General features: G+C 33.9%; 50 protein-coding genes and 2 riboswitches (2 of these 52 running past the window's edge). Of the genes, 34 read left to right on the top strand and 16 right to left on the bottom strand.

What is annotated here, in order from left to right:
• Nucleotides 1–815, top strand: the 3' portion of a protein-coding gene (locus tag AAYQ19_RS09940) for an ABC transporter permease (protein ID WP_343536062.1). It extends 433 nt beyond the left edge of the window; the window shows 815 of its 1,248 coding nt (coding positions 434–1,248); its start codon lies beyond the left edge, outside the window; its stop codon occupies nt 813–815.
• Between the two features lie 89 nt (nt 816–904).
• Nucleotides 905–1,804: a cupin-like domain-containing protein gene (locus AAYQ19_RS09935; protein ID WP_343536061.1), complete on the top strand. Its 900-nt coding sequence runs from the start codon at nt 905–907 to the stop codon at nt 1,802–1,804.
• Between the two features lie 148 nt (nt 1,805–1,952).
• Here the strand turns inward: AAYQ19_RS09935 and AAYQ19_RS09930 are convergent, their stop codons facing one another.
• From AAYQ19_RS09930 to tamL, 4 genes are all read right to left on the bottom strand, one after another.
• Complete coding sequence (locus tag AAYQ19_RS09930) at nt 1,953–2,582, bottom strand: hypothetical protein (protein WP_343536060.1); 630 nt, start codon at nt 2,580–2,582, stop codon at nt 1,953–1,955.
• 167 nt (nt 2,583–2,749) lie between these two features.
• Entirely contained in the window at nt 2,750–3,604 is an 855-nt protein-coding gene (gene accD / locus AAYQ19_RS09925; protein ID WP_026728501.1) for an acetyl-CoA carboxylase, carboxyltransferase subunit beta, read from the bottom strand.
• A gap of 67 nt (nt 3,605–3,671) precedes the next feature.
• Nucleotides 3,672–4,739 (bottom strand): class II fructose-bisphosphate aldolase, encoded by a 1,068-nt coding sequence (gene fbaA / locus AAYQ19_RS09920; RefSeq protein WP_012023542.1) that lies wholly within the window; start codon nt 4,737–4,739, stop codon nt 3,672–3,674.
• Nucleotides 4,740–4,799: 60 nt separating this feature from the next.
• Complete coding sequence (gene tamL, locus AAYQ19_RS09915; protein ID WP_343536059.1) at nt 4,800–7,373, bottom strand: translocation and assembly module lipoprotein TamL; 2,574 nt, start codon at nt 7,371–7,373, stop codon at nt 4,800–4,802.
• A 37-nt stretch (nt 7,374–7,410) separates the two neighbouring features.
• Between tamL and AAYQ19_RS09910 the strand changes: the two genes are divergently transcribed.
• Complete coding sequence (locus AAYQ19_RS09910) at nt 7,411–8,139, top strand: TrmH family RNA methyltransferase (RefSeq protein ID WP_343536058.1); 729 nt, start codon at nt 7,411–7,413, stop codon at nt 8,137–8,139.
• A 9-nt stretch (nt 8,140–8,148) separates the two neighbouring features.
• Here AAYQ19_RS09910 and porT read toward each other — a convergent pair whose 3' ends face one another.
• The 4 genes from porT to AAYQ19_RS09890 all read right to left on the bottom strand — a co-directional run bounded on the left by porT (nt 8,149) and on the right by AAYQ19_RS09890 (nt 11,015).
• Nucleotides 8,149–8,856, bottom strand: coding sequence for a type IX secretion/gliding motility protein PorT/SprT (gene porT, locus AAYQ19_RS09905; protein WP_343536057.1), 708 nt, complete (start codon nt 8,854–8,856; stop codon nt 8,149–8,151).
• 1 nt (nt 8,857) lies between these two features.
• On the bottom strand, nt 8,858–9,589 hold the full coding sequence (ubiE, locus tag AAYQ19_RS09900) for a bifunctional demethylmenaquinone methyltransferase/2-methoxy-6-polyprenyl-1,4-benzoquinol methylase UbiE (RefSeq protein WP_343536056.1): 732 nt from the start codon (nt 9,587–9,589) through the stop codon (nt 8,858–8,860).
• A gap of 586 nt (nt 9,590–10,175) precedes the next feature.
• Nucleotides 10,176–10,658, bottom strand: coding sequence for a dihydrofolate reductase (locus AAYQ19_RS09895; protein WP_343536055.1), 483 nt, complete (start codon nt 10,656–10,658; stop codon nt 10,176–10,178).
• Between the two features lie 18 nt (nt 10,659–10,676).
• On the bottom strand, nt 10,677–11,015 hold the full coding sequence (locus AAYQ19_RS09890) for a 2TM domain-containing protein (protein WP_132990703.1): 339 nt from the start codon (nt 11,013–11,015) through the stop codon (nt 10,677–10,679).
• Nucleotides 11,016–11,259: 244 nt separating this feature from the next.
• Here AAYQ19_RS09890 and AAYQ19_RS09885 point away from each other — a divergent pair, with 244 nt between their 5' ends.
• Nucleotides 11,260–11,556 (top strand): isoamylase early set domain-containing protein, encoded by a 297-nt coding sequence (locus AAYQ19_RS09885; RefSeq protein WP_026728508.1) that lies wholly within the window; start codon nt 11,260–11,262, stop codon nt 11,554–11,556.
• Between the two features lie 39 nt (nt 11,557–11,595).
• Here AAYQ19_RS09885 and AAYQ19_RS09880 read toward each other — a convergent pair whose 3' ends face one another.
• The 4 genes from AAYQ19_RS09880 to AAYQ19_RS09865 form a co-directional block, all read right to left on the bottom strand.
• Nucleotides 11,596–12,447: a thymidylate synthase gene (locus AAYQ19_RS09880; RefSeq protein WP_343536054.1), complete on the bottom strand. Its 852-nt coding sequence runs from the start codon at nt 12,445–12,447 to the stop codon at nt 11,596–11,598.
• Between the two features lie 121 nt (nt 12,448–12,568).
• Nucleotides 12,569–13,192 (bottom strand): bifunctional nuclease family protein, encoded by a 624-nt coding sequence (locus AAYQ19_RS09875; protein ID WP_026728510.1) that lies wholly within the window; start codon nt 13,190–13,192, stop codon nt 12,569–12,571.
• A 163-nt stretch (nt 13,193–13,355) separates the two neighbouring features.
• A complete protein-coding gene (locus AAYQ19_RS09870; RefSeq protein WP_026728511.1) occupies nt 13,356–14,324 on the bottom strand; it encodes an electron transfer flavoprotein subunit alpha/FixB family protein in 969 nt (322 codons plus the stop codon).
• Between the two features lie 75 nt (nt 14,325–14,399).
• Nucleotides 14,400–15,146, bottom strand: a complete 747-nt coding sequence (locus AAYQ19_RS09865) for an electron transfer flavoprotein subunit beta/FixA family protein (protein WP_320569745.1) — start codon at nt 15,144–15,146, stop codon at nt 14,400–14,402.
• Nucleotides 15,147–15,640: 494 nt separating this feature from the next.
• Between AAYQ19_RS09865 and AAYQ19_RS09860 the strand changes: the two genes are divergently transcribed.
• From AAYQ19_RS09860 to AAYQ19_RS09835, 6 genes are all read left to right on the top strand, one after another.
• Nucleotides 15,641–16,618 carry a pyruvate dehydrogenase complex E1 component subunit beta gene (locus AAYQ19_RS09860; RefSeq protein WP_343536053.1) on the top strand — a complete coding sequence of 326 codons (978 nt, stop codon included), beginning with the start codon at nt 15,641–15,643 and terminating at the stop codon, nt 16,616–16,618.
• Nucleotides 16,619–16,683: 65 nt separating this feature from the next.
• On the top strand, nt 16,684–19,188 hold the full coding sequence (locus AAYQ19_RS09855; protein WP_445709691.1) for a DUF5686 and carboxypeptidase-like regulatory domain-containing protein: 2,505 nt from the start codon (nt 16,684–16,686) through the stop codon (nt 19,186–19,188).
• Between the two features lie 42 nt (nt 19,189–19,230).
• Nucleotides 19,231–20,286 carry an acyltransferase gene (locus tag AAYQ19_RS09850; protein ID WP_343536052.1) on the top strand — a complete coding sequence of 352 codons (1,056 nt, stop codon included), beginning with the start codon at nt 19,231–19,233 and terminating at the stop codon, nt 20,284–20,286.
• Between the two features lie 51 nt (nt 20,287–20,337).
• Nucleotides 20,338–20,937, top strand: a complete 600-nt coding sequence (locus tag AAYQ19_RS09845; RefSeq protein WP_343536051.1) for a DNA-3-methyladenine glycosylase family protein — start codon at nt 20,338–20,340, stop codon at nt 20,935–20,937.
• 112 nt (nt 20,938–21,049) lie between these two features.
• Complete coding sequence (locus AAYQ19_RS09840) at nt 21,050–21,580, top strand: inorganic diphosphatase (protein WP_073412934.1); 531 nt, start codon at nt 21,050–21,052, stop codon at nt 21,578–21,580.
• A 112-nt stretch (nt 21,581–21,692) separates the two neighbouring features.
• Entirely contained in the window at nt 21,693–24,245 is a 2,553-nt protein-coding gene (locus AAYQ19_RS09835; RefSeq protein WP_343536050.1) for a sodium-translocating pyrophosphatase, read from the top strand.
• A 108-nt stretch (nt 24,246–24,353) separates the two neighbouring features.
• Here the strand turns inward: AAYQ19_RS09835 and AAYQ19_RS09830 are convergent, their stop codons facing one another.
• The gene (locus tag AAYQ19_RS09830; protein WP_343536049.1) at nt 24,354–24,968 is read right to left on the bottom strand and encodes a deoxynucleoside kinase; all 615 of its coding nucleotides are present in this window, start codon (nt 24,966–24,968) and stop codon (nt 24,354–24,356) included.
• Entirely contained in the window at nt 24,968–25,783 is an 816-nt protein-coding gene (locus AAYQ19_RS09825) for a hypothetical protein (RefSeq protein WP_343536048.1), read from the bottom strand. The genes AAYQ19_RS09830 and AAYQ19_RS09825 overlap by 1 nt, the downstream gene beginning before the upstream one ends.
• Before the next feature lie 233 nt (nt 25,784–26,016).
• Here AAYQ19_RS09825 and AAYQ19_RS09820 point away from each other — a divergent pair, with 233 nt between their 5' ends.
• The 4 genes from AAYQ19_RS09820 to AAYQ19_RS09805 all read left to right on the top strand — a co-directional run bounded on the left by AAYQ19_RS09820 (nt 26,017) and on the right by AAYQ19_RS09805 (nt 33,601).
• Complete coding sequence (locus AAYQ19_RS09820; protein WP_343536047.1) at nt 26,017–26,934, top strand: GLPGLI family protein; 918 nt, start codon at nt 26,017–26,019, stop codon at nt 26,932–26,934.
• A gap of 30 nt (nt 26,935–26,964) precedes the next feature.
• Nucleotides 26,965–29,652: a carboxypeptidase-like regulatory domain-containing protein gene (locus tag AAYQ19_RS09815; protein ID WP_343536046.1), complete on the top strand. Its 2,688-nt coding sequence runs from the start codon at nt 26,965–26,967 to the stop codon at nt 29,650–29,652.
• A gap of 92 nt (nt 29,653–29,744) precedes the next feature.
• On the top strand, nt 29,745–31,988 hold the full coding sequence (locus AAYQ19_RS09810) for a hypothetical protein (RefSeq protein ID WP_343536045.1): 2,244 nt from the start codon (nt 29,745–29,747) through the stop codon (nt 31,986–31,988).
• 146 nt (nt 31,989–32,134) lie between these two features.
• Nucleotides 32,135–33,601: a M28 family peptidase gene (locus tag AAYQ19_RS09805; RefSeq protein ID WP_343536044.1), complete on the top strand. Its 1,467-nt coding sequence runs from the start codon at nt 32,135–32,137 to the stop codon at nt 33,599–33,601.
• 70 nt (nt 33,602–33,671) lie between these two features.
• Here the strand turns inward: AAYQ19_RS09805 and metK are convergent, their stop codons facing one another.
• Complete coding sequence (gene metK, locus AAYQ19_RS09800; protein WP_343536043.1) at nt 33,672–34,922, bottom strand: methionine adenosyltransferase; 1,251 nt, start codon at nt 34,920–34,922, stop codon at nt 33,672–33,674.
• A 775-nt stretch (nt 34,923–35,697) separates the two neighbouring features.
• Here metK and AAYQ19_RS09795 point away from each other — a divergent pair.
• The 11 genes from AAYQ19_RS09795 to AAYQ19_RS09745 all read left to right on the top strand — a co-directional run bounded on the left by AAYQ19_RS09795 (nt 35,698) and on the right by AAYQ19_RS09745 (nt 46,618).
• Nucleotides 35,698–35,877, top strand: a complete 180-nt coding sequence (locus AAYQ19_RS09795) for a hypothetical protein (RefSeq protein ID WP_343536042.1) — start codon at nt 35,698–35,700, stop codon at nt 35,875–35,877.
• A gap of 80 nt (nt 35,878–35,957) precedes the next feature.
• Nucleotides 35,958–37,262: an O-acetylhomoserine aminocarboxypropyltransferase/cysteine synthase family protein gene (locus AAYQ19_RS09790; protein ID WP_343536041.1), complete on the top strand. Its 1,305-nt coding sequence runs from the start codon at nt 35,958–35,960 to the stop codon at nt 37,260–37,262.
• Between the two features lie 238 nt (nt 37,263–37,500).
• On the top strand, nt 37,501–38,589 hold the full coding sequence (locus tag AAYQ19_RS09785; protein WP_343536040.1) for a homoserine dehydrogenase family protein: 1,089 nt from the start codon (nt 37,501–37,503) through the stop codon (nt 38,587–38,589).
• Nucleotides 38,590–39,150: 561 nt separating this feature from the next.
• Nucleotides 39,151–39,351 carry a hypothetical protein gene (locus tag AAYQ19_RS09780; protein ID WP_343536039.1) on the top strand — a complete coding sequence of 67 codons (201 nt, stop codon included), beginning with the start codon at nt 39,151–39,153 and terminating at the stop codon, nt 39,349–39,351.
• A 189-nt stretch (nt 39,352–39,540) separates the two neighbouring features.
• A riboswitch (SAM riboswitch) is annotated at nt 39,541–39,649 on the top strand.
• A 79-nt stretch (nt 39,650–39,728) separates the two neighbouring features.
• Nucleotides 39,729–40,712, top strand: coding sequence for an alpha/beta fold hydrolase (locus tag AAYQ19_RS09775; protein WP_343536038.1), 984 nt, complete (start codon nt 39,729–39,731; stop codon nt 40,710–40,712).
• Nucleotides 40,713–40,714: 2 nt separating this feature from the next.
• Nucleotides 40,715–43,129 (top strand): bifunctional aspartate kinase/homoserine dehydrogenase I, encoded by a 2,415-nt coding sequence (thrA, locus tag AAYQ19_RS09770; RefSeq protein WP_343536037.1) that lies wholly within the window; start codon nt 40,715–40,717, stop codon nt 43,127–43,129.
• Nucleotides 43,130–43,191: 62 nt separating this feature from the next.
• A complete protein-coding gene (locus AAYQ19_RS09765; RefSeq protein WP_343536036.1) occupies nt 43,192–43,617 on the top strand; it encodes an OsmC family protein in 426 nt (141 codons plus the stop codon).
• Nucleotides 43,618–43,722: 105 nt separating this feature from the next.
• The gene (locus tag AAYQ19_RS09760; RefSeq protein WP_343536035.1) at nt 43,723–44,895 is read left to right on the top strand and encodes a trans-sulfuration enzyme family protein; all 1,173 of its coding nucleotides are present in this window, start codon (nt 43,723–43,725) and stop codon (nt 44,893–44,895) included.
• A gap of 89 nt (nt 44,896–44,984) precedes the next feature.
• Complete coding sequence (locus tag AAYQ19_RS09755; RefSeq protein WP_343536034.1) at nt 44,985–45,497, top strand: alpha/beta hydrolase; 513 nt, start codon at nt 44,985–44,987, stop codon at nt 45,495–45,497.
• Between the two features lie 75 nt (nt 45,498–45,572).
• The gene (locus AAYQ19_RS09750; protein ID WP_343536033.1) at nt 45,573–46,073 is read left to right on the top strand and encodes an RDD family protein; all 501 of its coding nucleotides are present in this window, start codon (nt 45,573–45,575) and stop codon (nt 46,071–46,073) included.
• 134 nt (nt 46,074–46,207) lie between these two features.
• Entirely contained in the window at nt 46,208–46,618 is a 411-nt protein-coding gene (locus tag AAYQ19_RS09745; protein ID WP_026728538.1) for an RrF2 family transcriptional regulator, read from the top strand.
• A gap of 97 nt (nt 46,619–46,715) precedes the next feature.
• Here AAYQ19_RS09745 and AAYQ19_RS09740 read toward each other — a convergent pair whose 3' ends face one another.
• Nucleotides 46,716–47,498 (bottom strand): sulfite exporter TauE/SafE family protein, encoded by a 783-nt coding sequence (locus tag AAYQ19_RS09740; RefSeq protein WP_343536032.1) that lies wholly within the window; start codon nt 47,496–47,498, stop codon nt 46,716–46,718.
• Between the two features lie 374 nt (nt 47,499–47,872).
• On the opposite strand from AAYQ19_RS09740, the gene AAYQ19_RS09735 reads away from it, so the two are divergent.
• From AAYQ19_RS09735 to AAYQ19_RS09695, 9 genes are all read left to right on the top strand, one after another.
• Complete coding sequence (locus AAYQ19_RS09735) at nt 47,873–48,583, top strand: phosphoadenylyl-sulfate reductase (protein ID WP_343536031.1); 711 nt, start codon at nt 47,873–47,875, stop codon at nt 48,581–48,583.
• Between the two features lie 255 nt (nt 48,584–48,838).
• A complete protein-coding gene (gene cysD / locus AAYQ19_RS09730) occupies nt 48,839–49,738 on the top strand; it encodes a sulfate adenylyltransferase subunit CysD (protein ID WP_057117574.1) in 900 nt (299 codons plus the stop codon).
• A 147-nt stretch (nt 49,739–49,885) separates the two neighbouring features.
• A complete protein-coding gene (locus tag AAYQ19_RS09725; RefSeq protein ID WP_343536030.1) occupies nt 49,886–51,130 on the top strand; it encodes a sulfate adenylyltransferase subunit 1 in 1,245 nt (414 codons plus the stop codon).
• 83 nt (nt 51,131–51,213) lie between these two features.
• Entirely contained in the window at nt 51,214–53,304 is a 2,091-nt protein-coding gene (locus tag AAYQ19_RS09720) for a ferredoxin-like domain-containing protein (RefSeq protein WP_343536029.1), read from the top strand.
• Nucleotides 53,297–54,106, top strand: a complete 810-nt coding sequence (gene cobA / locus AAYQ19_RS09715; protein ID WP_343536028.1) for a uroporphyrinogen-III C-methyltransferase — start codon at nt 53,297–53,299, stop codon at nt 54,104–54,106. The genes AAYQ19_RS09720 and cobA overlap by 8 nt, the downstream gene beginning before the upstream one ends.
• 148 nt (nt 54,107–54,254) lie before the next feature.
• Nucleotides 54,255–54,836 (top strand): precorrin-2 dehydrogenase/sirohydrochlorin ferrochelatase family protein, encoded by a 582-nt coding sequence (locus AAYQ19_RS09710; RefSeq protein WP_343536027.1) that lies wholly within the window; start codon nt 54,255–54,257, stop codon nt 54,834–54,836.
• Between the two features lie 95 nt (nt 54,837–54,931).
• Complete coding sequence (locus AAYQ19_RS09705) at nt 54,932–55,984, top strand: NAD(P)/FAD-dependent oxidoreductase (protein ID WP_343536026.1); 1,053 nt, start codon at nt 54,932–54,934, stop codon at nt 55,982–55,984.
• A 223-nt stretch (nt 55,985–56,207) separates the two neighbouring features.
• A riboswitch (SAM riboswitch) is annotated at nt 56,208–56,324 on the top strand.
• Nucleotides 56,325–56,596: 272 nt separating this feature from the next.
• The gene (locus tag AAYQ19_RS09700) at nt 56,597–57,601 is read left to right on the top strand and encodes a homocysteine S-methyltransferase family protein (protein ID WP_343536025.1); all 1,005 of its coding nucleotides are present in this window, start codon (nt 56,597–56,599) and stop codon (nt 57,599–57,601) included.
• A gap of 23 nt (nt 57,602–57,624) precedes the next feature.
• On the top strand, nt 57,625–57,671 hold the beginning of the coding sequence (locus AAYQ19_RS09695) for a hypothetical protein (protein ID WP_343536024.1). Its footprint extends 721 nt past the window's final position; only the first 47 of its 768 coding nucleotides appear in the window; it begins with the start codon at nt 57,625–57,627; the stop codon falls past the right edge of the window.

Genomic DNA, 57,671 nt, shown 5'->3' with positions numbered 1-57,671 from the left:
TTGATAAAGGAAGATTTTATAATGAATCTGAATCAAATTCAGGAACAGCAGTTATTGTTTTGGGATACGATATTGCCGAAGGGCTTTTTGGAACCAGCGATCCGTTAGGAAAAAATATTCGTTTGTACGGACAGCGTTTTACTGTTATTGGCGTGATTGCAAAACAAGGGGCTGGATTTTTTGGAGACAGTAATGATACTTCAGTTTATTTACCTGCTAATTTCCTTCGACGAATGTATGGCGATAGCGATTCAATGACGCCTGTAATTGTTTTGAAACCTGTAAAAGGAGTTGATATGGAAGCTTACAAAGCCGAAGTTGCTCAAAAACTTCGTGCCATTCGTGGTATGAAAGCGGGTGAAATGGATAATTTCTTTGTAAATGTGCTTTCGGGTTTTACTGATTTTATTGACGGAATATTGGGGTCTTTAAGAACTGCTGGAATTTTCATCAGTATCTTTTCTTTCTTGGTTGGCGGTTTTGGAGTTGCCAACATTATGTTTGTATCGGTAAAAGAGCGCACCAATTTGATTGGTATCCAAAAATCTTTGGGAGCAAAAAATAAATTTATCTTATTTCAGTTTTTATTTGAAGCTGTGATGCTTTGCTTGATTGGGGGAGTAATTGGCTTGCTGATTGTTTGGTTGCTTTCGCTTCTTCTGACCAATTTATTGGAATTTGAATTTGTTTTAAGTTTCTGGAATATTTTCATTGGTGCAGGACTTTCTATTTGTGTTGGAATAATTTCGGGAATTTTACCGGCAGTTTCAGCAGCAAATCTCGATCCGGTTGAAGCAATTAGAACAGGAATGTAATATTGTTTTTGTGTTATTTTACTGTAAATTTTGATGACTCGAAATAATTAGATATTTTTGATAGACCAAGAACATAAACCACTAAATAAATGAGCTTTAACCTTAAATCTGTTGACACTGTCGAGTCTATTTCTAGAGAAGATTTTAAAAAGAACTATTTAGATAAAAGAAGGCCTTTAATTATAAAAGGGCTAACGAAAGATTGGCCTGCTAGAGAAAAGTGGTCAACCGAATATTTTAAGCAGATTGCAGGTGATATTGAGGTTAAATTGGTTGATAATTCAAAAGCAGATCCTTCAAAAGTAATTAATGCTTCGATTGCTAGCATGAAATTTGGCGAATACTTGGATTTGATCAAAAGAGAGCCAACTCAATTGCGCATTTTTTTCTTCAACCTTTTCAAACACAGACCCGAATTAATTGATGATGTAAAAATCCCAAAAGAATTAATGGGCGGTTTTATCGAAAGCATGCCGGCAATGTTTTTTGGTGGTTCAAAAGCAATAACTTTTTTGCATTACGATATTGATTTGCCACATCTTTTCCATACTCATTTTGGAGGCCGAAAACACATTATATTATTCGATAATAAATGGAAAAAAAGACTTTATTGTCTTCCGAACACTACGTATGCATTAGAAGATTATGATGTCGCCAATCCCGATTTTGAAAAATTTCCAGCCTTAAAAGGAGTAGAAGGGTATGAAGTTTTTCTGGAGCACGGAGATACCTTATTCATGCCAACAGGAATGTGGCACTGGATGCGTTATATAGATGGTTCTTTTTCGCTTACACTTCGCGCTTGGGATCAATCGGTGTCTAGAAAAGTAGCAAGCGTTTGGAGCTTGTTTATGCATGGCGCAGTTGATAGTGCTATAAAAGTGGTTTTCAGAGAGCGTTATGCCGCTTGGCGCGAGAAACTGGCTTTTAAAATTGCTGAAAAAGAGTTGAGAAAGGATTTGAAGAATGATTTGAAAAAAGCGAGCTAAGAATTAAACAATAAAGAAAAATTCCGTAGGAATGGAATATCGGTAGCAATAGAATTTATTCCGATGAAATTGATTGTTCGTCAAAATGGAGTTCCGTAGGAGCGATATATAAAAAATCCCAAGAAACTATTTCTTGGGATTTTTTGTTTCATCTCTTTTTTGTAACAAATTTTAGTTGTTTAGGAAATTTGATTTGTTCAGGAAATTTAACTCTTGTGCTATCCCATTTAATGTTTTTAGAGTTGTAGTATGAGTTGCTTTTTTTGTATTTTAAAACAGTATCTTCCTCTTGTGTTGTTCTTCTGATGATAACAAAATCTCGATCTCTTTTAAATTTGTTTAAAGACTTGTTTAAATCAAAGAATATTTTCGACTTCAATGTATCAGATTGAGAAGCAATAAAAGTTTGATTTCTGAAATCATCTTTATAGTTTAATTTTATAAAATCATAGATGTTTTTATTTGAGATTTCAATTATTTCTATAGGTTGTAAGTTTGTAAAATAAGGGATTGTATCAGCTGTTGGGGTTCCGCAGACTACCGCCATTCCTTTTCTTTGAAAATAATATGCTGTGGAATCTGAGTTTATGATGAAAGTATTAGTTCCATAAAATAGCCAACCAGGAATTGGCGGTGGCGGCGGAACAGTGTCTTTGCCGCGAATTATTTCTTTATTATTCTGTGAGATGATATAAGGAAGATCTTTTTCTTGATTTTCTTTTTTGCTACAACTCAAAAGAAGAAAGCAAATCATTAAGCCAATAAAAACTCTTGTCATAGAAATAAGATTTAAAATAAAGATATAAAAACAGAAGTGTAATACCTACAAGATTTTTAAAACCTTGCAGGAAAAGCTTAACTGTGCTTATATTACTTATATGGTTTAAAAACAAAAAATCCCAAGAAGCAATTTCTTGGGATTTTCTATTTTAAATAGTTTTAAAACTATCGAATATCATTGTTTTGAATCAAATCGATGTATAAGTTGATCTTATCTTTCAATTCTTTTCTTGGCGTGATAAAGTCTAAGAAACCGTGCTCTAATAAGAACTCAGCAGTTTGGAAACCTTCTGGCAAATCTTTTCCTGTAGTGTCACGAACAACACGCGGACCAGCAAAACCAATCAAAGCGCCTGGCTCAGAGATGTTGATGTCTCCTAACATAGCGTATGATGCTGTTGTTCCTCCAGTTGTTGGGTCTGTACAAAGAGAGATATAAGGTAATTTAGCTTCAGCTAATTGAGCTAATTTTACAGAAGTTTTTGCTAATTGCATTAACGAATAAGCAGCTTCCATCATACGAGCTCCACCAGATTTAGAAATCATAACAAAAGGCAATTTGTTTTTGATCGCGTGATCAATACCTCTTGCAATTTTTTCCCCTACAACTGCTCCCATAGATCCACCAATAAAAGCGAAATCCATACAGCAGATTACAAGTTCTCTTCCTTTAGATTTTCCTACTCCAGTACGTACAGCGTCTTTAAGGTGAGTTTTTTCCATTACATCTTTCAAACGCTCTGCATATTTTTTTGTGTCCACAAAATGCAAAGGATCTTTAGAAGTCATGTTTTTATCTAACTCAACAAATTCGTTGTTGTCGAATAAAATTTCAAAATAGGTTGCGCTTCCAATTCGAACGTGAAAATCATCTTCAGGGCTTACGAATAAATTTCTCGCTAATTCGTCAGCATCAATAATTTTTCCAGTAGGAGATTTGTACCACAATCCTTTCGGAACGTCCATCTTGTCTTCTGTAGCGGTCGTAATCCCTTTTTCTTGTCTTTTAAACCAAGCCATATTTTTAATTGATAATTGATAATTGACAATTGATAAATGTTATCAATTGTCAATTGTTAATTGTTAATTACAACGTGTTTACGTTATTTAAGTCTGCAAAAGCTTGCTCCAATCTTGCGTTGAATGTAACTTCACTTTCACGTACCCATCTTCTTGGGTCATAGTATTTTTTGTTTGGAGCATCTGGACCTTCTGGGTTACCAATTTGAGATTTTAAATAATCTAAATTTTTAACCATATAGTCACGAATTCCTTCAGTGTATGCAAATTGTAAATCTGTATCAATGTTCATTTTGATAACTCCGTAGCTGATACCTTCTCTGATTTCTTCAAGTGTAGAACCTGAACCTCCGTGGAATACGAAATCAACTGGATTGTGTCCTGTGTTGAATTTGTTTTGTACGAAGTCTTGAGAATTTTTTAAGATTTTTGGAGTTAATTTTACGTTTCCTGGTTTGTAAACACCGTGAACGTTTCCAAAAGCAGCTGCAATTGTAAATTTAGGACTTACTTTAGATAATTCTTCGTAAGCGTAAGCTACTTCTTCTGGTTGCGTGTATAATTTTGAGCTATCAACATCAGAGTTGTCAACACCATCTTCTTCACCACCTGTAATACCAAGCTCGATTTCTAATGTCATACCCATTTTGCTCATTCTAGCTAAATATTCTTTACAGATCTCGATATTTTCTTCGATTGGCTCCTCAGACAAATCGATCATGTGAGAACTGAATAATGGTTTTCCTGTTTCTGCGAAATGTTTTTCAGAAGCATCTAATAAACCATCGATCCAAGGCAATAATTTTTTTGCGCAGTGGTCAGTGTGTAAAATTACAGTTGCACCGTAAGCTTCAGCTAAAGTGTGAATATGTTTTGCTCCAGCGATTCCTCCAGCGATTGCCGCTTTTTCACCAGCGTTAGATAATCCTTTTCCAGCGTTGAATTGAGCTCCTCCGTTAGAAAATTGAATAATAACTGGTGCGTTTAGTTTTGCTGCAGTTTCAAGTACACCGTTGATTGTGCTTGATCCAGTAACGTTCACTGCAGGAAGTGCAAATCCTTTTTCTTTTGCATAGTTAAAAATCTCCTGAACTTGGTCTCCTGTAGCAACTCCTGGTTTGATATTGTGTGCCATTGTAATTTTTTTTATAGTTGTTTTTAGTTTTTAGGTTGCAAAAATAAGAATTAATTAGCATTAGAAAGGATAATTTATTCCAAAATTTAAAACAGAGTGCCCAAAATTATATTCTTTAAACCATCTGTCTCCCTTCTCATGCGCCGGATTATAAGTCTTGAAGCCTAAATCTAATCGCACAACAAAAAAGCTTAAATCGTATCGTAAACCAAATCCTGTACCCAAAGCAATTTCAGCTAAATCGTTTACGTTGTTGAATCTCGCCTTTTCATCAATAACATTATCGAGCACATTCCAGATATTTCCGGCGTCTGCAAAAATGGCTCCTTTGACATCTCCAAGAATTTTAAAACGATATTCGGCGCTTAATGCGATTTTCATGTTGGCCTCATTAAAATCATCCATGGCATCTGTACTTCCTGGACCTAATGAATAAGGTTGCCACGCACGGTTATCGTTTGAACCTCCTGAATAATAACTTCGTGAAAACGGAATATAATTTGAATTTCCAAATGGAATTGCGATTCCGAAAAAGCTTCGTACGGCTACTACATTTTCTTTACCAAAATCCCAGTGTTTGATATAGTCAAACTCGGTTTTAATGTATTCTGAATATTCTAAATTGAATATTTCGTAGTTGCCATTTGTGTTTTTAGGCAATTTGGCAATCTCTGAAATGGCAGATAATAAACTACCTGCAGATTCTATTTTGGTTTTAAACTGATAGAAAGTATTGTCGGCGAGATCTTTTTTAGTTGTTTTGGTAAAGCTGTAACTTGTAGATAGAATAAAGTCGTTTTCGGTCAAACGGACTCTTCTTTCTTCAATACTTTCAACATCTTTGTATTGTGGGTCGCCCGGTTGTAGGGCTGTACTGTTCGATAAAACGTCATTTGTAAAACCTGTTGTTCCTTTAGGTATAGTTAAGTCTTTTCTGGCTTGTTCTTCTGCTGTGGTTCCCCAGTTGTCCGGATTGATGTTATAATCTTTTCCAATGCCATTCAACTCATCGTAAGAAGAGGTGTATACATTAAAATAATTGTCAGGATTTAAGTTTCGTACATATTGTGCATTAAGCAATTCCAATTTTGCAGTGTTATGACGTTTTGGAGACCAATTGTATGCAATTCCTCCTGTGAAATTTTCTTTATCCAAACCAATATTTCGTTGTTTTGAAAAACCGCTTGAGATTGAAGTGTAGGGAATCATTCTCTTCGGAATAATTTTTTCGGTTCCAAAAGGAAGCAGAATCCTTGGGAAATTCAATTTCATGTCCAATCCGTATTCAGAAACATTGAAGAAATTATTGTTTGGATTTGCCATATCTTTTGAAGATCCAACATTGACACGTGCTGATATTTCTAATGTTTCGGCTCTATTGAATACATTTCGAATGGTTTCTGAAATACTCGCTCCAATCCCGAAATCCTGAATATTAGAATGCGTCACGTCTAGCGTTGCACCAAAACTGTATTTTTTTCTTGGCGTTAAATAAACATTAGCAATTAATGACTGAGCGGTAGAATCTCTTTTATCGACTTCATATTGTATGGAAGGATAATTGAAAATTTTTAAATTGTTCAAGTATCGAGAAGAAAGCGTTGTTCTTGTATCAGAGAAAATGCTTCCTTTGGTTATGAATATGGCGTCGGTAATAGCTCGCGGTTTATATTTGATTTTTTTGTAACCGTATAAATTGAAGTTATTGTATGAAATACTATCGCTAATTTTTGCTTTGGCATTAGCTGCTGAATAATCTGTATAAATATTGACATCACTGATTTTATACAATTTAAAAGGTTCGGTTCTGCTTGAATCTCTTTCTTGTATACTATTGTTGTTGATGATTAAATTTACGTCAGCTTTGTCTTTTTTGCCAATGGTATCTATGTCGAAAGTCACATAAGTTGGCTGGAAAAAATAAGCGCCATTGTTTCGGAAGTAAGTTGTAATACGATTTTTTTCTTCTTCAAAATCAGTGGTTTTGTATTGGTTTCCAGATTTTAAGATTGAAGGTTCTCTGCTGTTGTTGTACAAAGAGTCAAGAGCGGGAGTCATAATTGTAGTTCTAATAGAATCTAATGTATATGCTGGACCCGTTGTTATGTTATAGTTTATTTTGGCTCTTTTAATTCCAACAGTGTCAATAGTATAATCTGTTTGCACTTTGAAAAAGCCATTATTTAAATAGTAATATTTTAAACGAAGCAAAGACTTTCTTGTTTTAGCAGTGTCTATAATTACAGGAGGTTCACCAGTGTTTTTTAAGAAATCATTTAAGCCTTTGTTTACAAAAGACTGACCAAGACGATCAACCTGTTTTGCCGATAATAATTTTGACCAACGCTCATATCTGCCAGGATGATTGTCGAATTTTGCTTTATAAGTAGAGTCTGGATTTAAATTGGCTAAATTGTATAAATTCAAACGCAATTTAAAACCTAACAGTTTTCCGTTCGGTTTTTGGTACATTTGATTCGTGGCAATTTCGTCATTTGTCGACTTTCCGTTAACTAGAATATTATTTTTTACAAGAAGATTTTTTCCATCGGGAACTCTTTTTACGGCATTACAAGCACAAATAAGTGTTGCTATTAGAATAAATGCTGTTATTTTTGTGGAATTATTTTTCAAGTGTTTATAAATATTTAATTCAAAAGTACATTATTTTATGGTTAGTAAAAACCAAATAAAACTTATCTCAGGCTTACATCAAAAAAAACAGCGTTTTGCAAATCAATTATTTTTTGCCGAAGGAGTAAAAGTAATTCAAGAATTGTTGCAATCCAACTTTGAATTAGAGCATTTATACACCACGCAAAATGATTTTGAAGCAGTTCAATCTTCAAAACGTACTCTTATTAATGAACAGGAGTTAAAGAAAATAAGTGCTTTGTCAACTCCAAATACTTGTTTGGCTGTATTCAAAATCCCTGCCGAAAATAAAATAATCGAATCAGGATTGATTTTGGCTTTAGACGATATTCGTGATCCTGGAAATTTAGGAACCATTATGCGTCTTTGCGATTGGTTTGGCATCAAACAAATTATTTGCTCCAAAGAAACTGTAGACATTTATAACCCAAAAGTGGTTCAGGCTACAATGGGATCTATTACTAGAGTAAATGTAAGTTATGTTGATTTGAAAAGCTTTATCGCTCAAACAAAACTGCCAATTTTTGGAACCTTTATGGATGGCGAAAACATTTATAAATCAAATTTGCCTGAAAATGGAATCATTATTATGGGTAATGAAGCCAATGGTATTTCAGAAGAAATTGAAAAAATGGTCACAAGCCGACTCACAATTCCGCGATTTGGAGAGCTACAAAAAACCGAAAGTTTAAATGTAGCTACCGCAACAGCAATTATTCTCAGTGAATTTAAACGAAATAGTTAGCTATTTGTTTTAATGAAAAGTGAAATTTATTAAAATAGCTCTAGATTTCATAGAATCGATATTTCCTGTCCAAGGGCTGTTTGGATCATTATCTCTGATCAATTCATCAGTAATGCCAAACATTCCTCTGATTGATGGAGAAAAAATGAAATATTCTGTAAAGAAATCAATCCCAACACCCATTTCATAAGCCGCTGTCCAAGGTTTTACTCTGAATTTTTGTTGCGAGTTATCATCTTGAGATTTTGAATTGCTTGATAAATTCAGCGTTGTTGACATTCCGCCAACTAAATAAGGACGGATGTTTCCTGTACGCAAAGAAGAGAATTTCAGCAATAGAGGGAAATGAATATACGTACTATTTACTTCTCTTAAATAGTCATTTTGAGAAGAGAAATTTGGGTAATATAAATCGCGTTTTGTATAATATAAACCTGGTTCAAAACGCAGGTTTATATATTCTTGTAATCTTAAATCAGCTACAACACCAACATTGAATCCGGTAGTTTTTTTGACTTGGATATCTTGATTTACAACGTTTTTATAGTCGAATTTAAAGTCAAAACTATTGAATCCTAAATAGTAACCAAAATAAAGGCGTTGCTTTTGCCAGTTTTCAAGGTTTATAATGGGATCTTTGCTAAACATGCTTTTAGCAAATTGCGAATATCCTTTTGTCGATAAGACTAATAAAATTAAGATTACTGTTTTTTTCATACTATTTTTTAGAAGCAGAATAAATGGTTGCAACTCCAAAGGTTTGAGGCATAGCCACAACATCTATAAACCCGATTTTTCTCAAAATATTGTTTAATGCTTCTCCATAAGGAAAAACAGCAGCAGATTCTGATAAATAACCATAAGCAGAATTATCTTTAGAAAATAATTTCCCGATTATTGGGAGTATGTTTTTGCTGTAAAATTTATATCCTTGTTTGTATGGAGTTTTATCTGGGACAGAAGTTTCGAGAATTACAAATATGCCATTCGGTTTTAAGACTCTTAAAATTTCGGCAAATCCTTTTTCTAAATTTTCAAAGTTTCGAACACCAAAACCAACAGTTATGGCATCAAAATAATTATCCTCAAAAGGAATGTTTTCAGAATCTCCTAGAACTAAGTCAATAGTATTTGAAAGATTTTTTTCGGCTACTTTCTTTTTTCCAACTTCAAGCATTCCTGCCGAAATATCTAAGCCTATTATTTTTTCGGCATTAGTTTGCGCCATCAAAATAGCAAGATCACCAGTTCCTGTAGCAATATCAAGAATGATCTTTGGTTTTGTGTCAGATACTAATTTTAATACTTTTTTACGCCATTTCACATCAATCCCAAATGAGATGACACGGTTCAAATTATCGTAATTCCCAGAAATGTTGTCAAACATTTGGGCAACCTGCTCTTTCTTCCCTAAAGAAGAGTCTTTATATGGAGTTATTTTTTCAGACATTTTTTTTATTTAGGCAAATATAATACAATCTGACTTAACTGTAATTGGCTTTTTTAATTTGTAAATCAAATGTTTTAAAAGTGAGATTTTTGGGAATGCGAGCTCACTGTTTTTAGGTAGTTGCAATGCCTCACTAAAAGTGGGTATTTTGAAAAAATCACTAAAAGTTGGTATTGTGTAGTGCTGGATTTATATACAACTTTGTCAAAGAAAAAATGATGAAATTTTAATGATTGATTGAAAAATATGACTTAAATCAAATGATTGCTTCTTTTGCACTGGTAATTCAGTTGTTCTTGTAAGTAGTTTTGAAATGCTGTTCTTAAAAACAGCATCATTTTAAAAGTGCAAAATACGTTCTTAGGATTAAATTTGTTTTTGGAAATTTTAATTTTCTTGCCTTTAATATCTTAGTGGTATTTGTTATTAAAGGCGTTTTGAGACTTGTTCTCAATTAACATTTATGTTATTCAGTTATTTCAAGTGTTTACACATTTGTGATTTTTTTTACCAAAACTATTTCTCGAAAGAGTCAAAATCTTAAAATCAATTGTTTAAAAAACATCCTTCAAAAGAGGATGTTTTTTTATTTGCGTATATACGTTTCATAAGTGTAATCGTAAAGATGTTTGTCATCCTTAAAATTCTCTTCTGATTCTACCAACATCCATTCATTGTCACTGATTTTTGGAAAAAAGGTATCTGCGTCAAAAGTATGGTGCACTTTGGTTATTTCAATGATATCAGCATAAGGCATTGCAAGATTGTAAATTTCTCCACCTCCAATGATATATGAATCTTCATTTTCAGGACAAACCGCGATTGCTTTTTCGATACTGTCAACAACAATGCAACCCTCAGGCTTATAATCGGTTTGACGAGTTATGATAACATGAGTTCTGTTAGGCAAAGGTTTTGGAAAGCTTTCAAAAGTCTTTCTTCCCATAATGATATAATGATTTGTTGTAAGAGATTTGAATCTTTTAAAATCATTTGGCAAATGCCATACTAAATCATTATTTTTTCCGAGAGCATTGTTTTCGGCTACAGCCGCTATCATTATAATCATGGCATTCTAAACTAAATTTTATTTTTCAGTATCCGCATTTATTTTGGATTCTAATTGACTGATTCTTTTTTGTTGCAGCGCAACAAGTCTGTCAATTTGTTCTCTTTCCCATTTTTTATTCATGAATCGATCTGTAATATAGACTTTTATAAAGTGTAAAATAAACAAAAAGAGCCATATCGTAATTCCCCATATACACCAATTTTGATTTGTTCCTGCTCCAAAACCGAAAAATCTATTGGCAACAAATAAAAATAAGCTTCCTATTAGAAAAAGCACAAAATGAAAATACAGGATTTTCTTCTGTCTGAGTCTTCTTCTGGCATATTCATACTGTTCGTGTACTTCTTTTTCCATAAGGTCTTAAATGAAATGAGGTTATAAAGTTAAAATTTATTTTGAAAACAAGGAATTTTGATTCTATAATATTTGCCTTTTAAGTAGTTAAGAATTTGAAATCAAAAAATTATCAGTAATTAATTTATGGATATGATTAAAAAAATAATACATTTTTGTTATTGTCGTAAATCGGATATCGAGTCGTTGAAAGTTAGGTGGAATTTGCTTAATTTAGACGTATCAATCTAAAAACTAATTAGTTATGTCTTTAAAGAAACAATTTATCAAAACAAAACCAGTGTGTAAGGTTACCTTTTCTATAGAAGCAAAAGATGCAAATTCAGCAGCTGTAGTTGGAGATTTTAATAATTGGAATCCGGAAGAAGGGACTTTAAGCAAGTTAAAAAACGGAACATTTAAAGCGACTTATGACTTGGTAAAAGATGCTATTTATGAGTTTAAGTACTTAATTGACGGAGTTTATGTTAATGAACCTGAGGCAGATTCATATAAATGGAATGATTTTGCCGGAAGCGAAAACAGTGTTCTAGCAGTATAAAAAAATCCGCTTAAATTCTAAGCGGATTTTTTTGTGTTTTTATACAGCGACACTTCCTTTTATTGCAGGATGCGGATCATAATCTACAAGAGTGAAATCATTATAATCAAAATCAAAAATGTTTTTAATCGCAGGATTCAAAATCATTTTTGGAAGCGGTTTTGGTTCTCTTGAAAGTTGTAATTCCAATTGCTCAAAATGATTGTTGTAAATATGTGCGTCTCCAAAAGTGTGAATAAATTCGCCAGCTTCAAGATCGCAAACTTGAGCAATCATCATGGTTAATAATGCATAAGAAGCAATATTAAAAGGAACTCCTAAAAAGATATCGGCACTTCGTTGATAAAGCTGACAAGAAAGCTTGCCTTTTGTTTCGCCTTTTTCAATATCGGGACTCGACACATAAAATTGAAAAAAGGCGTGGCAAGGTGGCAAAGCGGCTTTATTGTTTGCTACGTTTTCTTCAAAAGATTTTTTGGTATCTGGCAAAACCGAAGGATTCCAAGCCGAAACGAGCATTCTGCGGCTGTTTGGGTTTGTCTTCAATTCAGTGATTAATTCAGATATCTGGTCAATTTCTTCACTGTTCCAGTTGCGCCATTGATGGCCGTAAACGGGTCCTAAATCGCCATTTGAATCGGCCCATTCGTCCCAGATTTTAACTCCGTTTTCTTGAAGGTATTTTATATTTGTATCTCCTTTTAAAAACCAAAGCAATTCGTAAATGATTGATTTTAAATGAAGTTTTTTAGTTGTAACCATTGGGAAACCTTCGCTTAAATCAAAACGCATTTGATAGCCAAAAACGCTTTTAGTTCCAGTTCCGGTTCTGTCTCCTTTTTGATTGCCGTTTTCTAAAACGTGTTTTACTAAATCTAAGTATTGTTTCATTTTTGCTTTAGGCTTTAGGCTTTAAGCTTTAGGCTTTTTCCTAATGCTTAAGCTTGTTTTTTATATTTACGGCAATATACTTTAAGCTTATAGCCTAAAGCTTATTGCCTATAGCGAATAGTTATCTTTTTGAGATTTCGTCTCTGATTTTTGCGGCTTTTTCGTAATCTTCTTGAGAGACTGCTTGATCCAAAAGCTCATTTAATTCTTGCAATGAATGTTTTGCGTATACATCGCCAGATTGATTGCTTTCTTCTTCATGTCCAAAAGTTTCTGGATTAGAAAGTACATCGTCGATTTCTTGAGAACCTTGGTCGCCATCTCCAGAATTTGATTTTAAATAAATTCCGGCTTTGTCCAAGATGTTTTTATAGGTAAAAATTGGTGCGTTGAAACGCAAGGCTAGTGCAATTGCATCTGAAGTTCTTGCATCAATAATTTCTTCGATTTTGTCTCTTTCGCAGATCAAACTAGAATAAAAAACACCGTCAACAAGTTTGTGTATGATTACTTGTTTTACCACAATGTCAAATCGCTCTGCAAAGTTTTTGAATAAATCATGCGTTAATGGACGGGGAGGTTTGATCTCTTTTTCTAAGGCAATAGCAATCGATTGGGCTTCAAAAGCGCCAATTACGATAGGTAATTTTCTTTCGCCGTCAACTTCGTTCAAAATTAAAGCATAAGCGCCATTTTGAGTTTGGCTGTATGAAATTCCTTTTATGGATAATTTTACTAGACTCATATATGATTGAAAAAAGGGCACTTAGCGCCACATTTTAATACTTTTTTTGATTGGAAAATAAAGGTGCAATTTTAATCAAAAAATATCGAACAAAAAAGCTGCCTTAAAACAAAGATACGATTATCTTGTTTTTAGGCAGCTATATTATTTAAGAATTCTTTGATTAAGAATGCTGAGCTTTAAAAGCTTTAAGTTTCTCCGTTAATTGAGGAACGATTTCAAAAGCATCTCCAACAATACCATAATCAGCAACTTTAAAGAAAGGAGCTTCTGGGTCATTATTGATTACCACTTTTACTTTAGAAGAGTTGATTCCAGCAATATGTTGAATTGCTCCAGAGATACCAATCGCAATGTATAAGTTTGTTGCAACTGGTTTTCCTGTTTGACCAACGTGCTCGCTGTGAGGTCTCCATCCTAAATCTGAAACAGGTTTAGAACATGCCGTTGCAGCACCTAAAACTTCAGCTAGATTTTCAACCAATCCCCAGTTTTCCGGACCTTTCAATCCGCGTCCGCCAGAAACTACGATATCAGCATCAGCGATAGAAACTTTTCCAGTCACTTTTTCAACAGATTCTACTTTTACACCAAAATCATTGTCTCCAATTGTTGGGTTAAAATCTTCTGCTGCTGCAGCTCCTGCGCTTTCAAAAATTCCGTAAGAGTTTTTAGCAAGTCCGAGAACTTTTACATCTGTATCAATTTGAGTGATGTTGAAAGCTTTGTTTGAGAAAGCATTTCTTTTTACTTGAAAAGGAGAAGTGCTCACTGGCAATCCTACAACATTTGAAGCAAAACCTGCATTTAAAGCTACTGCAACTAATGATGAAAGATAAATACTGTCTGTTGTAGAAGAAAGCAACACTACTTTTGTTCCTTCTTTTTCAGCAGCTTGTTTAATAACATCGGCGTAAGCCTTAGCTGTAAAGCCAGCCAATTTATCATTGTTTACTTTTAGAACTTTATCAACTCCGTATTTTCCTAATTCGCTTACATCGCTAATGTTTACAGTTAAAGCTGTAACTGTAGTTCCTAATGATTCTGCTACTTTTTTAGCGTAAGAAGCTAATTCAAAAGCAACTTTTTTAAATTTTCCTTCTGCAGATTCTGCATATATTAATATTGACATGATGTTTTTGTTTAGAGGTTTAAAGTTTCAGGTTTCAAGTTCGTAAACTGAAAACTGCGACTAAAAATGATGTTATTAGATTACTTTCGCTTCGTTGTGTAATAAATTGATTAACTCATCTAAATTATCTGCAGATACTAATTTCACTGCTGATTTTGGAGCTGGTTTTTCAAATTTCACCGCTTTTGTATTTACCGCTGCATCAACTGGCTCAAGAATAGTCAAGGCTTTTGTTCTTGCTGTCATGATTCCTCTCATGTTCGGGATACGTAAATCTTTTTCTTCAACAAGACCTTTTTGTCCGCCAATGATTAATGGCAAAGTCGTGCTTACAGTTTCTTTTCCACCGTCAATTTCACGAACTGCTTTTACGTTATTTCCGTCAACAGTTATCGCTGTACAAGAGTTTAAAAAGTTAGAACCTAAAATTCCTGCAATCATTCCAGGAACCATTCCGCCATTATAATCTAAAGATTCTTTTCCAGCGATTACAAGATCGTAACCACCATTTTTAATTACTTCAGCAAGTTGTTTTGCAACAAAAAATCCGTCAGTAGGATTAGCGTTAACACGAATTGCTTCGTTTGCACCAATTGCTAATGCTTTACGTAAAGTTGGTTCAGTATCTGGTCCTCCAACATTAACAACAGTTACCGTTGCTCCTTGTTGTTCTTGAAACCAAATGGCACGTGTTAAACCAAACTCATCATTTGGGTTGATTACATATTGTACACCATTGGTATCAAATTCTGAGTCACCGTTGGTAAAGTTAATTTTTGAAGTAGTATCAGGCACGTGGCTGATGCAAACCAATATTTTCATAAGTATATATTTTGAATTTAATAATATGCTTTGACAAATTTAGAAATTAAAATCGGAATAATATACTATGCATGCATAATATTTTTTAAAAACTATTACGTTTTCGAAGATTTTGAAATTTGAAAGTGCTTTTGTCTGGTTGTAGAATTGAAAATTCAGTTATTTTGCCTGATTCTTAGTAAATTCGCAATGGACGAAAAGATGCAAACTGTTAAAATTAGAGCAGATTTATACTAGATTTTGATTAATTCCGTTTAAGTAGTCGAATTTGAATAAATCAGAATTCAACAAATAGAGTTGGATTTGTATGAAAAGTGTTTTTCGGCAAAGAATAATAACAATTATATCGATTTCGTAAATATCACAATAAGTTTTAAAAAGTTAAAAGCAGAAGAATAGGATAAAGTTCATGAGATTTTAAATTCAATTTATGCTTTTAAGTGATTTAAAATATTTATTTTTGCTCTTCAGAAAATTCAACATACAATATAAATATGAGAACAATACAATTTAGAGAGGCCATTTGCGAAGCGATGAGCGAAGAAATGCGTCGCGATGAATCCATATATTTAATGGGAGAAGAGGTTGCAGAATACAACGGAGCTTACAAAGCTTCAAAAGGAATGCTTGCTGAGTTTGGTGAAAAGAGAGTAATCGATACTCCAATTGCTGAGCTTGGTTTTTCAGGAATTGCAGTAGGTTCTGCAATGAATGGAAACCGCCCTATTGTAGAATATATGACATTCAACTTCTGTTTAGTTGGTATTGATCAAATTATAAATAACGCAGCTAAAATGCGTCAAATGACAGGGGGGCAATTTAATGTGCCAATCGTTTTCCGTGGACCAACAGCTTCTGCGGGTCAATTAGGAGCGACTCACTCACAAGCTTTAGAAAACTGGTTTGCTAATACTCCAGGTCTTAAAGTTATTGTTCCTTCAACTCCTTATGATGCAAAAGGACTTTTGAAATCTGCAATTCGTGATAATGACCCTGTAATCTTCATGGAGTCTGAGCAAATGTACGGTGACAAAGGTGAAGTGCCAGACGGAGAATATACAATTCCAATTGGTGTTGCTGATATTAAACGTGAAGGAACAGATGTAACTATCGTTTCTTTCGGAAAAATCATCAAAGAAGCTTTCATCGCTGCTGACGAATTAGCTAAAGAAGGAATCTCTTGCGAGATCATTGATTTAAGAACAGTTCGTCCAATGGATAAAGATGCAATTCTTACTTCTGTTAAAAAAACAAACCGTTTAGTAATTCTTGAGGAAGCTTGGCCAGTTGCCAGCCTTTCTTCTGAGATCACTTATCTTGTTCAAGAGCAAGCTTTTGATTTCCTTGATGCGCCAATTCAGCGTATCACAACTGCTGATACTCCTGCACCTTACTCTCCTGTATTGCTAAAAGAATGGTTGCCAAATGCTGGTGACGTTGTAAAAGCAGTAAAGAAAGTAATGTACAAATAAGAAATTCAACAATACTTAATAAAACTTCATCAGTCATATTAATTGATGAAGTTTTTTTTTGCCAAATGATAAAAAGAATAATTTTACTCAGCCTATTTTTTGTATTCGCCTTTGTGAATCTTGGAACTGCACAAACAAAAGTGAGTGGAATTGTTTTGGATAAATCAAATCAGCCAATTCCTTTTGCGAATATCGTTTTTAAGGGTTCAAATACTGGAATTGTTTCTAATGAAGATGGCCGATTTTATCTTGAATCGCCGAATACCTATACCGCATTAATTGTAAGTTCAGCAGGATTTTCAGACAAAGAAGTTCCTTTGGAAAAAGCAGTCAATTATAATTTTAAAATTGTTCTTGGCGAAGCCGAAGCACTTAACGAAGTTGTTATTTATACCGGAAAAACTTCTAAAAAAAATAATCCAGCCTTAGATATTTTGAGGAAAATTTGGGAAAGAAAACGTAAAAACGGACTTTACCAATTCAATCAATATCAAATGCAGAAGTACGAAAAAGTCGAGTTTGACATGAACACGATTGACAGTGCTTTGATGAAAAATAAGCTTTTTAAAGGAATGGAGTTTATCTTTGATCATGTTGATACTTCTGATGTTACAGGTAAAACGTATCTTCCGATTTTTATCAACGAATCAGTTTATGATGTTTATGGCGATAATAAAATAAAGAAAGTAAAAGAGAATTTGACAGGAAATAAGATGTCTGGTTTTAATGGAAATCAGCAAATTTTATCCTTTGTAAAAGACCTTTATTCTGATTATAACATTTACGACAATCACCTTAAATTTTTCGATAAAAGCTTTACAAGTCCGCTTTCAAAAACGGGAATTGACGTTTATAACTATGTTCTAAAAGACAGTGCATTTGTCGATAAAAAATGGTGTTATAATATTGTTTTTTATCCGAGACGTAAAAATGAATTGACCTTTAAAGGAGATTTTTGGGTTAATGACACCACTTTTGCGATCAAGAAAATTAATATGGGCGTTACTAAAAGTGCCAATATTAACTGGGTAAAAGACATTTACATTGAGCAGGAATTTGAAGTAGAAAATGATTCTATTTTCCTTTTGACACGTGATTATATGATGTCTGATTTTGCTTTGAATAAAAAAGAAAAATCAAAAGGAGTTTATGGAAAACGAACGACTTTGTATCGTAATCATAAATTCAATATTCAGAAACCAGAGAAATTCTATAAAGAAGAAGTCAACTTTATAGACAATGCCGTTTACGATCGACCGCCCGAATTTTGGGAAGAAAATCGTTTTGAGAAATTAAATAAAGACGAAAAAGGGATTTATAAAATGCTCGATACCTTGCAAACGGTCAAGCGATTTAAGCAATTGTATAGTCTCGTCTCCATTTTAGGAAGTGGTTATGTCGAGTTTAAAAACTTCGATTATGGCCCGATTTTCTCCACTTTTGGTTATAACGAAGTCGAAGGCTTGAGAGTTAGAGTTGGAGGAAGAACCTATTTTGGACCAAATGATCCGTGGCGTATTCAAGCTTATACGGCTTATGGTTTTAATGATAACAAATTCAAATACGGAGTTTCTGGAAAATGGATGGTTGACAAGAAAAACCGAATCATTATTTCTGGAGGAAATAGGCGTGATATTGAGCAAATTGGAGCAAGCCTAACAACCACAAATGATATTTTGGGACGAAGTTTTGCGTCTTCTGCTTTGTTTACAACGAGCAGTAATGGAAAATTAACCAATATTAATTTGAGTAATGTTTCGTTTGAAATTGAAGCCAAGAAGAATTTTATAATTCAAACTGGTTTTTCATACAGAACACTAGAATCTGCATCGCCAACATTTAGTCTAGATTATTATAGTACTTTGCCTAGTCCATCAAATCCAGCTGGAGTTATAGAAAGCAAAGTGAGACAATCTGAGGCTAATATTCAGTTTGAGTATATGCCAAACCGCAAAACCATTGGTTACGGAGTTGAAAGAGATTTAGTTGATAGTCCATTTAGTCATTTCTTTGTGAATTTCAGTTATGGATTAAAAGGCGTTTTTGAAAGTGATTTTGCCTACGAGAAAATACAAGTTTACTATAAACAACCTATTATCATTGGACCTTTAGGAAGATCTAATATTATTGTGGAAACTGGTAAAACATTTGGTACAATTCCGTTAGGTTTGATGAGTGTTGTTCCTGGAAACCAAACCTATTGGACAATTGAAAATACATTCAGTAATTTGAATTTCTACGAATTCATTACTGATCAATATACAACTTTGCAATGGAATCATGATTTTGGCGGAAGATTGTTTGCCAGAGTTCCGTTTATGAGAAAATTAAACTGGAGAGAATTTGTTGGTATAAAAGCAGTTCATGGAACGATTTCAAATGCCAATAGAGAAATAAACGCTTCGGGTCAGCCGTACAATGCACCCGAAAATGTGTATTGGGAATACAACGCCGGAATTGGAAATATCTTTAAAGTTTTCCGCATCGATTTCTCATGGAGAGGAAGTTACCTAAACATGCCGGATGCTAATAAATTTGCAGTAAAAGGATCTTTTGGGTTTTATTTCTAAGGATATTTGATTTTGTATAATTTGTTTTAGTATAAATGATTGATGATTAAAAATCAAAATGGAGATAGAATGTTGTGGGCCGAAATTATCAGAGTGCTAGCAACTGTTAGTGTTATATTCTTGCATGTAGTAGCTGAGATCTTGAATCAATATGGTAATATACCTAGTTTTGTATGGTGGACTGGTAATATATATGAGAGTTTAGTTCGTCCTTGTGTGCCTTTATTTGTCATGCTTACGGGTGTATTTATGCTAAATAAAACGTATGAATTAAGTGATTTTTTGAAAAAAAGATTTGCTCGTATAATATTACCTTTCTTATTTTGGAGTATTATTTATGCTCTTTTTGCATGGAATACTAAAGTCTTAGAAAATCAAGAAGTTCACGTTTTTGAAATCTTAAAATGGCTAAGTGGTAAGCTTTTACGCGGTGTATCGTTTCATTTTTGGTACATTTACATGATTATAGGGATTTATCTTTTTATTCCAATCATAAATAAATGGATTCAAAAAGCTACTGAAAAAGAAATTTTATATTTTATTTTTATTTGGTTAATTGCTTTAATAATTAATCAGCCTTGGTTGTCTAAATTTAAGGGAAGTATTGATTTGAACTATTTTTCGGGATTTATTGGCTATCTAGTTTTAGGATATTATTTGTCAGTCAAATCTTTTGCAATCAACAAGCAAACCGTAAATTTAATTTCCTTGTTTCTTATCGTTACAGGATTTGGGCTAACACTTTTTGGAACTTACTTTTTGTCATTTTCAGAAAAAAAGTTTAATGAATATTTCTACAATTATTTTGCTTTAAATGTTTTAATGTCTTCCACAGGTGTTTTTATGATGTTTAAGAATTTACAAATAAATTATTCTCCAATTGCAATTAAAATCATTAGTTTCATCAGTAAATATAGTTATGGTATTTATTTAGTACATATCTTGGTTTTAAATTTCATGAAAACATATGGAATAGATTGTGATTTTATAAACCCAATATTTGCAATTCCTATAGTATCTTTGGGGTGTTTATTTATTTCAATATTGATAATATATTCTATTAATAAATTGCCTTATGGGAAGTATATTTCAGGGTGAAATATATAGCGAAAGGAAATCGTATTTTTTGAAATTTTAAAAAATAATATTTTGCAAGAAGCCATTGATTTTCTAATAACAAAAAATCCAATTTTTCAGAAGATAATTGATAAATATGGATTGCCACAAATTCCGAGACGTCCTCAAGGTTTTGAAACTTTGGTTTTATTAATATTAGAGCAACAAGTTTCTATCGATTCGGCGAAAGCCACATTCTTAAAAATAAAAGCGTACAAAGCTTGTAATCCAGAAAATATGGCTGTTTTATCTGATGAAGAATTCAGGAATCTTGGCGTAAGCCGTCAGAAAACAAAATATATTAAAATTTTGGCAGAAGCCGTTTTGAGCAAAGAATTAGATATTGAAAGCCTGCCTTTAAAATCTGCAAAAGAAGTTCGGGAAGAGCTAATCAAGCTAAAAGGAATTGGAAACTGGACAATTGATATTTACTTAATGTTTTGTTTAGAAGAGCCCGATTTGATTCCGCTAGGAGATATAGCAGTTGTAAATACAATGAAGGAATTGTTTAATATTCATGATAAGCAAGAAATGGAAATCCATGCCGAACAATGGAGTCCATACCGATCTTATGCAACATATTTACTTTGGCATCATTACTTAAAAAAGAGAAATCGAACAATTACCTATTAAATGCTTGTTTTTTAATAGATAATACAGATAATTTAACCTGTTTTTTTATTGTAAAAATAGAATGTTTGGTTACTTTTGCAACCGAAATTATAAGATATAATAAAAAACGAAAATGACCGCAGACAAACTAACAACTTTCGATGTATTAATCGAAATACCAAGAGGAAGCAGAAATAAATATGAGTACGATTTTGAAATCAAAAGAATGCGTTTTGACAGAATGTTATTCTCTTCAATGATGTACCCAGCTGATTATGGATTTATTCCAGAAACTTTAGCTTTAGATGGTGACCCTCTTGATGTATTGGTTTTAGTAAACGAACCAACTTTCCCTGGATGTGTAATGGAAGTTAAGCCAATTGGTGTTTTCCACATGGCAGATGATAAAGGACCAGACGAAAAAATTATTTGTGTACCTGTTTCAGATCCAATCTGGAATTCATTAAACGATCTTTCAGATATCAACCCTCACTTAGTAAAAGAAATTGAGCACTTCTTCCAAGTGTACAAAGATCTTGAGAACAAAAAAGTTGATGTTGAAGGATGGGGAGACGTAAAAGAAGCTTATGCAATTATTGCAGAGTGCACAAAACGTTTTGATGACATTGAAAATAAACCAGCAGGATTATTTAGCATTAAATAATTTTAGCATTCATATTTTATAAAAAAAGCAATACTTCGTTAGGAGTATTGCTTTTTTGTTTAAATTCGTTTTAGTTAGATTGTTGACTATTAACCAAAACCATTAAAATATTATGAATGCATTTATGATTTACCTGCCAATTATTATGGCAGTTTTAGGATTACTTTTCATGGGAATAAAAAGGACTTGGGTTTTAAAACAAGACGCTGGAGACGGTAAGATGAAAGAGATTTCAGATTACATCTACGAAGGAGCCTTAGCCTTCCTCAAAGCCGAATACAAACTATTAACCATCTTCGTAATTATTGCCAGTTTAGCTTTGGCAGGAATTACTTTTATTCCGGGAGTAAAAACCCATTTATTAATCGTAGTAGCATTTATTTTTGGAGCATTATTTTCGGCTTATGCTGGAAATATCGGAATGAAAATAGCAACCAAAACAAACGTTAGAACTACTCAGGCTGCACGTACAAGCTTGCCTCAAGCTTTAAAAGTTTCTTTTGGCGGAGGAACTGTAATGGGACTTGGCGTTGCAGGTTTAGCTGTTTTAGGTCTAACAGCTTTCTTTATCATTTTCTTTAATTTATTTTCTGGCGGAGTTTGGAAAGATACCGATACAATGACTGTTGTTCTAGAAACTCTAGCAGGATTTTCACTTGGTGCAGAATCAATCGCTTTGTTTGCTCGCGTTGGAGGCGGAATTTACACAAAAGCGGCCGATGTTGGTGCTGATTTAGTAGGTAAAGTTGAAGCCGGAATCCCAGAAGATGATCCGCGTAATCCTGCTACAATTGCAGATAACGTAGGTGATAACGTGGGAGACGTTGCGGGTATGGGAGCTGATTTATTTGGTTCTTATGTTGCGACGGTTTTAGCTGCAATGGTTCTAGGGAATTATGTAATAAAAGATATGGGTGGAAGCATTAACGATGCTTTCGGCGGAATCGGACCTATTTTGCTTCCAATGGCAATTGCTGGTTTCGGAATCTTGTTTTCGATTATCGGAACGATGTTGGTAAAAATTTCAGATGATAATGCCAGAGAAGCGCAAGTACAAAAAGCATTAAACATAGGTAACTGGGTTTCCATTGGTTTAACTGCAATTGCTTGTTTCTTTTTGGTGCAACATATGTTGCCAGAAGTAATGACAATGGAATTCTTTGGAGAAGGATCACAGCAAATTTCTTCAATGCGTGTTTTCTATGCAACATTAGTAGGTTTAGTTGTTGGTGGCGCTATTTCGTCAGTAACAGAATATTATACAGGATTAGGAACAAAACCAGTTTTGGCAATTGTTCAAAAATCATCGACAGGAGCAGGAACAAACGTTATTGCAGGTTTAGCAACCGGAATGATTTCTACTTTTCCAACGGTATTATTGTTTGCTGTAGCAATCTGGATTTCTTATGCTTTAGCTGGATTTTATGGTGTTGCTTTAGCGGCTTCTGCAATGATGGCAACAACAGCTATGCAATTAGCAATCGATGCTTTCGGACCAATTTCTGATAACGCAGGAGGAATTGCTGAAATGAGCGAATTGCCAAAAGAAGTTCGTACAAGAACCGATATTTTAGATTCAGTTGGAAATACAACCGCAGCAACAGGAAAAGGATTTGCAATTGCTTCTGCAGCTTTGACTTCATTGGCTTTATTTGCTGCGTACGTTACGTTTACAGGAATTGACGGAATCAATATTTTCAAAGCACCAGTTTTGGCAATGTTGTTTGTCGGAGGAATGATTCCGGTAGTTTTCTCAGCTTTAGCTATGAATTCTGTTGGAAAAGCAGCAATGGATATGGTTTACGAAGTGCGTCGTCAGTTCAAGGAAATTCCAGGAATTATGGAAGGAACTGGAAAGCCTGAATATGGAAAATGCGTTGAAATTTCTACAAAAGCCGCTTTACGCGAAATGATGCTTCCGGGAATTTTGACAATTGGTTTTCCTATTGCAATTGTATTGATTGGGAAGTTAGTTTACGCAGACAATAATCAACTTATTGCTGAAATGTTAGGAGGATATATGGCTGGAGTTACGGTTTCTGGGGTGCTTTGGGCAGTTTTCCAAAACAATGCCGGAGGTGCTTGGGATAATGCTAAAAAATCTTTTGAAGCTGGCGTAATGATCAACGGTGAAATGACTTATAAAGGTTCTGACGCGCATAAAGCAGCAGTTACTGGAGATACTGTTGGAGATCCATTTAAAGATACTTCAGGACCATCAATGAACATCTTAATCAAATTAACTTGCTTGATCGGATTAGTTGTTGCACCAATTTTAGGTGAGGGACATGCGACAGCAGGTATGGCAGAAAAAGGTTCTTGTTGTGTAAAAATGGAAATGCACGCAGATGGTGTTTCTAAATGTGGCGATTTGTCTGGAATGACTAAAGAAGAATGTATTAAAATGTGTAAAGAAAAAGGATGTACAGCAGAAGAAACTGCAAAATGCCTAGCACATTATGATGCAAACGGAAAATATATGCACCAAAAAACAGATTGTTTTGATACAAGCAAATATGAGAAAAAAGCCCTTAAAGTAGAACTGAGAAAAGAAAACGGAAAAACCATTGGAACTGTTACAAAAACTGAAAATGGCAAAACCACAACCGAAGTTTACGAAGGAACTGAAGAAGAAGTAAAAGCTAAAATTGATGCTGTAAAATAATGATTACTGATAACTTTGTCAAAGTTTTAAACTTGACAAAGTTGCTTAAAATAAAAAAAGCCTCTAAAAATTTTAGAGGCTTTTTTGTATTTCGGATAAATTGATGTTCTAAAACAACCCGTTCAATTCAGCATCAATTCTATTAATGATATTTCCTAAGTCTTCAGGATTGTCAACAAAATTAATATTGTCAACATCAATGATTAATAATCTTCCTTTTGTATAAGTTTGAATCCACGCTTCATATCTTTCGTTCAAACGGCTTAGATAGTCAATTGAAATTGAGTTTTCATATTCGCGTCCGCGTTTGTGGATTTGCCCAACAAGATTCGGGATAGAACTTCTCAAATAAATCAATAAATCTGGTGCCTTTATTAGCGATTCCATTAATTCAAACAACGAAGTATAATTTTCAAAATCACGACTCGTCATCAAACCCATAGAATATAAGTTAGGAGCAAAGATGTAAGCATCTTCATAAATCGTTCTGTCTTGAATGATTTTTTTCCCGCTTTCGCGAATTTGCTGCACCTGACGAAAACGGCTATTCAAGAAATAAATCTGCAAATTGAACGACCAACGCTCCATTTGATGATAAAAATCGTCTAGATATGGATTGTCAACCACATCTTCGTAATGAGGCTCCCATTTAAAATGTTTGGCTAATAATTTAGTCAAGGTAGTTTTTCCTGCGCCTATATTTCCTGCTATTGCTATGTGCATTACGGTGTTACGATTTTATAATTTACAATTTCTTTAGCTGTAAAAATAGATAAAATTTGGTCTTTGTAATAGAAATTATCAAACGATTTTTGTAAAATTTCAATTTCAGAAATTACATCCGTTTTCTCTTTGCTAATGTCTCTTAAATACAAGTGATTACCTTTGCTGAAAATGTATTTTTGCGCATCAATTATTTCGATTTTGTCAAAATCTGGGATATTTCCAAGACTGGTAATTTTTCCGAAAATATCACATGAAAACCAGTTGTTTTTTTTATCAATCCAATAAAAAGTATTGAAATCAGTGTGGTAATACTTGATCGTTTCTGTTAGTGGAATTGAAACTGTTTTATATTCGTTTTTTAAATAATCAAACAATCCAATTTGTTGGTTCAATGTATTGTAAATCCATAATTGATTTTGTGTTGACATTCCTATGGCGCTTACAACTATTGGCGTAGCGTTTAATGTAAAATTGATTTCGGTAATTTTATTTAACTGATTGTCCAATAAAACAACCGAATTGAAATCTTCATAATACAAAACCATTTTCAGCGGATTCTGCAGGTCGGTTCTTGTAATGCTTCCTAAAGAAACATTTTTGTATTCAAATACCTCTTTCCCTTTGATTTTGCTGAAAACATTGTTGTTTATCTGATACATAAAACCAAATGAATCATAGCCTAAAAAAGTATCGGCATTAAGAACTGTTTGAGAAATTGAAACCGGATTTATTTTTAAATTTTGTGCCAAAAGAACAGACGGAAAACCGGACATTAAAACAAAAAATAGAAATGTAAGTGCCTTTTTGGTCATGATTTTTTGGGTTTCTGTAGAGCCAAATTACAAAAAACTGCATTATTGAGGACTAAAAAAGTGCGTTTTTGCCGATTTTATAATTTAAACCTTTTTAAAACGTAATAGTCTAAATAATAGTGCATTTTGTCTATGCCTTAAGAGAACTGATATATTATATTTTTAGTATTTTAAAATAAATAATACATTTGAGTGTAAGTTTTATAGGATTTACCAATTTAAATAAAATGAAAATGAAAAAAGTGTTTTTTTATATGTCTTTAATGCTTGTTTTTTCTCAAATGCAGGCGCAAAAAGATTTTCAGGGAATGGCTGTTTATGAGTCAAAAACCCAAGCTCCAAAATTTGACGGAATGAGACCGGGAAATCGCGACATTACGCCAGAAATGCAGAAAACAATGGAAGAGCGAATGAAAAAAATGCTTGAAAAAACGTTTATTTTAAATTTTGATAAATCGGCTTCTATTTATAAAGAAGAAGAAAAACTGGAAGCTCCAGGACAACAAGGTGGAGGCATGCGCATCATGATGAATTCGTTCATGGGTGGTGGTGGCACTTTTTATAAAAATGTAAAAAGCAAATCCTATACAGTTGACAAAGAATTCATGGGAAAAGAATTTCTGGTTGTGGATTCTTTGCCAAAATTAAATTGGAAAATGGAATCTGAAACCAAACAAATTGGTGGTTATACTTGCTATAAAGCCACGGCCATAAAAGAAGCCAGCAAAACCGATTTCAGAAACTTCAGACCAAAAAACAACGACGATAAAAAGCCAGAAGAGAAGAAAGATGATGTGAAGAAAACTTCGGGCGAAACGAAAACAAATTTTCAAGACAACTTCGAAATTCCGAAGGAAATTATCATTACCGCTTGGTATTCTCCAGAAATTCCAGTGAACCAAGGACCAGAAAATTATTGGGGTTTGCCAGGTTTGATTTTGGAAGTAAATGACGGAAGAACCACTATTTTATGTTCAAAAATTGTTTTGAACGCCAAAGATAAAGTTGAAATAAAAGCACCTACAAAAGGAAAAGTAATTTCTCAGAAAGATTATGACGAAACCGTAATCAAAAAAATGGAAGAATTCAGAGAAATGAACCGTGGTCGTGATGGCGGTCCGGGTGGTGGTCCAGTAATGATCAGACGATAATTTTTGCATATCATCCTTTAGATTTTCTCCATGAAAAATATACTTTTTTTCGTCATTTTTTTAATGACCTCGATAACTTTTGCGCAAACCGTTCGTTTTGATGGGATTATTCAAGACGAGCAAAAAAATCCGTTGGAAATGGCCAATATTATGGCAGTCAATAACGGTACAAAAGCAATGGATTCTTATGGCATTACAAATGATAAGGGTAAATTTCAGCTTACTTTAAAGCCAAATACTTCTTATACCATTAAAATAAGTTATTTGGGAATGAAGTCTAAAGAAATGGCAGTTTCGACCAATACAGAAAATATGGTTCAGAATATCGTTATGGATGGCGCTGGAATAGAATTGGAAGGCGTTGAAATTGTTCGAGAAATGCCAGTTTCTATAAAAGGAGACACGATTGTTTATAATGCCGATTCTTTTAAATCGGGAACAGAAAAAAAACTGGAAGATGTTTTGAAAAAATTGCCTGGCGTTGAGGTTAATGCCGACGGAGAAATTGAAGTCGAAGGAAAAAAAGTCAGCAAACTAATGGTAGAAGGAAAAGATTTTTTTGACGGAGATACCAAACTCGGCGTTAAAAATATTCCTGCAGATGCAATTGACAAAGTTCAGGTTCTTAGAAATTATAATGAAGTAAGCCAATTGAAAGGTTTGGAAAATGATCAAGATAATGTAGCGATGAACATCAAATTAAAGTCAGGCAAAAAGAATTTCTGGTTTGGTGATGTTACTGCCGGAATTGGCGTTGCAGAGCTTGACAGTCGTTATATTATTAATCCGAAGTTGTTTTATTACAGCCCAAAATACAGTATTAACTTAATCACCAATTTTAATAATATTGGCGAATTGCCTCTTACGGCGCAGGATTATTTCAAATTTACCGGAGGTTTCAAAAACATGATGAAAAAGGGCGGAAGCAACTTTAATGTTTCCTCAAATGATTTGGGAATTTCCGTTTTAAGAAATAATCGTGCTAAGGAAATCGAAACCAAATTTGGCGCAACGAATTTTTCGTATAATCCAACAAAAGCTTGGAATATTAGTGGTTTCGGAATTCTTTCGGTTTCAAAAACAGATTTAGAAACCAAATCACAAACCACAATTTTGGATTCTGGCGATCAGCAAAAACGTGATGAAAATACACATCAAAAAAATAATCTTGGACTTTTTAAATTGAGTTCGAGTTATAAGCCAAATGACAAGTTTCAGTTTGACTATGATATTTTGACCAAATTATCAAAACAAGATGAAGATACCGATTTGCTTCGTGAATCGGTTGTGAGCAATGTTTCTTCTTTAGAAACTATTTTGACACAGAAAAAGCAAGATCCAACATCGGTAAATCAGAATTTAAGTTTGTATTATACACAAAGCGATAAAAACATTTTTGCTTTCGAAATGCAACATTTGTATCAAGACGAAAATCCATTTTATAATGCCAATTTGCGTTCACAACCTTTTGATTTGGCTGGATATATTTCAGGACAAAATCGAAATGACTTGAATCAGGATCGTTTTGTGAAAACAAATAAAGTTGATGCAAAATTGGATTACTATTATATGGTGACGCCAAAAAGTAATTTCAATGTTACTGTAGGAAATACGTATTCCTACCAAAATTTCAATTCTCATATTTTCCAAATGTTGGACAACGGAGATAAAAACGACTTGAATGAGCCAGAAAATAATAACGATGTTGATTATCGATTTAATGATGCATTTTTAGGATTTCATTACAAAATCCTGACAGGAAAATTTACTTTTACGCCAGGAGTAAGCCTGCATTCTTACAATATGACAAATGCGCAATTGGGAACAGATTATTCACAAAGTTTCACAAAGTTTCTGCCTGATTTCTTCGCTTTGTACCAAATCAAAAAATCAGAAACATTAACTTATAATTTCTCATTATCAAATGATTTTACTGATATCAATCAACTAGCTTCGGGTTATGTTTTGTCAGATTACAGCAGTTTGTTTAGAGGAAATCGTTTCTTAGAAAATGCGACTTCACAAGTACATTCGCTTCGTTATTTTAAATACAATATGTTCAATTTTGAAAATATTTTTGCCAATGCGACTTACACTAAAAAAGTAGATGCAATAAAAACGAAAGCTAATTTTGACGGAATTAATCAATCTTCAGTTCCGTATAATTCTAATTTAGCCGATGAAACTTTAAGCGGAATGGGAAGCTATGGGCGTTCTTTTTTAAAGAACTACAAAGCATCGGCAACGGCAAGTTTGAATTGGTCAAAATTCAATAATATTCAGAATAATGTTTTAGCCACAACCGAAAGTTTTACCCAAAGTTATACGGTCAAAGCGGCAACAAATTATAAAAATTTGCCGAATTTAGAAGTTGGATATAATGCTTTGATCAATCAGTATAGTGGTTCGACTTATTATACAGATAAACCTTTTGCGAGATTGGATTATTATTTCTGGAACAGTTTTTCATTTGTTTCAGAGTATGAATTCTATCACTATTATAATGGAAACAAAACAGTTGATAACGAATATGATTTTTTAAGTGCGAGTTTAGTTTATCAGAAAAAAGACAGTAAATGGGAATACAAAGTTTCGGCAACCAACTTGTTGAACACAACGTATCTTAATGACGACAGCTTCTCGCAGTTTTCTACGCGAGTTTCGCAATATACCGTTCAGCCTCGTTACATCATCTTTTCAATGAAATATAATTTGTAGTATTTTAATTGCAAAAATTTGCCTTTTTGATGCTTTATTTCGTAAGAATCAAATATCTTTGCGCTCAATATCAGCAGTAAAAATTAATAGCTATGCGCAATTTTATTTGGAGCTTATTGCTCTTGTTTTCAGGAATATTTGTTTCCTTTTCTCAGACAAACGGAATCGAAAAAGGAACGTATTTATCCACTAATAAAGGTGGAAAAATCAAGCTGAACTTGTTAGATGATAATAAATACGAGCTGGTTTTTTATACAGGTAATTATGAAATCAAAGGTGATTCTTTAATCTTTATTCAGAAAGAAAATGCTGAAAACGGTTTTGATCTTGCTTTTGCAACCGATAAAAAGGCAAAAAAAATTAAAATCAAGTTTTCAGATCCATCGTATTATTCTTTTTATATAGGAACACAAAAAGGAAATGAAGATGTTGTCTATCAAAAACTTTCTGATATTAAAACCAAACTTGATCCGAATTGGGAAAAAGCAGATTTAGAATTTGATATCGAAAAAACCGATTATTTATATCTGGTTTATGAAAATTATGATGGCAAAAGTAATGTTTGCAAATATGCATTGCCAAAAGATGTTTCTGAGGTAACAATAAAATATGATTTTGCACTTCTAAGTGATTTAAAAATTACAGGTTTTTTTGATAGAAAAACAAATGAATTAAAAGTTTCTGAACAATCAGGAAAGGATCCATTAGTATTTGTAAATGAAAAAAATACACAGCCAGAAAAAGTAAAGAAAGTAATTCCTCTTGAAAACCAATTAATCTCAAATTGGTCTTATCCAGGAAAAGAACCTGTTTTGGCTACCGAAGATTATGGTTCAGATACCATGGTAGTTGATAGCGCAGCCGTCGTAGATTATGCAGTTGCACCTCCTGCCGTTCCTGCGCAATATGATTTTAAATTAAAAATAGAGAATAATCTAAAAAATGCATTAGCAGCAACAAAAGAGGCAAAACTCAAATTTTTAATGTTTTATGCTAATAGCAAAGATAAACTTGCAAAAGAGAATTTTGATGCCTTTGTAAAAGATCAAGAAACCCAAGCTGGATATAATATGTACGATGCATACAACCCAGTTTACGATGTTTATAATTATTATTTTGCTGGAGCCGATGATAAAAAATGGCTAAAAAATAATAAGATAACTGATGATCCTGCTGTATTGGTTTTAAATGGTGAAGGCGATATTTTGGCGAAAGCCAAATCTGATTTGTCAGACAAGAGTTATCAGTTTAGTTATTATGGAGATTTGTATAAAAAGTTGCAACGTGCCAATGCTTTTGTTTACATAAACAAAACATTCAAAAACAAAAAAGCAACGGATGCTGATTTGATAAGAGCTTTTAATAGAGCCGCAGTTTTAGAAATTTCATACGATTATGATTCAGATGATGCAGTAACTGATCCTAATTCTACAGATTTTGTCGTGACAAAATCTTCTGTCGATAAGAAAGAAGTTGCCCAAATATGGAAAAACGTAATCGAAGCGCATCAAAAAGATACAAAACCAGATATGTATTTGGTGGAAACAATTACGAGAGAAATCAAAAATCAAGGTTTTACAAAACAGCTTTTTAATGAAGAAAGAGTTTTGAATGATACTGATTTTCTGGCTATAGATTATCTTTTGAAACATGCCGATAGAATTGAAGAGAATCGTGTTGAGTTCAATAATAAAGAAGGAGAAGTACACAATTTAGGAAATGTGATTTCTGAAATTTCTTCGGCTTTGCAGTCGAATACTTATGTCGCTCAAGATAAATCTTCTTCGGATGTGAATAAGGACAGAAATATTAAGGTTTATAAAAAGATAATTGCTTCAGGAAAAGGAAATTTTGAATCTTACCGAAATTATTTTGATTACCTAAGCCAAATGGAAGAAGATTCAAAAGCTAATTATTTAAAGGAATTCAGTACTTATTTTGATACAAATTTAGCCACTGCAAATCCAATTGAAAAATTGGATGAAATATATTCTTCATTAGATCCAACTTCTAGTTACCAGTATGACGGATGGAATTCTTTTAAAGATTATCACTCCAATTTGTGTAACAATGCGGCGTGGGAAACAGTGCTGAAACCTGAAAATGCTAACTTTTTAAAAGAAGCGATTAAATGGTCAGAATATAGTTTGGTAGTTACAAAGAACAATCCGTATTATTTAGATACGTTGGCACAATTATATTACAAAGATGGTCAAAAACAAAAAGCGATTGAAACACAAACTTTAGCGGTTAAATTCTTAAGCGCCGTTACAGAACCAGAAACGGCTGCTGATATTCGTGATACTTTATCCAAAATGCAAAACGGAACGTATTAGAATTTAATAGTTATGAAAAATGCAATGGCTGTCTATATGGACAGCCATTTTTGTTTGAAATTTGCTATTAAAGACTGTTTTTGATGTTAAAAAACCAAAAATTTTGATGTGAAATGATTAAGTTTGGATTAATAAAATTAAAACACATGAAAAACAAAATGATCCTTGGTTTGCTTGCCTCTGGAGCAATGACTTTTGCACAGGCAGTGAAAAAACCATTAGTTGCGGCAATAACTGATAAAGATCTAAAAACGGATATGTATCAAATGGCCGGAGACCACTTTAACGGCCGTGAAGCAGGTACTCTAGATGAATTGAAAGTATCAATGTGGCTGGCGAATAAAGCAAAAGAAGCAGGAATGGCACCAGCAGGAGATGACGGAACTTATTTTCAATTTTTTGATTTGTACAGACACCAAGTGACTCCAAATACAAAATTTAAAATCGGACAAAAAGAATTTAAACTTTGGAAAGAAGTATTGGTAGCCGAAACAACTAATATTAAGGTAGAAGGTTCATTAGTATATTTAGGTGCGGCAACAAAAGAAGAAATCGAGAAAGCTGACGTTAAAGGAAAAGCAGTCGTTTTATTAGCTTCAAAAGAAGGAATTGCGGATGATATTTCGCTTTTTGACAGACGTTATCCAGGTTTGGTTCGAAATAAATATTATGATCTTGTAGTTAAAAAAGGTGCAATCGCACTTATTATGGTTGCAGATGAATTAGCGGAACAAAGCTGGTCTCAAGTGGAACCGCAAATGACAAGAGGTATTTATGGAATTGAAGGTTTCCGCGATAAAATTGGTTCGACAATGCCAGTTTTCTGGGTTCACGGCGATCAATTGAATTATTTGAAAACAACTAAAGATTTGTTGTCTGCTGAGGTTGTTTCTGAAACGTATAAATATCCTTCAGTAAATGTTGTGGGAACAATTGCAGGAACTGATCCTAAATTAAAAAATGAATATGTGCTTTTCAGCGGACATCAAGATCACGATGGAGTACGTCAAAAATACGGTCAAGACTCTATTTATAATGGAGCTGACGACAATGCAAGTACGTGTGTAGCAATGTTGGCAATCGCGAGAGCTTATAAACAACAACCGGGAAAAAGAACTTCTTTATTTGTGTTTCACGGTTCAGAAGAGCGCGGTTTATTAGGATCAAGATGGTATGCAGCGCATCCTACAGTTCCAGAAAAAGATATTATCGCAGTTTTGAACGGAGATATGATTGGAAGAAATAATGTAAATCAAGCGGCTTTGCTAGGTTCGTCTTCGCCTCATGAAAACTCTTCAGACTTGGTAGCAATTGCTAAAAGAGCAAATGACGAAGGACCAAAATTCGACTTGGATAAACTTTGGGATAGACCAGAACATCCAGAATATTTTTACTTCCGTTCAGACCATCTGCCTTATGCAAGAAAAGGAATTCCTTCAGTTTTTTATACCAGCGTTTTACACAGTCAATATCATACGCCAATGGATGAATCTGAAAATATTGATTTTGTAAAATTGCATAAAATGACAGAGTGGATTTACAGAACGGGCTGGATTTTATCAAATGATCCTAATCGTCCTAAAACATTACCAAATGTACAATTAGAAAGATAAACATCTAATAAAAAACAAAACCCGATTTCAATTCGAAATCGGGTTTTTTATGTTTAAGATTCAGATTGAATTACAATCCAAATGCAGCTTTTACTTGGTCAACAAAATCAAGTTTTTCCCATGTAAATAATTCTACAGTAACTGTTTTTTCGTTTCCACCTGGAGCAGAGAAAGTTTTAGTTACAGTTTCTGGTTTACGTCCCATGTGTCCGTAAGCAGCAGTTTCACTATAAATAGGGTTTCTTAATTTCAAACGTTGCTCGATAAAGTAAGGACGCATATCAAAAATAGCTTCAACTTTTTTAGCGATTTCACCGTTAGTCAAGTTTACTTTTGAAGTTCCGTAAGTTTCAATGAAAATTCCCATTGGTTCAGCAACTCCAATTGCGTAAGAAACCTGAACTAAGATTTCGTCAGCAACACCAGCAGCAACTAAGTTTTTAGCGATATGACGCGTTGCATAAGCAGCACTTCTATCAACTTTACTTGGATCTTTTCCAGAAAATGCACCACCACCGTGAGCACCTTTTCCACCGTAAGTATCAACAATGATTTTTCTTCCTGTCAAACCAGTATCTCCGTGAGGTCCTCCAATAACGAATTTCCCTGTTGGGTTGATGTGGTAGTTGATTTTATCGTTGAATAAATGAGCGTGTTTTGGGTTTTTAGCGATAATTCTTGGAATCAAGATTTCAACGATATCTTTTTTGATTTTAGCCAACATTGCAGCTTCTTCATCAAAATCATCATGTTGAGTTGAGATAACGATCGCGTCAATACGAGTTGGTTTGTTATCGTCGCTGTATTCTAAAGTTACTTGAGATTTAGCATCTGGACGTAAATACGTTATTTCGTTGTTTTCGCGTCTTAAAATTGCTAATTCTTGTAATAATTTATGAGATAAATCAAGCGCTAATGGCATGAAGTTTTCAGTTTCATTTGTAGCATAACCAAACATCATTCCTTGGTCACCAGCACCTTGCTCTTCTGGCTTAGCTCTGTCAACACCTTGGTTAATATCTGCAGATTGCTCATGAATTGCTGAAAGAATTCCACAAGAATTTGCTTCAAACATATATTCACTTTTAGTATATCCAATTTTGCGGATTACCTCACGTGCAATTTGCTGTACATCAAGATAAGTATTTGATTTTACTTCTCCTGCTAAAATTACCTGACCTGTTGTAACTAATGTCTCACAAGCTACTTTTGAGTCAGCGTCAAAAGCCAAAAAGTTGTCAATTAATGCATCCGAAATTTGATCTGCAACTTTGTCTGGATGCCCCTCACTAACAGATTCTGACGTAAATAAATAAGCCATAATAATGATTAAATTTAAAATTAAGCGAGGAAAATAATTGCTAAAAAGGGCTAAAGGAGAGTGTCTGCTTTAGCATTTTTTACTGCCGAAATTAATCTCTCAGCACTCATAACGAACCATTTCATTATGAAGAGGTTGCAATCAGTTCAAATTTTTCCTCTGTATTCGGGTGCAAAGGTATAAAACCATTTTGATTTCCAAATTAAAGTTCAACTTTTTTTATTTTTTTAAAGAGAAATTTAACAGTAGCATACTAATCTGATAGGGTAATGGAAAATATTTTAAATTTTGTTTGGCAGATTCAAAAATAGTTCTCAACTTTGCCTCGTTGAAATAAAAAAGAAACAAAAAATGAAATTTACAATTTGCAATATGATGTCTTGTATGATGCCGGAATATGCCGCAGAGACACTATTGTGATTTTTTTTCAGAAAAAATAGATATAGAACCTCTGCAGACCGCAGAGGTTTTTTTTTGGTCCAAACAGAATTTAAAACGGTAAGAAAATAAAACTTGATTTTTAATTTGGTAGATAAAAAAATACTTATTACATTTACTCTATCGAATTAGTCGAATTAAAAAAAAGAAAAATAATTTTAATTGAAATGAAAACAATAGCAAGAAAAAATATGATGTGTTGTAGTATGATGCAAATGTGCATCCCAACTTGCTGTTGCCAAAAGTGAAAGATAAAATCTTTGTTATAGTTTCAACTATAAGCCCTTTTGGTCGCCATCCGAAAGGGCTTTTTTATTTACCATTTAAAATTAAAATCATGAAAACATTAAATTCCATAGCAGTAGAATATTTATTGAGAAATGATTCTCAAAACAATAATAAGTCAGAAGAAATCTCGAGAGAAGTGAGCAGAATAAATTCTGAACAATATGCGAGAAATCAAAAATCATTGCTGCTTCAAATGTATGAATTGGAAGAAGGAGACTTTTTTGCTTAAGCCAATTCAAATCAAATATAATTTCAAAAATCAATTACACTATAATATAGTATTAACAATATCTAAAAAACTAAGAAATCATGAGTACACAAAAATTTGCAACAAACGCATTACACGCAGGACACGATGTTACTAAAAACGCAGGAACTAGAGCAGTGCCAATTTACCAAACTTCTTCATACGTATTTAATAATGCAGATCATGCAGCCAATTTATTTGGTCTTGCCGAAGCTGGATTTATTTACACACGTCTAAATAATCCAACAAATGATGTTTTGGAACAACGACTTGCGGCGCTTGAAGGTGGCATTGGAGCAGTAGTAACAGCATCTGGTGCATCGGCAATTTCTACAACTTTATTAACTTTATTAAGAGCTGGCGATCATATCGTTGCTTCAAATAGTTTATACGGCGGAACTTACAATTTGCTAAGTGTGACTTTGCCACGATTAGGAATTACAACCACTTTTGTAGATCCTTCAAAACCAGAAAACTTCACTAAAGCTGCAAAAGAAAATACAAGAGCGTTTTTTGTAGAATCATTAGGAAACCCAAAACTTGATGTTTTGGACTTAAAAGGAATTTCGGCGGAAGCCAAAGCATTCAAAGTGCCGTTTATAGTAGATAATACAGTTGCGACACCTTATTTATTAAACCCAATTAAATATGGTGCCGATATTGTAATTCATTCCTTGACTAAATATATTGCCGGAAACGGAACTTCATTAGGTGGCGTTATTATCGATGCCGGAAATTTTGATTGGGCAAACGGGAAATTCCCTGAATTTACAGAGCCTTCTGCCGGATATCACGGATTAGTTTATCATGAAGCCCTTGGAAATGACGCTTTTATTGCAAAAGCAAGAATTGAAGGATTGCGTGATTTTGGGGCAGCCTTGAGTCCGTTTAACGCTTTCCAGATTATTCAGGGATTAGAAACTTTGCCAATCCGAATTAAGAAACACAGCGAAAATGCTTTGGCCTTGGCTGAATGGCTTGAAAAACAAGATGAGGTTGTTTGGGTAAATTATCCAGGATTGAAATCAAGCAAATACCATGATTTAGCTAAACAATATTTGCCAGAAGGACAAAGCGGGATTATCACTTTTGGATTAAAAGGCGGATTTGATGCAGCGAAAAAAGTAGTTGACAAAACTAAATTATTCTCATTGTTAGCCAATATCGGTGATACAAAATCATTAATCATACATCCAGCAAGTACGACGCACCAACAATTGTCTGAGGCGGATCAATTAGCAACTGGAGTTTCTAAAGATTTGATCCGACTTTCTGTTGGAATCGAAGATATTGAAGATTTAATTGCTGATTTGCAAACTGTTTTCGAAAGCATTACGCAAGCGCAGTACAGTATCAATAAAAATTAGGTTTTTTTGTTTTTTGTTTGAAAAATTGCCTTTAGCGGTGTGGTGCCGCTAAGGGTGATTTTTTATGAATAAAACCACTATAAAATTTTTAAACCATATAAGGAATATAAGTCCATTTAAAGTGGACGCTCAAATTTGGAGGATTTACTTGGACGCATTGCTTGCGTCGTTATTGCGCATCTTTACTAAAATGAACTTATATTACTTATATGGTAAAAAACAAAAAATGCGAGAAATTATGTCAAAGCTTAAAATAAATATTATTCTTTTTGGGATTGGGAACATCGGAAGCACTTTAATCAATCAGATTATTGAAAGTCAAGAGTTTTTTCTGCAAAGCAAAAATGTCGATTTTCATTTTCCAATAATAACCAATTCAACAGTTGCTTTTTTTGAGAAGGAAGGTGTTGGGTATTCGTGGGAAACCAATTTTAGAGAATTGGCCGTTCCTTTTAGAGTCGAAGATATTGTTCAATTTGCAAAAGAAAATGAATTTGAGAATTTGATTGCTGTTGACGCGACAGCTAGTGATGAACTCATTGGTCATTATAATACGCTGATTGAAAACGGATTCAATATTGTGGCAGTAAATAAAAAAGCCAACACGCTTCCAATTGATCTTTATAAAAAGCTTAGAGAAAATCTAAAAAAGTACGACAAGGAATTTTTGTATGAAACTTCAGTTGATACCGGATTTCCGGTTTTGCAGACTTTAAGAGATTTGTATTATTCGGGCGAAAAAATCACGAAGATCAGGGGTGTTTTTTCAGATCATCTGAGTTATGTGTTCAATAGATATTCTGCAGAAGAAAATTCTTTTTCAGCTATTTTGAAAGATGCCAGCCTTCTCGGATTGATGCGTTCTACTTTTAAAGAAGACTTGTCAGGAAATGATACCGCTCGAAAATTATTGATTTTGACGCGCGAAATAGGAAGAGAGTTCGAATTAGCCGATATAAAAATCAATCCTATTATAAAAGAAGAACATTTAGAGAAAAACGGAATATTAAATAAAGAGGCCATTGACAAATCATATAAAATTGCAAAAATCACTCAGGCCGAAAATCATGTGTTGCGATATGTAGGTGAATTTGATGTTGCGAAAAACAGGCTTGAGGTGAAATTGGTTTCAGAACCTATTACATCAGCAATTGGTCAGTTGAAAGGATCAGATAGCATTTTTGAAATTTATACGCAATCTTATACGAATGTTCCAATTGTAATACAAAGCGCATCACCTACAAAACAGGCAATTTCAAGAGGAATAATTGCAGATATTTTAAAAGTTGCTGAAAAAATTAAAAATAAGGAAGCAGTCTGGCTTTAAGTGGTTTTTCGATATTAGGAAAAAAGTTCTTTGAAAGATTGAAACAGAAAAAGTTAGTTAATTTTTGTAGGATAAAACTGTTGTTTTGTTGAAATGTGATTTTGTAAGATGTTTTTTGACGAGAAAAAGATGTTTTTTAACGTTTTTTTAGAAAAAATAAGCTTTTGTAACTTGGTTTATTCAAAAAAAAGTCGCAAATTTGTAAGACAAGTAAGGTATGTTAAAAACAGGCGCTTAATTGTTAAAAAATAAATGACTATTTCCTTTTAGATCTTAATCAAATCTAAAAGTTTATTAAAGAAAAGTAAATGCAAGATTTTATTAAAATAGAATTCAAATCACAGATGAATAAGTCCCTACAGATGAACAAGATGTTTAACGTCGCACGTATTTGTGTATGCGTCTGTTGATACTAAAAGTATATATAAGTTTCTATAAAAACTTAAACCCTTTTGGTATTAAAAATCCAAAAGGGTTTTTTTATTCATTTTGATTACCATAACACAGATTTAAAGAAAAAGTAAAGATTATAAAACGCAAACTAACTTAAACTTAAATATCATGAGCACATTAAACTACTTAAGAAAAAAGATTTCAACTTTCAAAAGCATCAAAAATGAAAGAAACAATCCGCCTCCAACAAATGAGTTGATCCACCCAAGTTTCGGAATCACGGAGACAGATAAAAAAGAAGTGAGAAAAGAACCAAATTCTTTATTATTCTTGATGTATTCAAAAGAAAATGAAACGCTTTTTATCTAAATCAAAAAGCATCATAAAATAGGGTAAAACCCGCTTAATTTTACTGGGCAGTTTGTTCGGTAATTTTTTGCGTATAATAAATTCTGATTTAAGTATGTTTAAGAAATTATAGAATCAGTTTCGATAAAATTTGCTTGTTTAAGAAATTAGTAGTTAATTTGCACCTTTAAGTTCAAAAACGTATTGAAAATGTTATAAAGAAAGGAGGAGGGATTAGACCCGATGAATCCTTAGCAACCCTTCGTTAATTCGAAGAAGGTGCTGCATTCTACCACGCCCAAACGTGGAAAGATAACAACAAGAATTTTTCTAGTTTCAAACTCTAGACTTTCTTTCTAATATTTCCACATACAAATCAATAATAAAAAGATTTGAAATTGGAAAATATACCCAATCCTATTATAATTCAAGATTTCATCACAGAAAGTGGTGCAATATTTTCATTATTACCGTTAAGTTTTACGCTTTCTGGCTTGCCTTTGCATACAGCGCCAATTGTTTTGGTCAATCATGCTTTGACAGGAAATGCGCAAGTAACTGGCGAAAACGGATGGTGGAATGATTTGATTGGCGACGGAAAAACAATTGACACCAACAAATACACCGTTTTAGCATTTAATGTTCCAGGAAACGGAAATGATTCATTTCTAATCGATAATTATCAGGATTTTACAACCAGAGATGTTGCACGCATTTTTATCAAAGGTTTAAAAGCGTTAAACGTTGAAAAAGTATTTGCAGTAATCGGCGGTTCTGTTGGTGGCGGAATTGCTTGGGAAATCTTGGCATTGGAACCAAACATCACAGAACATTTAATTCCGATTGCAACCGACTGGAAATCGACCGACTGGATGATTGCAAATTGTTACCTGCAGGAACAAATTCTGAACAATTCATCCCGACCAATTGAGGATGCCAGAATTCATGCGATGCTTTGTTATCGATCTCCTGAATCATTCAAAGAAAAATTTCAGCGAACCATCAATCAAGATCTTTTGATTTTTAATATCGAAAGTTGGCTCGCACACCACGGAAAAAAATTGCAACAAAGATTTCAATTGGCATCCTACAAATTGATGAACCAATTGCTCAAAACCATAGACATTACTCGAAATAGTGAGGATTTTGAAACCTTAATGTCTAAAACGCCGGCATCGATTCATATTATCGGAATCAATTCGGATTTGTTTTTTACGCCAAAAGAAAACCTGGAAACGTATCAGGAATTAAAAAGGTTTAAAGACAATGTTTTTTACAGCGAGATTGATTCGGTTCACGGACATGACGCTTTTTTAATCGAGTACAAACAATTAGATCATTTACTTGCCGATATTTTTAAGGCAGAAACAATAGCAAAATAAAAATGAAAGTATTAAAATTTGGAGGTAAATCGTTATCGAATGGAGAAGGACTTAACAAAGTCGTTTCAATCATTTCAGACAAAGTAAATCAAGGCGAGCAAATTGCCGTAGTTGTTTCTGCACGCGGTAACGCGACAGATGAATTAGAAGATATTTTAAGAATTGCCGCTAAAAACGGAAATTATAAGCCATTATTGGAAAGTTTCAAAGCGTATCAAACTTCAGATTATCCAGAAGTTGATTTGTCTGAAGAATTCAATATTTTGGATAAACTTTTTGAAGGAGTGAGCCTTATTGGCGATTACAGCAGTAAAATTAAAGATCAGATTCTGTCGAAAGGTGAATTGCTTTCGGCTAAATTATTGACTGCGATTTTGATCGAAAAAGGAATTCCTGCGAATTTTGTTGATACAAGAGAATTATTAAAAACTGATTCGAAATTTGGTGATGCGCAACCTTTGGAACAACTTTCAAAGAAAAACGTAATCAATTATTTCAAGCTTCATAATGGAGAAACGGTGAATATCGTTACAGGTTTCATTGGTTCAAACAACAATAACGACACTACAACTTTAGGAAGAAACGGAAGTAATTATACGGCTTCGTTAATTGCGAATTATTTAAATGCTGAAGAGCTTCAAAATTTTACGCACGTTGACGGAATTTACACAGCGAACCCTGATCTAGTTGCTGATGCTAAAAAAATCGAATATTTGTCGTTTAATGAGGCGAATGAGTTGGCAAATTTTGGTGCAACAATTCTGCATGCAAAAACGATTATTCCATTATTGGAGAAAAACATTCCGCTTCGTATTTTAAATACATTCAATCACGAAAATCACGGAACTTTAATTACGTCAAATTCTCAAAAAGAAGGAATTAAAACACTTTCTGTTTTAGAAGATGTTTCTTTAGTAAATCTTGAAGGACGCGGATTACTTGGAAAAGCGGGAGTTGATGCTCGTATTTTCAAAGTAATGGGAGATCATAATATCAGCGTAAGTATCATTTCGCAAGGTTCTTCTGAAAGAGGAATTGGATTGGTTGTAGCAAAAGACAAAGCAACACTTGCAATGGTTGAATTAGAAAAAGAGTTCGAAAATGACTTTTATTCTAAAGATGTAAACCAGATTACGGTAACAGATAATGTTTCGGTAATTTCGATTATTGGACAAGATTTAAGTACGTTCCATAAACCATATACAGCTTTAATCAAAAACAAAATTGTTCCAATTTTATTCAACAACACGGTTACGGGTAAAAACGTGAGTTTGGTTGTTAAAAAAGAAGAATTAAACAAAGCCTTAAACGTAATTCACGGAGAGATTTTTGGAGTTTCTAAAAAAATCAACATCGCGATTTTCGGCCACGGATTAGTTGGTGGAACTTTAATCAATCAAATTTTAGAGTCGGCTTCGTCAATTGAAAAACGTAAAGATGTAAAACTGAATGTTTTTGCAATTGCCAATTCTAAAAAACTGCTTTTAAATAAAAATGGCGTAACTTCAAATTGGAAAAACGACATTGAAACTAAAGGACAAGCTTACACACTGAATGATATTATTGCTTACGCAAATGAGTATCATTTAGAGAATTTAATTGCAGTAGACAATACGGCAAGTGCAACATTTGTAGAAAACTATATTCCGCTTGTAGAAAGCAGTTTTGATTTGATTTCGTCAAACAAAGTTGCGAATACTTTAAGCTATGGTTTCTACAAAGAATTAAGAAAAGCTTTGGCTGAAAACCAAAAGAATTATTTATACGAAACCAATGTTGGTGCAGGTTTACCTTTAATTGATACAATCAAATTATTGCATCTTTCTGGTGAAAACATCACAAAAATCAAAGGAGTTTTCTCTGGAACTTTGAGTTATTTATTCAATAATTTTTCTGCAAAAGATGCTCCGTTCAGCGAAATTCTGCAAGAAGCAATTGATAACGGATATACAGAACCAGATCCGCGTGAGGATTTATGCGGAAATGATGTGGGGAGAAAATTATTGATTTTGGCGAGAGAATTAGATTTACAGAATGAGTTTGAAGAAATCTCTATTCAGAATTTAATTCCGGAACATTTAAGAGAAGGAAATGTTTCTGATTTCTTGACAAAATTGAAAGAATTTGATCCGATTTATGAGAAAATAAAAGCAGAACAACAGCCAAATCACGTGTTGAGATACATTGGTGAATTGTCTGGAGATTTGCAGAATGATAAAGGAAATTTAGAAGTAAAATTAGTTTCAGTACCAAAAGACACTGCTCTTGGCGGATTAAAAGGTTCTGATTCTTTCTTCGAAATTTACACAGAATCTTACGGAGATCGTCCAATCGTTATTCAAGGAGCCGGTGCAGGTTCTGCGGTTACGGCGAGAGGAGTTTTCGGAGATATTTTGAGATTGTCTGATAAAGGATAATTGAATTTTAATTTTTAGATTAAAATCTGAATTCAAACAAAAAACAAAAAAATAACAACACAATGAAAGTAACTTTAAACAGAGTAAATGACGCATTTCATTTCAAAGTAAAAAATGAACGCGGACACGTAGTTGACGTTGACAGCAGAGCCGAATTTGGCGGAAGCGATTTGGGAGCAAGTCCAATGGAATTAGTTTTAATGGGAGTTGCAGGATGCAGCGCTATCGATATGATTTCAATTTTGAAAAAACAGCGTCAGGAAATCACTTCTTTTAATGCTGAAGTTGAAGGTACAAGAGTACAAATCGAAGAAGCAAAACCTTTTAAAGAAATCGATGTGGTTTTTTATTTGGAAGGAGAAATCAATCCTGAAAAAGCAAAAAAAGCAGCACAACTTTCTTTTGAGAAATATTGTTCAGTTGCCAAAACAGTTGAACCAACAGCAACAATCAAATACAAAGTGGTTTTAAACAACGAATCTTTGTAATGATTAGAAAATAAGTCAATTAGAGGATTTCTCTAAACGGTTTGAATTTTAAGTTTGGTAACAACTTGAAACATGAAACCTGAAACAAAAAAACAAAACAACACAATGAATATAGAAGAATTTGGTTTTGAAACACAAGCCATAAGAACACATTTAGAAAGAACACAATTCCAGGAACATTCAACTCCTTTGTATTTATCATCAAGCTTTATATTTGAAGATGCAGAGGATATGAGAGCTTCTTTCACGGAAGAGAAAGTCCGCAATATTTATTCTCGTTTCAGCAATCCAAATACAACAGAATTTGTTGACAAAGTTTGCGCGATGGAAGGCGCCGAAGCGGGTTATGCTTTTGCAACGGGAATGGCGGCGATCTATTCTACATTTGCTGGATTATTAGAATCAGGAGATCATATCGTTTCGGCGGGAAGTGTTTTCGGGTCTACACATGCTTTATTCATGACGTATTTTCCAAAATGGAAAATCGAAACTTCGTATTTCGATATTAATAAACCAGAAACAATTGAAAGCTTTATTAAGCCAAATACTAAAATTCTTTATGCAGAAACACCAACAAATCCGGGTGTAGATGTAATTGATTTAGAATTGTTGGGTCAAATTGCAAAAAAACACAATCTGATTTTAATCATTGACAACTGTTTTGCTACTCCATACATTCAGCAACCTATCAAATACGGAGCGCATATCGTAGTGCATTCGGCTACAAAATTAATGGACGGACAAGGTCGTGTTTTGGGTGGCATCGCAGTTGGAGACGCTGAACTAATTCGTAAAATTTATTTGTTTTCAAGAAATACAGGACCGGCAATGTCGCCATTTAATGCATGGGTTTTGTCAAAAAGTTTAGAAACTTTAGCTGTTCGTGTTGACAGACATTGCGAAAATGCTTTAAAAGTGGCTGAATTTTTAGAAACACACCCAAATGTAAACAGTGTGAAATATCCATTCTTGAAATCACATCCAAAATATGAAATCGCCAAAAAACAAATGCTTTTAGGTGGTAATATTATTGCGATTGAAATCAAAGGCGGTCTTGAAGCAGGGCGAAACTTTTTGAACAAAATTAAATTATGTTCGCTTTCTGCTAATATTGGGGATGTAAAAACAATTGTTACGCATCCAGCATCAACAACGCACAGCAAATTGTCTGAAGAAGATCAATTGGCGGTTGGAATTACGCAAGGTCTGGTTCGTGTTTCTGTTGGACTAGAAAATGTAGAAGACGTAATTGCCGATTTGAATCAGGCATTATCTTAAAATATAATCATGAAATGAAAAGGGCTATTTGTTTTAAATAGCCCTTTTTTGTTATCTTGAAATTGCTAAAATTGGAAGTTTGATTAAATATGATAAAACCAAGATTGATTTTGTTGTCGGATTTATTTGGCGGTAATCCAGAATGGATTCAGCATTATATAGAAATCTTAGAGCCTAAATTTGAGATCCAATATTACGATGTTTTAAAATTAGCTCAGATTGATTCTTCAGCTGATGAAAAGGAAATTCATAATCAATTTTTAAACGGAGGGATTGAAAGGGCTGTAAACAATTTATTAGATTATGAAAAAGAAGAAGTAGCCGTTTTAGGTTTCAGCATTGGCGGAACAATTGCTTGGAAAGCTTCGTTAAGAAGTTTGAAAACGAGCCAATTGATTGCTGTTTCATCAACAAGATTGCGTTTTGAAACTGAAATTCCAAACTGTGAAATTGAACTTTATTTTGGCAGTAATGATTTTAATAAGCCCAATCAGCAGTGGTCTTTAGATTTAAAACTAACGAATAACATTTTTGAAAATGAGGATCATCAGCTCTATTTAAAGAAACAGAATATTTTGTTGATTTGTAGTAATTTTTTGTAATTCATTCGTCAAAAAGTATATTTTTGCCAATACCAAAATTAAAATAAATTATTAATCAAATTAACTTAACCAACCATGAGTAACTCTACCTATATCCTTGATGACAAATTAGTGGCTTCAAACGGGCAAAGATTTGCTAATTACATTTTAGACACTGCTATAGTTTTTGGCTTAGTGTTTTGCTTCGCAATTTTTTTAGCTTTATTAGGAACCTTACTTGGCTTTCAAGGATTATTAGCTTGGCTTGAAAATATAAGCACATTAGAAGATAGATTGATTTTTATTCTTATAAACATTCTGTATTATGTTTTTACAGAAGGGCTTTTTGGAAGATCTTTCGGTAAATTAATTACGGGGACAGTTGTGGTAGATGAGAACGGGTTAAAGCCTTCTTTTGGAACAATTGTAAAAAGAAGTTTTTGCCGTATAATTCCTTTTGACGGTCTTTCGTTTTTTGGAAGCAGAGGTTGGCATGATTCAATGTCGGATACTTATGTTGTCAATAAAAAAGCGCTTGACGAAGAATTAAAAACATTTCACGAGTTTAATTTGATCGGAAGTGATGAAGTAATCTGATAGGCTAAGTAGAATTTAACTACTGTTCTTTTATTATTCTCATTTAAAAAGCCTATTTTTGTTGCAGAAATAAATGTGTCAATTACAAGACATTATATATTCAAAACTAATATTTTGCAATTTAAAATTTAAAGATGCTTTCAAAGAAAACAAAATACGGAATTAAAGCTTTGACTTATTTGGCGAGAAGAGAGAACAATGAACCTGTTCAAATTGCTGAAATTGCGAAAAATGAACATATTTCGATTAAATTTTTAGAGAGTATTTTATTGCTTTTAAGAAACTCTGGTTTTCTTGGAGCCAAAAAAGGAAAGGGTGGAGGTTATTACCTGATAAAAGACCCGAAAGACATCAGCATGGCGAAAGTTTATCGAATTCTAGAAGGGCCAATTGCATTGTTGCCTTGCGCTAGCCATAATTTCTACGAAAGATGTGATGATTGCGATGATGAATCTACTTGTGCCGCACGACGACTAATGACAGAGGTTCGAGATAATACGCTTAAAATATTAGAAAGTAATTCTTTGGCAGATATTGCGTTTTAATTTTTAAACCATATAAGTAATATAAGTTCATTTAATAAAGCTTAGCCTTAACGCAAAGTATAAATGAACTTATATTACTTATATGGTTTATTTTTTTTTAAAATATCAATTTATATCCTGCAAAGAAAAGCATTACAGCAATTGCGTTTCTAAGAAATTGATCAGGCACTTTGCCGCTCAACATACTTCCACAATATATTCCAGGAAGTGATCCCATCAATAATTGGCCCAATAACCCTATATCTAAGTTCCCCATAGAAGCATGTCCAAGACCTGCAACTAAAGTTAATGGAACGGCATGCGCAATTTCAGTTCCAACCAAACGAGGCGTTGGCAATAATGGATAAAGGAAAAATAAAGTTACAGTTCCAAGTGCTCCAGCTCCAATAGAAGTCAAAGTTACGGTTGCTCCCAATAAAACTCCAATTCCAATTGTCAGCATATTTTGAGTAGTACTTTCGTTATGAAATTTATCTCCGGCATGTTTTTGAGAAAAAACTAAAAGTTTCTTTTTGAATATAATCGCTACGGAAGTAAACAATAAAGCCCAGCCTAAACTGTACTTAATTACACTATTGACTTTTTCGATATCGGTTTTAATACTATTTAAGATCCAAAGTGTTACCAATGCAGCAGGAACGCTTCCTAAAGTCAGCCAACCTGTGATTTTCCAATTGATATTTCCTTTTTTGTTGTGTACAAATATACCGCCAGCTTTTGTAAAAGCAGCATAAAGTAAATCGGTTCCAACAGCCTTTGTTGGTGGAATTCCAAAATACAATAAAATAGGAGTCATTAAAGAACCTCCTCCAACACCTGTTAACCCAACTATAAATCCGACAACTAAACCTGCTATTACAAGACCAATTTGAAAATCCATAAAAAATAATTTGCTGCTAAAGTAAAAACAATTTTATAATTATCCTATAGATTTGGTAGAGATTTAAAATCTATTTAAAAAACAAATCTTTTAAATGCTTTTATTGTTTAAATATCAGGGTTTAAGGTTTTATTTGTTATAAAATTGAGAAACTATCTTAATGGCCTCTTTAAATGTAATTTAAGGGTTTAAAAAAATAAAAATATTGCTTTGATATTTAGAAATAAGTAGTATTTTTGCAAAGTAATCTATTAACCCGATAGGGTAATGGATTTTCAAAAGAAAAGAAACTCTTTTGATTTGGTTATAAAACTGATTTTTTAAAATAGGATCTGAATTATTGTAAAAGATAATTTTAGAAAGGAAGATAGATTATGAGTGCGAGTATTGTACAAGAATTATTAGAGAAAACAAAAGATTTTTCGCTTGACGAAACCTTAGTTTTTTTAGCAAAAGAATTTCCGGGAAAAGTAATTTTTTCGACTTCTTTCGGTCAGGAAGATCAAGTGATTACAGATTTCATCGCAAAAAGTAATACAGATATTAAAGTATTCACTTTAGATACTGGAAGATTGTTTCAGGAAACTTACGATGTTTTTCATAAAACATTAAAAAAATACAAAAGACCAATTGAAGTATTTTTTCCAGAAGCGGCTTCAGTAGAAAATTTGTTGAAAACAAAAGGACCAAACAGTTTTTACGATTCAGTTGAAAACAGAAAAGAATGCTGTTTTATTCGAAAAGTGGTTCCGTTGAGAAAAGCTTTAGCAGGAAACTCAGTTTGGATTACGGGTTTGAGAGCAGAACAATCAGAAAACAGACAAGATTTAAGTTTGTTTGAATATGACGGAGGTTTCGAAATAATCAAATTTAATCCGTTATTAAAATGGACTTTAGAAGAAGTTGAAACGTATCTTTCAGAAAATAATGTTCCTCAAAATGCTTTACACAAACAAGGTTTCGTAAGTATTGGATGCGCGCCTTGTACAAGAGCAATTTTTCCAGGCGAAGATATCAGAGCCGGAAGATGGTGGTGGGAATCAAGCCATAAGGAATGTGGTTTGCATAGCGCTAAAAAAGAATAAAGAGAATAGAGAATAGAATACAGATTAAGTTCCGAAGGAACGATTCATATTGTAGCGTCGGGTTTCAACCCGATGGATAAGCAAGAGAATATAGATATAGATTTTAGTTCCGAAGGAACGATCCATATTGTAGCGCCGGATTTTAATCCGGTGGAGATTAAAGAGAATAGAATAAAGAGTGGAGATTTTAGATTGGGCGAGAAACTTGAAACCTGAAACAAAATTTTCACAAATAAAATATCAAACAAAAACACAATGAGTTCAGTATTAAAAACAAACGCTTTAGAGAGTGAAGCGATATACATTTTCAGAGAAGTAATTTCACAGTTTGACAAACCGGTTTTACTTTTCTCAGGAGGAAAAGATTCTATTACATTGGTGCGTTTAGCGCAAAAAGCATTTTTTCCTGCTAAGATTCCGTTTCCTCTATTGCACGTTGATACAGGACACAATTTCCCTGAAACAATTGCTTTCAGAGATAAATTGGTAGAAGAATTAGGTTTAGAGTTGATCGTTCGTAATGTTCAGGATGCTATAGATGAAGGAAAAGTAGTTGAAGAAACTGGAAAATATTCAAGCCGTAACAGCTTGCAGACTACAACACTTTTGGATGCAATTGAAGAATTTAAGTTTGATGCTTGTATTGGTGGTGCGCGTCGTGATGAAGAGAAAGCAAGAGCGAAAGAACGTATTTTCTCTGTTCGTGATGATTTCGGACAATGGGACGAAAAAAATCAGAGACCTGAGTTGTTTGATATTTTAAATGGAAAAATTGAAAATGGTCAAAACGTTCGTGTTTTCCCAATTTCAAACTGGACAGAATTAGATGTTTGGAGTTATATCGAAAAAGAACAAATCGAGATTCCATCAATCTATTTCTCACATAAAAGAAAAGTTTTTTTGAGAGACGGTTTAATCTGGTCGCATTCTCCTTTTGTGTACCAAGAAGAAGACGAACAAATCGAAGAAAGAATTGTTCGCTTCAGAACCGTTGGAGATATGAGTTGTACAGCTGCTGTTGAATCTTACGCAGCAACAATCGAAGAAGTTGTGGGCGAAATCAGATCATCAACTATTTCTGAAAGAGGTGCCAGAATCGATGACAAACGTTCTGAGGCTGCAATGGAGAAAAGAAAACAACAAGGATACTTTTAAGTTGTTGGTTGATAGTTTTTAGTTGATAGCTGAAAATTCAATAATTATAACAATAACATAAAAGAACAGAATTAATATTTTGATGGTTTTAGTTGATGTTTTAGAAAAACCAACAACCATAAACCAACAACCAACAACATAAAAAGAATGGACGTTTTAAAAATAGCAACAGCAGGAAGTGTAGATGACGGAAAAAGTACTTTGATCGGAAGATTGTTGTACGATACAAAATCATTGACAACAGATAAAATTGAGGCAATCGAAAAAAGCAGTAAACAAAAAGGATACGATTATTTGGATTTCTCTTTGGCAACTGACGGATTAGTTGCAGAAAGAGAGCAAGGAATCACGATTGACGTTGCGCACATTTATTTTTCGACTGCAAAGAAAAGTTACATTATTGCCGATACTCCGGGGCACGTAGAATATACAAGAAACATGGTTACGGGAGCTTCAACTTCTCAGGTTTCTATCATTTTGATCGATGCTAGAAAAGGAGTTATCGAGCAGACTTACCGTCACTTTTTCATCAACAATTTATTGAGAGTAAAAGAAGTAATCGTTGCCATCAACAAAATGGACTTAGTAGATTACTCAGAAGAAGTTTTCAATAAAATCAAAGCTGATTTTGAGGCATTAAACGCTAAAAGTACTTTCAAAGAACAAAACGTAAGCTACATTCCGTTAAGTGCAATCAACGGTGGGAACGTTGTGGACAAATCGGAAAACATGCCTTGGTACGATGGACAAACAGTTTTAGAACATTTAGAAGGATTACATTCTCATGATGTTTACGAGCCAGGAAAAGCACGTTTCCCAGTTCAGACGGTTATTCGTCCAAAAACTGAAGAATACCACGATTTCAGAGGTTACGCAGGAAAATTATATGGAAACTCAATTAAAGTTGGAGATGCTGTAACAGTTCTTCCTTCTTTAACAGAATCAAAAGTTACCAAAATTCATTTCTTCGATAAATCATTTGACGAAGCTTCAGCAGGTTCTTCAATCACAATCGAATTAGAAAATGATATCAATGTAACGAGAGGGGATATGATTGTAAAATCAGACGAACTTCCAAGAATTGAAAAAGATATTACAACGACAGTTTGCTGGATGGACAGTAAAAAACTGGTTCCAGGAACTAAATATTTAGTACAGCACAATACGAACAGAGTTTTAGCAAAAGTAGAAAGCATCAAAAACACAATTGCAACTGATTATTCAGGAACAACAGAAGCTTCACAATTAGCAATAAACGAAATCGGAGAAGTGAGCATCAAATTAAGTAAGCCTTTATATTTTGACGCTTACAACGAAAACAAATCAAACGGAGCTTTTATCTTAATTGATACAGCAACGAACACAACAGCAGGAGTAGGATTTATTCGCTAGTTGCTAGTTGATGGTTTTTGGTTGATAGTTATTCTGCCAGCAAACCAACAACCAACAACAGACAACCAACAACTAAAGACAAAATGGAAAGTTTTAGAACAGAAATAGAAAATCCGGTAGTTCAGAAGGAGATTATCGAATTAGAAAAAAAGATTCACTTATTCCGTGGAGGAAAAATTGATGATGAGCGTTTTCGTAGCCTTCGTTTAGCGCGTGGTATCTACGGTCAGCGTCAGGAAGGCGTTCAGATGATTCGTATCAAATTGCCTTATGGTAAAGTGACGAGCGAGCAATTGAGAAGAATTACGGAAGTTTCAGATAAATATTCTACAGGACGTTTGCATATTACAACACGTCAGGATATCCAGATTCACTATGTGAGTTTGGACAGAACGCCTGAACTTTGGTCAGAATTGGCAAAAGACGATATTACTTTGCGTGAAGCTTGTGGAAATACCGTTAGAAATATTACAGGAAGTGAATTAGCTGGAGTTGACGTAAATGAGCCATTTGATGTTTCGCCTTACGCACACGGCATGTTCCAATACTTATTAAGAAACCCAATCTGTCAGGAAATGGGACGTAAATTCAAAATTTCGTTCTCTTCTTCAGATGAAGATACAGCTTTGAGTTATTTACACGATTTAGGATTTATTCCGAAAATTAAAGACGGACAAAAAGGATTTAAAGTAGTTTTTGGAGGAGGTTTAGGATCTCAGCCAGCACACGCAGAATTACTTTCAGAGTTTATTCCGGTTAACGAAATCATTCCAACAGCAGAAGGAATCATTCGTATTTTTGATAGATATGGTGAGCGTGCAAAAAGAATGAAAGCCCGTATGAAATTCTTAATCAAAGAAATGGGGAAAGACGCTTTCCTTGATTTGGTTGAAAAAGAGAAAAAAGCAATCGCTTTTGAAACATACGAAATTGATACCACTGCTTTTGACGGTCCAATTCCGGAACCAGTTTTAGAAGTGCCGCAAGTTACAATCGAAGATGTTGCAGCTTATGAAGCTTGGAAAAAATCGAATGTAATTGCACAAAAACAAGCAGGATATTATGCTATCGGAATCAAAATTTTATTAGGAGATTTTTATACTGATAAAGCGAGATTATTAGCAGATTTAATTAAAAATTACGCAGCAAACGAATTGCGTTTTTCATTGCGTCAAAATATTGTAATACGTCACGTAAAAGAGGAAAATCTTCCTTTCTTTTATCAAGAATTAGCCAAACTTGACTTTGTTCATTTAGGATATAATTCGGTTGGAGATATTACGGCATGTCCGGGTACTGATACTTGCAACTTGGGGATTGCAAGTAGTACCGGTATTGCGGAAGAATTAGAAAGAGTTTTAAGTGCAGAATATCCTCAGTATTTAAACAACCGCGAAATTGAAATTAAAATTTCAGGCTGTATGAATGCTTGCGGACAACATAATATGTCTGCAATTGGATTCCAAGGAATGTCTATCAATTCAGGAAAATTAGTGGCTCCGGCTTTACAAGTTTTATTGGGTGGAGGAAGATTAGGAAACGGAGAAGGACGTTTTGCTGATAAAGTAATCAAAATTCCAAGCCGTAGAGGGCCAGAAGCTTTGCGTACCATCTTAAATGATTTTGACGCTAATGCAAATGGAGAAAAATTCCTAAACTATTATGATGCAAAAGGAGAGAAATACTTCTACGAAATCTTAAAACCATTATCTGATGTAACTAATTTAACAGAAGCTGATTTTGTGGATTGGGGTAACGCAGATAACTACGTAAAAGCAGTTGGAGTTGGAGAATGTGCTGGTGTTGTGATTGATTTAGTTGCTACTTTATTATTAGAAGCTAAAGAAAAAATCTCTTTCGCACAAGAAGCTTTCGACAACCAAAAATGGTCAGATGCGATTTATCACGCTTACGCTGGATTTGTAAATGGAGCAAAAGCTTTATTGTTGGCAGAAAACCAAAAAACAAACCACCACGCAGGAATCGTTGATTTGTTTGACACTGTTTTTATCGATACCAATAAAATCGAATTGAATTCAACTTTTAAAGACTTGGTTTACCAAATCAATAAAAATGAACCATCTGAAGCTTTCGCTAAAGATTACATCGCGCAAGCCATTGTTTTCTTTGATAAAATCGAAACATTCAGAGCACAAGAATTAGCAAATGCTTAATATAAAACCCAAAATAACTTTAGTCGGTGCAGGTCCGGGTGATCCCGAATTATTGACGCTGAAAGCTGTAAAAGCACTGGCTGAAGCTAATGTGGTTTTATACGACGCCTTAGCCAACGAAGAAATTCTTGATCATGCACCAAAAAATGCCATTAAGATTTTTGTTGGAAAACGAATTGGAAACCATGCTTACACGCAAGATCAAATCAATCAATTGATTGTCGATAATGCGCTGACGTATGGAAATGTGGTTCGTTTAAAAGGTGGCGATCCGTTTGTTTTTGGAAGAGGAAGCGAAGAAATAGAATACGCAGAAAGTTTCGGAATCGAAACGATTGTCGTTCCAGGAATTTCATCTGTAGTGGCCGTTCCCGCAAGTCAAGGAATTTCGATTACAAAAAGAGGTGTTTCAGAAAGCTTTTGGGCGATTACAGGCACAACATCAGATAGAAAATTATCTTCAGATGTAGCTTTGGCGGCGCAATCTTCTGCAACAGTTGTAATCTTGATGGGAATGCATAAACTGCCTCAGATTATCGATTTGTTTCAAAAAGAAAACAAAGGAAATCTGCCAGTTGCCATCATTCAAAATGGAACAACAGCAGAAGAAAAAGTAGGTGTAGGAACAGTCGATTCGATTTTAGAAATAGTAAAAGCAAAAGAATTGGGTTCTCCGGCCATTATCGTTTTAGGCGAAGTGGTAAAAGAAAGCCACAAACTAAAAGGATTTTACGAAGAATTTTGTCAAAAAAAGGAGTTAGATAAAATGTTCCGTCAGAACCAATTTATTGGAAAAAAATAAACGGTTTGATGATAAAGTTCCGAAGGAACGATTCATATTGTAGCGTCGGGTTTCAACCCGATGTAGACAAAGAAATGAAAAACATAGCCCAAGGTTTCAACCTTGGGAAACTTGAGATTCATTATTTTTGATGAAACAAAAGATTAAAATGGAACAAAACGAATTATATCCAATATTTCTAAAGCTTCACAATTTAAATGTATTAATTGTAGGCGGAGGAAATGTAGGTCTGGAAAAGCTTTCTTTCTTGTTAAAGTCAAGTCCGAATGCAAATGTTGAGGTAGTAGCAAAAGAATTTCATTTAGAAATAAAAGTTCTGGCAGAGCAACATCCTTCGATAAAATTGACAAAATCGAAGTTCAAAAGGAAAATGCTCAAAAAGCGCCATATGGTAATTGCTTGTACAGATAATCTTGAAGTCAATAAAAGAGTGTACGATTTAGCCAGAAAGCGTTATTTGATTTGCAACATCGCCGATACGCCAGATTTATGTGATTATTATTTGGGTGGCATTGTAACAAAAGGAAATGTAAAAATTGCCATTTCAACCAACGGAAAATCGCCAACAACAGCCAAAAGGCTTCGAGAGTTTTTCGAAGAAGTAATTCCGGAAGATATCAATCAAATGGTTGAGAATCTGAACGAATACCGAAAGACGCTAAAAGGCAATTTTGAAGATAAGGTAAAAAGAATGAATGAAATCACTTCTTCATTAAAAAATAGAGAGTAAAAATTTCCAAAGAAATGAATGATAAAAATCATTGAATAAAGAATAAATTATTCGTTTCTTTGTATTATTAAGAATGATTATAAACAACAACCGTAATGATTAAAACAGATATACTTATAATTGGAGCAGGACCAACAGGTTTATTTGCCGTTTTCGAGGCAGGATTATTGAAATTAAAATGTCATATCTTAGATGCTTTACCGCAGCCAGGAGGACAGCTTTCAGAATTATATCCTAAGAAGCCAATTTATGATATTCCTGGATTCCCAGAAGTTTTAGCCGGAGATCTTGTAGACGGACTAATGGAGCAAATCAAACAATTTGAGCCTGGTTTTACTTTAGGAGAGCGTGCTGAAACAATCGACAAGCAAGAAGACGGAACTTTTATTGTGACGTCTAATAAAGGAACTAAATTCCACGCGCCAGTTATCGCAATCGCAGGAGGTTTAGGAAGTTTCGAGCCTCGTAAGCCACTTATCGAAGATATCGAGTTTTATGAAGATAAAGGAGTAAAATACTTCATCAAAAATCCTGAGAAATTCAGAGATAAAAGAGTTGTTATTGCAGGAGGAGGAGATTCAGCATTAGACTGGTCAATTTTCTTGGCAAACGTAGCTTCAGAAGTAACTTTAGTTCACCGTAGAAACGAATTTAGAGGAGCTTTAGATTCTGTAGAAAAAGTACAGGAATTAAAATCAGCTGGAAAAATCAAATTAATTACTCCAGCAGAAGTTATCGGAATCAACGGTGCTGAGCACGTAGAATCTTTAGATATCGAAGAAAACGGAGCACACCGTAAAATTGATTGCGACTATTTCATCCCACTTTTCGGATTAACGCCAAAATTAGGTCCAATTGGAGACTGGGGATTAGAAATCGAGAAAAATGCAATTAAAGTAAACAATGCATTAGATTACCAAACAAACATTCCTGGAATCTTCGCAATTGGAGACATCAACACATACCCTGGAAAATTAAAATTGATTCTTTGTGGTTTCCACGAAGCAACTTTAATGTGTCAGGCTGCTTATTCAATCATCAACCCAGGTAAAAAATACGTATTGAAATATACTACAGTATCTGGAGTAGACGGTTTCGACGGAACTCGTAAAGAGGCGCCGAAGGCAGTTGTTAAAGCGATAGTCTAAGTTACTGAGATGCTAAGTTTCTAAGCTACTAAGATTTTTATATAGAAAGCTCAAACTATAAGTTTGAGCTTTTTTTTTATGAAACAAAATTTTAAACTTAGAGTCTTAGTCGCTTTTCAAAAACTTAGAAACTCAGTATCTTAGAATCTTAGCAACTTAAAAAAAAACATTTGCAAATCGTATTGTCATTTCATACCTTTGCACTGTTCTTAAAATTTATTGTTCGTTATCACGAAAGGCGGAGGGATAGACCCGATGAAACCTTAGCAACCCTTTACTATAAAGAAGGTGCTAAATTCTACTTTTTACCATAAACACAGGTATTTAAGATAGATAACACAAATACATTCTAGTATTTCTCAAAACTTTTCTAAACAACTTACAAATAATTTACCGAAAGCAATTTCGGTAAGGAGCGAATCATTGGCGCATTTTTGCAGTCAATAGTTCCCGCTTTTCGTTGCAATCTTTTGCTTTTTAAAGAAAAAAGCAAAAGGATTTCCACTTCAATCGGGGCTAAAGAGCCAGCAATAGTGCACTTTTGGAATTAATTAGAATTAAAAAACTTAGCATCTTAGAACCTTAGTGTCTTAGAATCTAAAAGGAAAAAATATGTCGATTACAATTCAAGAAGCAATAAAGAAAAATATCCTAATCCTTGATGGAGCAATGGGAACTATGTTACAACGCTACAACTTCTCAGAAGAAGATTTTCGTGGCGAGCGTTTCAAAGATTTCCCGCATCCGCTAAAAGGAAACAACGATTTATTATCCCTGACACAGCCACAGGCAATTCGTGCCGTGCATGCTGCTTATTTTGATGCAGGAGCAGATATCGTAGAAACCAATACTTTCTCAGGAACAACAATCGGTATGGCCGATTATTTCATGGAAGATTTGGTTTACGAACTAAACTACGAATCGGCTAAATTGGCGAGAGAGGTTGCGGATGAATTCACAGCAAAAAATCCAGAAAAACCACGTTTTGTAGCCGGTTCAATCGGGCCGACAAACCGTACGGCAAGTATGTCACCAGACGTAAACGATCCAGGCTACAGAGCCGTAACTTTTGACGATTTGCGAATTGCATACAAAGAGCAAGTAGAAGCCCTAATGGACGGAGGTTGCGATTTACTTTTAGTAGAAACGATTTTCGATACACTAAATGCAAAAGCAGCACTTTTCGCCATTGAAGAAGTAAAAGAAGAACGCAATCTTGATATTCCAATCATGGTTTCAGGAACAATTACTGATGCTTCAGGAAGAACACTTTCTGGACAAACAGTTGAAGCGTTCTTGATTTCAGTTTCACATATTCCGTTATTAAGTGTTGGTTTCAATTGTGCTTTAGGAGCCGATTTGTTGAAACCGTATTTAAAAACATTAGCTCATAATACAAGTTTTAATGTTTCAGCACACCCAAATGCGGGATTGCCAAACGCGTTCGGACAATACGATGAAACTCCAGAACAAACTCAGGCATTCATCAAAGAATATTTAGAGGATAATTTAATCAATATCATTGGTGGTTGTTGCGGAACAACTCCAGATCATATCCGATTAATGGCAGAAGTAGCGAAGGATTATAAGCCACGTGTAGCGCCGGTTTTTGAATAACTTGTTTTTCGATTTAAATTAATATGACAGTAGGAGCGTTAACAAGTATCAGCATAATAGTAGTAATGTC

This window comes from Flavobacterium mesophilum (assembly GCF_039581405.1).
Lineage (GTDB): Bacteria > Bacteroidota > Bacteroidia > Flavobacteriales > Flavobacteriaceae > Flavobacterium.
This window is presented reverse-complemented; position numbering and strand designations above follow the sequence as displayed.

What these genes read in the sequence shown, in the direction of transcription:
- AAYQ19_RS09935 (WP_343536061.1), top strand. Translation starts at nt 905, where the DNA reads ATGAGCTTTAACCTTAAATCTGTTGACACTGTCGAGTCTATTTCTAGA.
- AAYQ19_RS09930 (WP_343536060.1), bottom strand. Translation starts at nt 2,582, where the DNA reads ATGACAAGAGTTTTTATTGGCTTAATGATTTGCTTTCTTCTTTTGAGT.
- accD (WP_026728501.1), bottom strand. Translation starts at nt 3,604, where the DNA reads ATGGCTTGGTTTAAAAGACAAGAAAAAGGGATTACGACCGCTACAGAA.
- fbaA (WP_012023542.1), bottom strand. Translation starts at nt 4,739, where the DNA reads ATGGCACACAATATCAAACCAGGAGTTGCTACAGGAGACCAAGTTCAG.
- AAYQ19_RS09910 (WP_343536058.1), top strand. Translation starts at nt 7,411, where the DNA reads ATGGTTAGTAAAAACCAAATAAAACTTATCTCAGGCTTACATCAAAAA.
- porT (WP_343536057.1), bottom strand. Translation starts at nt 8,856, where the DNA reads ATGAAAAAAACAGTAATCTTAATTTTATTAGTCTTATCGACAAAAGGA.
- ubiE (WP_343536056.1), bottom strand. Translation starts at nt 9,589, where the DNA reads ATGTCTGAAAAAATAACTCCATATAAAGACTCTTCTTTAGGGAAGAAA.
- AAYQ19_RS09895 (WP_343536055.1), bottom strand. Translation starts at nt 10,658, where the DNA reads ATGATTATAATGATAGCGGCTGTAGCCGAAAACAATGCTCTCGGAAAA.
- AAYQ19_RS09890 (WP_132990703.1), bottom strand. Translation starts at nt 11,015, where the DNA reads ATGGAAAAAGAAGTACACGAACAGTATGAATATGCCAGAAGAAGACTC.
- AAYQ19_RS09885 (WP_026728508.1), top strand. Translation starts at nt 11,260, where the DNA reads ATGTCTTTAAAGAAACAATTTATCAAAACAAAACCAGTGTGTAAGGTT.
- AAYQ19_RS09880 (WP_343536054.1), bottom strand. Translation starts at nt 12,447, where the DNA reads ATGAAACAATACTTAGATTTAGTAAAACACGTTTTAGAAAACGGCAAT.
- AAYQ19_RS09875 (WP_026728510.1), bottom strand. Translation starts at nt 13,192, where the DNA reads ATGAGTCTAGTAAAATTATCCATAAAAGGAATTTCATACAGCCAAACT.
- AAYQ19_RS09870 (WP_026728511.1), bottom strand. Translation starts at nt 14,324, where the DNA reads ATGTCAATATTAATATATGCAGAATCTGCAGAAGGAAAATTTAAAAAA.
- AAYQ19_RS09865 (WP_320569745.1), bottom strand. Translation starts at nt 15,146, where the DNA reads ATGAAAATATTGGTTTGCATCAGCCACGTGCCTGATACTACTTCAAAA.
- AAYQ19_RS09860 (WP_343536053.1), top strand. Translation starts at nt 15,641, where the DNA reads ATGAGAACAATACAATTTAGAGAGGCCATTTGCGAAGCGATGAGCGAA.
- AAYQ19_RS09855 (WP_445709691.1), top strand. Translation starts at nt 16,684, where the DNA reads ATGATAAAAAGAATAATTTTACTCAGCCTATTTTTTGTATTCGCCTTT.
- AAYQ19_RS09850 (WP_343536052.1), top strand. Translation starts at nt 19,231, where the DNA reads ATGATTAAAAATCAAAATGGAGATAGAATGTTGTGGGCCGAAATTATC.
- AAYQ19_RS09840 (WP_073412934.1), top strand. Translation starts at nt 21,050, where the DNA reads ATGACCGCAGACAAACTAACAACTTTCGATGTATTAATCGAAATACCA.
- AAYQ19_RS09835 (WP_343536050.1), top strand. Translation starts at nt 21,693, where the DNA reads ATGAATGCATTTATGATTTACCTGCCAATTATTATGGCAGTTTTAGGA.
- AAYQ19_RS09830 (WP_343536049.1), bottom strand. Translation starts at nt 24,968, where the DNA reads ATGCACATAGCAATAGCAGGAAATATAGGCGCAGGAAAAACTACCTTG.
- AAYQ19_RS09825 (WP_343536048.1), bottom strand. Translation starts at nt 25,783, where the DNA reads ATGACCAAAAAGGCACTTACATTTCTATTTTTTGTTTTAATGTCCGGT.
- AAYQ19_RS09820 (WP_343536047.1), top strand. Translation starts at nt 26,017, where the DNA reads ATGAAAAAAGTGTTTTTTTATATGTCTTTAATGCTTGTTTTTTCTCAA.
- AAYQ19_RS09815 (WP_343536046.1), top strand. Translation starts at nt 26,965, where the DNA reads ATGAAAAATATACTTTTTTTCGTCATTTTTTTAATGACCTCGATAACT.
- AAYQ19_RS09810 (WP_343536045.1), top strand. Translation starts at nt 29,745, where the DNA reads ATGCGCAATTTTATTTGGAGCTTATTGCTCTTGTTTTCAGGAATATTT.
- AAYQ19_RS09805 (WP_343536044.1), top strand. Translation starts at nt 32,135, where the DNA reads ATGAAAAACAAAATGATCCTTGGTTTGCTTGCCTCTGGAGCAATGACT.
- metK (WP_343536043.1), bottom strand. Translation starts at nt 34,922, where the DNA reads ATGGCTTATTTATTTACGTCAGAATCTGTTAGTGAGGGGCATCCAGAC.
- AAYQ19_RS09795 (WP_343536042.1), top strand. Translation starts at nt 35,698, where the DNA reads ATGAAAACATTAAATTCCATAGCAGTAGAATATTTATTGAGAAATGAT.
- AAYQ19_RS09790 (WP_343536041.1), top strand. Translation starts at nt 35,958, where the DNA reads ATGAGTACACAAAAATTTGCAACAAACGCATTACACGCAGGACACGAT.
- AAYQ19_RS09785 (WP_343536040.1), top strand. Translation starts at nt 37,501, where the DNA reads ATGTCAAAGCTTAAAATAAATATTATTCTTTTTGGGATTGGGAACATC.
- AAYQ19_RS09780 (WP_343536039.1), top strand. Translation starts at nt 39,151, where the DNA reads ATGAGCACATTAAACTACTTAAGAAAAAAGATTTCAACTTTCAAAAGC.
- thrA (WP_343536037.1), top strand. Translation starts at nt 40,715, where the DNA reads ATGAAAGTATTAAAATTTGGAGGTAAATCGTTATCGAATGGAGAAGGA.
- AAYQ19_RS09765 (WP_343536036.1), top strand. Translation starts at nt 43,192, where the DNA reads ATGAAAGTAACTTTAAACAGAGTAAATGACGCATTTCATTTCAAAGTA.
- AAYQ19_RS09760 (WP_343536035.1), top strand. Translation starts at nt 43,723, where the DNA reads ATGAATATAGAAGAATTTGGTTTTGAAACACAAGCCATAAGAACACAT.
- AAYQ19_RS09755 (WP_343536034.1), top strand. Translation starts at nt 44,985, where the DNA reads ATGATAAAACCAAGATTGATTTTGTTGTCGGATTTATTTGGCGGTAAT.
- AAYQ19_RS09750 (WP_343536033.1), top strand. Translation starts at nt 45,573, where the DNA reads ATGAGTAACTCTACCTATATCCTTGATGACAAATTAGTGGCTTCAAAC.
- AAYQ19_RS09745 (WP_026728538.1), top strand. Translation starts at nt 46,208, where the DNA reads ATGCTTTCAAAGAAAACAAAATACGGAATTAAAGCTTTGACTTATTTG.
- AAYQ19_RS09740 (WP_343536032.1), bottom strand. Translation starts at nt 47,498, where the DNA reads ATGGATTTTCAAATTGGTCTTGTAATAGCAGGTTTAGTTGTCGGATTT.
- AAYQ19_RS09735 (WP_343536031.1), top strand. Translation starts at nt 47,873, where the DNA reads ATGAGTGCGAGTATTGTACAAGAATTATTAGAGAAAACAAAAGATTTT.
- cysD (WP_057117574.1), top strand. Translation starts at nt 48,839, where the DNA reads ATGAGTTCAGTATTAAAAACAAACGCTTTAGAGAGTGAAGCGATATAC.
- AAYQ19_RS09725 (WP_343536030.1), top strand. Translation starts at nt 49,886, where the DNA reads ATGGACGTTTTAAAAATAGCAACAGCAGGAAGTGTAGATGACGGAAAA.
- AAYQ19_RS09720 (WP_343536029.1), top strand. Translation starts at nt 51,214, where the DNA reads ATGGAAAGTTTTAGAACAGAAATAGAAAATCCGGTAGTTCAGAAGGAG.
- cobA (WP_343536028.1), top strand. Translation starts at nt 53,297, where the DNA reads ATGCTTAATATAAAACCCAAAATAACTTTAGTCGGTGCAGGTCCGGGT.
- AAYQ19_RS09710 (WP_343536027.1), top strand. Translation starts at nt 54,255, where the DNA reads ATGGAACAAAACGAATTATATCCAATATTTCTAAAGCTTCACAATTTA.
- AAYQ19_RS09705 (WP_343536026.1), top strand. Translation starts at nt 54,932, where the DNA reads ATGATTAAAACAGATATACTTATAATTGGAGCAGGACCAACAGGTTTA.
- AAYQ19_RS09700 (WP_343536025.1), top strand. Translation starts at nt 56,597, where the DNA reads ATGTCGATTACAATTCAAGAAGCAATAAAGAAAAATATCCTAATCCTT.